Genomic DNA, 57087 nt, shown 5'->3' on the forward strand with positions numbered 1-57087 from the left:
CATGCTCGGCAACCCGTCCTACGCGGCGACTGTGAGCCGGCTGGGCTACGCGGCCGAGGCGGACGACCGGCTGGTGGACGCGCTCTTTGCCCACAGCGGGCCGGAGTCGGTGGTGGCGAAGGTGCGCGAGCATCTCGCCGCCGGAGCCGATCACGTCACGCTGCTGCTGTCGATCGGCACCGAATTCGCCGCAGGCATCGAACAGCTGGAGCGACTCGCGCCCGCGCTGGCCGAACTGGAGTAGTTCCGCGGATCCTGCCGACGCCATTCACGCGCCGGGTTTGTCGAGGAAAGCCTTTGATCCTGTCGCACCCGCCAGCGCGGTTCTGCTTGTCACTGGCCCATCTCCCGTGTCCGAGCAAGTGGGGTGCCGCCCTATTTGGATGGGCCACGCCGCACCGCCACTTCCCACGTTGGCGAGCGCCATCGGGCTGGCGAAAGAACGGGAACCGGACGCCGAGGCGCAGGCGGAGCGGCTGCTCGATCTTGCCCTCAATCGCGTGCGACCCGCGGGTCTGCCCAGGCACTGAACGTGATGTGGAGGCCGGCCGCCGGCCGGCCTCCACATCACGTCAAGCGAAACCGTCCGTCAGCTGCAGCCGGAGGTCGCGCCGCAGCCCTCGCAGGCGTAGCACGAACCGGCGGGACGCATCTTCGTGCCGCAGGTCATGCACAGCGGGGCGTCGTTCGCCTTGCCCAGGTGCAGCTCCATCAGCTCGGCGGTGCTGTGCGCCGGCGCCGACTCGATCTCGGCCTTCGCCGGGGTGGAGTCCACGGTGCTGCGCATGGTCTCGAGATCCATGCTCTCCGGTTCCGCCGCGGCGGAACCGCCGTACTCGGCCTCGACCTGCGCGGTGCGCTCCGCGGCCGTGAAAATGCCCAGCTGCGAACGCTTCTCGTACGGCAGGTAGTCCAGCGCCAGCCTGCGGAACAGGTAGTCCAGCACGCTGGTGGCGATCCGGATGTCGGGGTCATCGGTCATGCCCGCCGGCTCGAAGCGCAGGTTCGAGAACTTCGAGACGTAGAACTCCAGCGGGATCCCGTACTGCAGGCCCACCGAGATCGACATCGAGAACGCGTCCATCACACCGGCCAGGGTGGAGCCCTGCTTGCCCAGCTTCACGAAGATCTCGCCCAGCCCGTCGTCCGGGTAGGACCCGGCGTGCAGGTAACCCTCGGCGCCACCGACGGTGAACGACAGGGTCTGGCTCGGGCGCTTCTTCGGCAGCCGCTTGCGGACCGGCTTGTACTCGACGACCTTCTCGGGCTCGGCCTGCGCCTCCGGCTTCTTCGCGGTGGACAGCGGCTGGCCGACCTTGCAGTTGTCGCGGTAGATCGCGAGCGCCTTCAGGCCCAGCTTCCAGCCTTCGAAGTAGATCTCCTCGACCTCTTCGACGGTGGCCGACTCCGGCATGTTCACCGTCTTGGAGATCGCGCCCGAGATGAACGGCTGCACCGCGGCCATCATCCGGACGTGGCCCATCGGCTGGATGGAGCGCTCACCGACCGCGCAGTCGAACACTTCGTAGTGCTCCGGGCGCAGGCCCGGCGCGTCCACGACGTGCCCGTGCTGGGCGATGAACTCGACGATCGCCTCGATCTGCTCGTCCTGGTAGCCCAGCGACTTGAGCGCGCGCGGCACGGTCTGGTTCACGATCTGCATCGACCCGCCGCCGACCAGCTTCTTGAACTTGACCAGCGAGAAGTCCGGCTCGATACCGGTCGTGTCGCAGTCCATCATGAAGCCGATGGTGCCGGTGGGGGCGAGCACGCTGGCCTGCGCGTTGCGCCAGCCGTTCTTGCCACCGATCTCGATACCGCGCTGCCACTCCCTGGTGGCCACATTGCGGATCGCCACGTCGTTGGCGTGCATCGTGCGGATCGCGTCGTTGGCACTCGCGTGCTTGCGCATGACCCGCTGGTGCGCCTCGGCATTACGGGCGTAACCCTCGTACGCGCCGACGACACCGGCCAGCTCCGCCGAACGACGGTAGGAGACGCCGGTCATCAGCGAGGTGATCGCCGCGGCCAGCGCGCGGCCGCCGTCGGAGTCATACGCGTGACCGGTGGCCATCAGCAGCGCGCCCAGGTTCGCGTAGCCGATACCCAGCTGGCGGAACTTGCGGGTGGTGTCACCGATCGCCTCGGTGGGGAAGTCCGCGAAGCAGATCGAGATGTCCATCGCGGTGATGACGAACTCGACCGCCTTGACGAACAGCCCGGCGTCGAAGGTGCCGTCGTCCTTCAGGAACTTCAGCAGGTTCAGCGAGGCCAGGTTGCAGCTGGAGTTGTCCAGGTGCATGTATTCGCTGCACGGGTTCGACGCGGTGATCCGGCCCGACTCGGGGCAGGTGTGCCAGTCGTTGATCGTGCTGTCGTACTGGATGCCGGGGTCGGCGCACTCCCACGCCGCCTGCGCCATCGAGCGGAACAGCTTCTTCGCGTCGGTGGTGTCGATGACCTCGCCGGTGAGCCGGGCGCGCAAGCCGAACTCGGAGTTCGACTCGACGGCACGCATGAACTCGTCGTTGACGCGGACCGAGTTGTTCGCGTTCTGGTACTGCACCGAGTGGATGTCCGCGCCCGAGAGGTCCATGTCGAACCCGGCGTCGCGCAGGACCTTGATCTTCTCTTCCTCACGCGCCTTGGTGGAGATGAACTCCTCGATGTCCGGGTGGTCGACGTCGAGCACGACCATCTTCGCCGCGCGGCGGGTGGCGCCACCGGACTTGATGGTGCCCGCCGACGCGTCGGCGCCGCGCATGAACGAGACGGGCCCGGACGCGGTGCCACCGGAGGAGAGCAGCTCCTTGGAGGACCGGATGCGCGAGAGGTTCAGGCCCGCGCCGGAACCGCCCTTGAAGATCAGGCCCTCTTCCTTGTACCAGTTGAGGATCGAGTCCATGTTGTCGTCGACCGCGAGGATGAAGCAGGCGCTGACCTGCTGCTTCGAGGTGGTGCCGACGTTGAACCAGACTGGCGAGTTGAAGCTGAACACCTGGTGCAGCAGCATCCAGGTGAGCTCGTGCTCGAAGATCTCCGCGTCACCGGCGGTACCGAAGTAGCCGTTGTCGGTGCCCGCCTTGACGTAGGTCTTCACGACCCGGTCGATCAGCTGCTTGAGGCTGTTCTCGCGCTGCGGGCTGCCGACCGCGCCGCGGAAGTACTTGCTGGTGACGATGTTGGTGGCGTTCACCGACCAGAACCCGGGGAACTCGACCCCGCGCTGCTCGAAGTTGACCGAACCGTCACGCCAGTTGGTCATCACCACATCGCGCTGTTCCCAGTTCACCTCGTCATAGGGGTGCACGCCCTCGGTGGTGAACACGCGCTCGACGGTGAGCCCGCGCTTGCCCCTCTTAGCGCTCTTACTGCCTGTCGCCACGGTCTCCGTCATGGTCTCCCTCTCCCGCCGTGCGACGAGTTCACTCGTCTTCCGCTGCCGATTCCGCCACGGCCTGGCGTAGGTCCGCTATCTCCTTCTCGAAGTCCTCCACGGACGAGAAGGAGCGGTAGACGCTGGCGAACCGGAGGTACGCGACCTCGTCGAGTTCGCGGAGCGGCCCGAGGATGGCGAGACCGACCTCGTGACTCGGGATCTCCGCTACGCCAGCGGAGCGGATCGATTCCTCGACCCGCTGTGCGAGTTGTTGCAGGGCGTCGTCGTCGACCGGCCTGCCCTGGCAGGCCCGGCGCACGCCCCGGACCACCTTGTCCCTGCTGAACTGCTCGGTGACCCCGGAACGCTTGACGACGGCGAGCACCATCGTCTCCGAGGTGGTGAACCGGCGTCCGCACGCAGAACAAGACCTGCGCCGGCGGATCGCCTGGCCCTCGTCCACCTCTCGGGAGTCGACGACCCGGGAGTCGGCATGGCGGCAGAACGGGCACCGCATCGACCGAACACCTTCCCTTTCCCGTCGTTTCCCGCCGATACCCATCCCGCCACGCAACGGGGCCGATCTGGTGATCAACTTGTGGACATCCGGTGGGCAAGCACCGACCAACTGTGGATAACTCGCTCTAGTCTACCCCAACTTGTGGACCAACTACAGCCGTGTAACTACTAGATATAGCGGTTGACCTTAGATCGCACGCGGGCGGGGTGCAAGGAACCCAAGCGGGTGAAGTCCGTGTCGCGAAACACCCGGACAGTGCTTCACGGCGGTCCGGTGGCCGGGCGGGCACACGCGGCGACATGGGGATGTGGCCTCTCGGGTCACCACAGGCGGTGGGCGCACGCTCGCGAACGAGGGCGCGAAGCAGTCTCGGATTTCACCCGGCGGGGGCGAACCGGCGGGGGCGAACCGGCCGTGCCGGCACGCGGCAACGCCGGGCGGGTCGGAAGTCAGTCGAACTCGAACTCATGGCGCGCGGAACACGCGTCGGACCACGAACCGCGAACACCTTGTCCCGCAAAGGAAGGCGGCCTCAGGAACCGGCCGGAGCCGCCACCGGCACGGTCAGCGGCAGGCCGGGCACGACCACCGCGTCACTCAGGCTGTTCAGCTGTTCGATGCGGGCCACCACCGCGTCGGCGTCCGACCCCGGCGCGTACTGCCTGGCGACGTCCCACAGACTCTGCCCCTGGCCGACCGTGACGGTGGCCGTACGTTCCGGCACGGCGGCCGACATGCCCTGGGCGAAAACACCCAAACCGGTGATGACGAGCGCCGCGGCGATGGCGAGCGCGGCAAGCCACGGCCAGCGCGGCATGACCCTGCGCGGCGCGCAGGCCGGCACCTGCGGACGCCGCCGGCCCGCGACGACCCGCGCACGCGTGGGCGGACGGCGCGTCTCCCCCGGGCGCCGGACGCGGACGGGCCGGTGCACGTGCGGCCGTTCTTGCGTGACGTGCCCGGTGACCGGGTCTCCATCCAGCAGAACCGACATGGCGGAACCTCCTCACGGTCTCGCCGACCGGACCGGGCACCCTGCCCGTCAGGTCGAACATCCGTTCTATCGAACCTCTGCGCGAATGTGTACCACCAGGGTCCGACAAAATCGAGAGGCACCCGGCGTGTCGCTCGAACAGTTGTTTGATGTTCGGGCTCCGGTGGACTACCGTGGGTGACCGGAACAAGGCGATACGCGCCGGTGCGCAGGTCCACGGCCCGGCACCGGAACGCGAAGCCCGACGGCTGGGAGGCAGCACCATGACAGACACCGACGAGACGGTTCCGCGCAGGCCGGGCGGCCGGTTCGGCGACGTGCACCCGCTCCCCGCCCCCGAGGACGTCGAGGAGGGGCTCAGTCCCCGGCAGCAGCAGGTGCTGGAGGTCATCCGGGCCTGGGTCGACCGCTTCGGCTACCCGCCCAGCGTGCGCGAGATCGGCGAGGCGGTCGGGCTGACCTCCACGTCCTCGGTGTCCCACCAGCTGCGCTCCCTGCAGCGCAAGGGTTACCTGCGCCGGGACGCGAACCGGCCGCGTGCCGTGGGTGTACTCACTGCCGCCGCCGAGAACGCGGCGCGGATCGGGCGCACCGAGGGTGACATGCCCAAACCCGCGTATGTGCCGGTGGTCGGCCGGATCGCGGCCGGTGGCCCGGTGCTGGCGGAGCAGTCCATCGAGGACGTGTTCCCGCTGCCGAAGGACATCGTCGGCGAGGGCGAGGTGTTCCTGCTCAAGGTCACCGGTGACTCGATGATCGATGCGGCGATCACCGACGGCGACTGGGTCGCGGTCCGTCAGCAGCCCACCGCGAACAACGGGGAGATCGTCGCCGCGATGATCGAGGGCGAGGCCACGGTCAAGACGTTCAAGCGCCGTGGCGGGCACGTCTGGCTGCTGCCGCACAACGAGGCGTACGAGCCCATCCCCGGTGACGACGCCAGCATCCTGGGCAAGGTCGTGGCGGTTCTGCGGCGCCTTTGACAGACTGCGCCGCCGCGCCGGAAACGATCTTTGGCACAGGAGTGCGAATCATTTTCCGAAACGGTGGCGCAGTTTCGTCCAGGCGAACACCGCCGCGCCGGCAATGCACACGGCGAGCACGAGCCCCGGCAATAGGCCCATACCACCCGACGAGCCCCCCGAGCCGCTGCTTGCCTCCCCACCCGCGGCCGGGGCGGCCGTCGTGGCGGGTGTGACCAGGGCCGTGGCTCCGTGCACGGCGCGAATCGGCTGGCCGATCCCTTCGCTCCCGGAAAGCAGCGTGCCGTCCGGTTCGAACGCGATCGCCTCGCCCTGCTGTTCGTTCGGCAACGGGATCCGCACCGGAGTCCGGCCCAGCGCCGCGAGCGCATCCCCGTCCGGCGCCGGGTACAGGTAGGCGTCGGTGTAGGTCCGCAGCGCCACCACGGTGCCGTCCGCGCTGATCGCGCCCCCGGTGACGAGCACGGTGCCGAAGCCGGCGACCGGCCCGCCCGGGGTGTCGGTGGCCCGGAAATTCAAGGAACCCACCTTCTCCAGCGCAGTGGGGCCGGGGCTGGCCAGCGCCGCCTTCGGCCGGTACACGCCGGAATCGCCGAACGGGGATTTCGTGACCAGGTACGGGGTGCCGGTGCGGTCCAGCAGCAGCGCCTCGGTGTCATGCTGCCCGTCGGGATAGGTCAGCCGGTACACGGTGGTCTTGCCCTGCGGAGTGACAGCGAGCAGCGCCACGGTCTCGCGCTTCTTGTCGTTGTCCCCGGTGTCGGAAAGCCACAAGGTGCCGTCGGACGAGCGTGCGAGATCCTCGACGTCGTACGGGTCGGTGGCGTTGGTGATCACCTTCTGCACCGAGCAGTCCCGGCCCAGCACGAACACCTGCACCTTGGTGCCGCCGTCGTTGATCGCATACCACCGCTGCCCGTCGCTGACCAGACCCGACAGCTCGTTGAGCCGCTTGTCGGTCACCTTGCAGACATCGGTGGCCCCCTCCGCCGCCGAAGCCGGCGCCGCCAGCGCCAGAATCCCGCACAGGACAAGGAACAGGGGCGCGCAGCGGCGGAGGATCACCAGGCCGACATTACCGAGCCCTAAGCCGGTGAGCCGTTCACGACATACGACCCCAGAGCGGACGCGAGATCCGGGCGGACGCGCGCGGTGAGCCTCGTGCCCTCGGGCAGATGTTCCTCGGCGAGCACCTCACCGTCCGCGTGCATCCGGGCCACCAGCTCGCCGCGGGTGTACGGCACCAGGGCTTCGACCGTGACCTCCGGCCGCGGCAGGCGCTCCGAAAGCACCTCGACCAGCTCGGTCACGCCCTTGCCGGTGCGCGCGGAAACCACCACCGCGTCGGGCAGCAGATGCCGCAGCCGGACCAGCGACAGCTCGTCGGCCGTGTCCGCCTTGTTGATCACGATCAGCTCGGGTGGCAGTGCCCCGGCCCGGTTCCGGCCGATGTCGGCCAGCACCTCGCGCACCGCGTTGACCTGTTCCTCCGGCGCCGGATCGGAACCGTCCACCACGTGCAGCAGCAGATCCGCGTCGGCCGCTTCGTCCAAAGTGGACCGGAACGCGTCGACCAGCTGGTGCGGCAGGTGCCGCACGAAACCGACCGTGTCGGTCAGCGTGTACGTGCGCCCGTCCGGCGCGGTGGCGCGCCTCGTCGTCGGGTCCAGGGTGGCGAACAGCGCGTTCTCCACCAGCACGCCCGCGCCGGTGATGGCGTTGAGCAGACTGGACTTGCCGGCGTTGGTGTAGCCGACGATCGCCACGCTCGGCACCTCGTTGGCGACGCGGCGGCCGCGCTTGGTGCCCCGGATCGTGTCCATCGCCGCGATCTCGCGGCGCAGCTTGGCGACCCGCTTGTTGATCCGCCTGCGGTCGGTCTCCAGCTTGGTCTCACCGGGACCACGCAGGCCGACACCGCCGTTGGCGCCACCGGCACGGCCACCCGCCTGCCGGGACAGCGATTCACCCCAGCCGCGCAGCCGCGGGATGAGGTACTGGAGCTGGGCCAGCTCGACCTGCGCCTTGCCCTCCTTGGAGCGCGCGTGCTGGGCGAAGATGTCCAGGATCAGCGCCGTCCGGTCGATCACCTTGACCTTGAGCCGCGCTTCCAGCTGACGCAGCTGGCCAGGCGAGAGCTCGCCGTCGCAGATCACCGTGTCGGCACCGGTGGCCACCACGATGTCGAACAGCTCGCGCACCTTGCCCGAACCGATGTACGTGGCCGGATCCGGCTTGTCGCGCCGCTGCACGATGCCTTCGAGCACCTCGGACCCGGCCGTCTCGGCCAGCCGGGCGAGCTCCGCCAGCGAGGCCTGGGACTGGGTCGCGGTGCCCGCGGTCCACACGCCGACGAGGACCACGCGTTCGAGGCGCAGTTGCCGGTATTCGACCTCGGTGATGTCCGCCAGTTCGGTGGACAGTCCGGCCACGCGCCTGAGCGAGGCGCGGTCCTCCAGCTCCAGCTCGCCGATCGACGGGTCTTCGCGAAAGTCTGTGTGTGTCAGTTCTGTCATCGTCCCTTCAGTGTTGATGCGGGGTCCCGCTCCCACCGGTCCTCCGGCCCGAACGCTCCTGCGTCGCGCACGCTCTGGTCCCCATGGTCCCACGATTCACAGGAGATTCCGAACCCATTACCGGCTCGGGTAGGTCGCGACGTAGATCGCGGTGCGGTCGCCGGACGTCGTGTCCGAGCGCCGGCGGAACTCTTCGAGCAGGTCTTGCAGGCGATCCTTGAACTCCCGCAGGTCCTCGTTCGGCACCTGCACGACGAGCCTGGTCTGGCTGACTTCGTCGATCGGCACTTCGGCGATCTCGGCGAGATAGGCCTCCAACATCGCCTCGGCGACGACCTTCTCGTGGCCCACCCCGGACAGGTGCCAGGACAGTCCGCTGGACAGGTACGGGATCTCCTTGGCGCCACGATTGCCCCGCCGGGCCGGCTGCGGCACCAGGAATCCGGTATCCACCAGCTTGCGCACGTGGTGCAACGTCGTGGCGGGATCCCGGCCCAGACGCTCCGCGAGTTCCTTGTTCGTCAGCGCCTCCGCATAGGTCAACCGGATGATCCGCAGCCGTATTCCGGAGGCCAGCGCGCTCGCCTCGGCCTCGGTCGCCTGCCTTCGCGTCTTCACGGGTCAAGCCTAGAGCGAAAAGTGATTGACGCTCTCCAATCACTCACGCGATGCTGAAACCCATGCGCCGCGACTCCCTGTGGTTCCACGCCGACTTCCGCCGACTCTGGGCGAGCAACACGGTCAGCCAGGCGGGCAACTTCGTGGGTCAGACGGTGATCCCGCTGCTCGCGGCCACCGTGCTGGCCGCAAGCCCGTTCCAGATGGGCCTGCTCACGGCGGCGGAGAACGCGGCGTTCCTGGTGATCGGCCTGCCCGCCGGGGTTTGGGTGGACCGGATGCGGCGCAGGCCGTTGATGCTGCGCGCGGATTTCGCCCGCGCGGGCCTGCTGCTGACCATCCCGATCGCCTGGTGGGCCGGGGTGCTCACGCTGGTGCAGCTGATCGTGGTGGCGCTGCTGGTCAGCGTCGGGACGGTGTTCTTCGACGTGTCCTACCAGTCGTACCTGCCGTCGTTGGTCGGGCGCGGGCAGTTACTGGAGGGCAACGCGAAACTCCAGGCGAGCCAGTCCACCGCGCAGGTCGTCGGTCCGGCCGCGGGCGGGGCGCTGACCCAGCTGGCCGGCGCGGCGAACGCGGTACTGGCGACCGGCCTCGGCTATCTGGTCTCAGGGCTGTTCCTGTTGCGCATCAAGGCGAACGAGCCCGAACCCGAACCACCCACCGGGGCGTCGCCGCGCGCGCAGATCGCCGAAGGGCTGCGTTTCGTTTTCGGCAACCGCACTTTGCGCGCGATCACCCTGTGCACCTCGACGGCGAACCTGGCCAACACGGTATTCATGTCGATGGAAATCCTTTACCTGAGCCGGAATCTCGGCTTCGGCTCGGCGACCGTCGGCGTGGTGCTCACCACGATGGGTCTCGGCGGCGTGGTCGGCGCGCTCACCGCGGGCTGGTGGACAAGGCATGTCGGGCAGGCGCGCTCGATCTGGCTGGTGCCACTGATCACCTGGCCCGCACAGGCGTTACTGCCGCTGACCCAGCCGGGCTGGGGGCCGTGGCTCGCCGGCGCGGGACTGGCGGTGATGTCCTACGGGGTCATCGTCTACAACGTGGCGCAGGTCAGCTACCGGCAGGCGATCTGCCCGGACCGGTTGCTGGGCCGGATGAACGCGACCGTGCGGTTCGTGGTGTGGGGCACGATGCCGCTGGGCGGGCTGCTCGGCGGCGCGCTCGGCGAATGGATCGGCGTGCGGAACACGCTCTGGGTGGCGTCCGCCGCGATCATCGTGCCGATGACGCCACTGCTGCTGTCACCGTTGCGGCGGCTGCGTGACATCCCGGCCGAGAACGTCTACGCCTGAGCGGCCCACCAGTTCTCGTCCAGCTCGCCGCGGGCCACGAACTCCGCGGGCCCGGTCAGCGTTGACTCGCCGCGCTCCATCGAAACCACGACCCTGCCGCCCGGGATGTCCACTGTGGACTCTCCGGTGTCGGTGCCTGCCAGGTGCAGCGCGGCGGCGACCGCGGCCACCGTGCCGGTGCCGCAAGAGCGCGTCTCGCCGACGCCACGCTCGTACACACGCATCCGCAACGCGCCTTCGCCGAGCAGGTTCACGAACTCCAGGTTCACGCCCTCGGGGAAGAAATCACTGTCGTAGCGCGGCTGTTCACGCAGATCGAGCCCGGCGACATCGTCGTCCACAATGGACACCAGATGCGGGTTGCCGACGTCGACCGCGACCCCGGAGAAGTTCCGGTCCCCCACCAGCGCGACGGAAGCGCCGTTGACGGTGGCCGGGCCCATCCGCACCGTGACCGAACCGTCCGGGTGCACGAGCACCGGCTTGTCCCCCGCCCGGCTGCCGACCACGAACTCGCGCCCGCGCACCAGCCCGGCGTCCACCAGGTAGCGCGCGAACACACGCATCCCGTTGCCGCACATCTCCGCCGGCGACCCGTCGGCGTTGCGGTAGTCCATGAACCACTCGCCTTCGGACGGCAGTCCGAGCGCCTCGCTCCGGATCACCCGGAGCACGCCGTCGGCCCCCAGCCCGCGCTGCCTGTCGCACAGCGCTGCGATGCGGCCCGCCGTCAGGTCGAGACCGCCGGCCGGATCGGGCAGCAGCACGAAGTCGTTCTGGGTGCCATGCCCTTTGAGGAACTCGATTGCCACCCGATCAGCCTACTGGGCGACCACGGACAGCACCTGTCCGGCCACATCCTGATCGCCACCGGGGAACCAGCGGATCCGGGCGTCGCGACGGAACCAGGATCGTTGCCTGCGAACGAATCGGCGCGTCGCCTGTTTCGTCGCGGCGGCCGCGGCGGCGAAATCGCCCGAACCGTCCAGCTCGGCAAGGACCTGTTGGTAGCCAAGCGCTCGCGACGCCGTTTTGCCCTCGCGCAGCCCACGGGCGGCGAGCGCCCGCACCTCGTCCACAAGCCCCGCCTCGAACATCCGGTCCACCCTCTGCTCGACGCGTTCGTCGAGTTCGGCGACTTCACGATCGATTCCGATCAGCACCGTGCCGTACCGCGGCGGGCCGGGTTGGGGCATGGTGGCGGAGAACGGCTGCCCGGTGATCTCGATGACCTCCAGCGCCCGCACCACACGCCGCGCGTTCGAGGGCAGGATCGCCGTTGCCGCGACGGGATCCAGCCGCGCGAGACGTTCGTGCAAGGCGACCGAGCCGACCTCGGCCGCCTCCGCGGCGAGGCGTGCGCGCACCGCCGGATCGGTGCCAGGGAAGCGCAGATCGTCGAGCACCGCCTGCACGTACAACCCGGAACCTCCGGTCAGCACGGGCACTTTGCCGTCGGCGAGCAGCCGTTCGACGATCGCGCGGGCGTCGCGCTGGTATGCGGCGACGGAGGCTGTTTCTGTCACATCGAGGATGTCGAGGAGATGGTGCGGAACGCCGCGCCGCTCTTCCACGGTCACCTTGGCCGTGCCGATGTCCATCCCGCGGTAGAGCTGCATGGCGTCGGCGTTGACCACCTCACCGCCGAGCTCCTTGGCGAGCGTAACGGCCAGCTCCGACTTACCGGTAGCGGTGGGGCCGACGACCGCTATCGCTTTCACCGTTCCCAAACCGCCACGTGGTAGCCGACGCCGAAGGGTGCGTCCGAATAGAGCAGCTCCGACCGCCAGCGGCCGCCGGTACCGGCGAGCACCTGCCACGGCACCAGGCCGCCCACGCCGAGTTCACCGGCCAGCACGGGGTCGATTTTCAGCAGGGTTTCCGCGTCCGCGGTCTCCAGCGCCTTCGCCACCTCGTCGTCGAACGCGGGCGCGCGCTCGTCCTCGCTGCCCGGGCTGCGGGGGCCGTGCCGGTTCGAACCATCGCCGAGCACCAGCAGACCGGTCGCCTCGGACTCACCGAGCAGCTTGCCGATCCGGGCGCAGTCGGCGGGCCCGGTGTCCCGCGCGACGAGATGCATTTCCACGGACCGCGCGCCGGCCTGTTCCCGCAACCAGCCCGCGACGAGCGCCGGCAACGGTAACGTGCTTTCCGTGGCCTCTTCGGCAAGCCGGACCCGCAGGTCGGCGCCGTACCCGCGGAAGCTCCCGACGGCGCCGGTGAGCACCAGGTCCTCGCTGTGCGCGGCGACCGCGATCCACCTGTCGCCGAGGCGCCGTACCGCGGCGAGGCAAGCCTCGCGCAACCCGGTCAATCGGGAATCGGGCCCAGGGGACAGCTCGGGCACCACCAGGGGAGGATGTGGCACCACGACGGCATGCGTGATCACACTGTTCGAGGTTACCGGGTGCGATCACGCCGCTCCCGCAGCAGGCGGGCACGTCGACGCAGCACCCGCAACAACCCAGCCACGACCACACCACACCCACAGCAGGCGCGCAGTAGAATCACCCGCTCCGACCACCTCACCGAGTACCACAAGCCGCGCTGAACTGCTTGAATGCTCCAGAGGTCGACACCCGCACCACCCGGCCCCACCCACCGGTGGGGCGCCCGCTCCTCCGGCGGGCCGACAGGCATAAGGAGCCTGCGATGGCCGACGAGACAGAGACCGGCACCCCGGCACCGCACAAGATGCCCCACGCGCACGCGCCGTCCGGCCACGACGCCCGGCCGGTGCCCCCGGCCGAACCCAACCCGGCTCGCTGGGGCCGGATCGACGACGAGGGCACCGTCTACGTGCGGACGGCGGACGGCGAACGCGCCGTGGGGGTCTGGCAGGCCGGCACTCCCGACGAGGGCTTGCTGCACTACGCGCGGCGGTTCGACGACATGCGTACCGAGGTCGAGCTGCTGGAGACGCGGCTGAACTCGGGCGCGGGCGACCCGAAGCACGCGCTGTCCACGGCCACCCAGCTGCGGGACGGGCTGGCCGACGCGGCTGTCGTCGGGGATCTCGCGGCTCTCGCGGCCCGGCTCGAACAGATCGTCGCGCACGCCGAGCGCGCGCTGGCGAACGCGAAGCACGAGCGTGAAGAGGCGCGGTCGGCCGCGATCGGCCGCAAGCAGGCCCTGGCCGAGGAAGCGGAGCAGATCGCCGCCGACTCCACCCAGTGGAAGGTGGCGGGCGACAGGCTGCGCGCGATCCTCGACGAGTGGAAGACCGTCAAGGGTGTCGACCGCAAGACCGACGACGAGCTGTGGAAGCGGTTCTCCAAGGCCCGCGAGTCGTTCAACCGGCGCCGCGGTTCGCATTTCGCGGAGCTGGACAAGCAGCGCGCGGCGGCGAAGGTGCGCAAGGAAGAGCTGATCGCCGAGGCCGAGTCACTGGTCGACTCCGAGGAGTGGGGCGCGACGGCCGGGCGCTACAAGGACCTGATGGCCGAGTGGAAGGCCGCGGGCCGAGCTCCGAAGGAAACGGACGACGCGCTGTGGCAGCGGTTCCGGGCCGCGCAGGACAAGTTCTTCGCACGCCGGTCGGCCGTGTTCTCCGAGCGGGATGCGGAGTTCGCGGAGAACGCCACGCAGAAGGAAGAGCTGCTCGCCGAGGCCGAGAAGATCGACCCGGCGGCGAACCTGGACTCGGCGAAGGCACACCTGCGGCGGTTGCAGGAGCAGTGGGACGAGATCGGCAAGGTGCCGCGGGAGCGGATCCGGGAGCTGGACGGCAGGCTCAAGGCGGTGCAGGACCGCATCCGCGAGGTGGAGGACAGCCGCTGGCGGCGCACCGACCCCGAGGCGCAGGCGCGCGTCGACCAGTTCCGGGAGCGGGTGCAGCAGTTCGAGTCGCAGGCCGCGAAGGCCCGTGCGGCGGGTGATGAGCGCCGTGCGAAGAAGGCCGACGAGCAGGCCGCGCAGTGGCGGGAGTGGATGGCAGCCGCGGAGCGCGCGGTCGCTGATCGCTGAGTAGTACTGATCGGGGCGGTACCTCTTGGGAGGTACCGCCCCGATTGCTGTTCGGAGCGCTGTCCGGCGAGGACTTGTTTTCTTCGCGCCGCAACGGGTGAAGGCGCTGGGGATCGGTTCGGTGGCGTCGTGTGGGCGTGTAGTGGCGCGGTTTTGGTTTCGGCCACTACCGACCGAGTACTCGGTCGGTAAGCTGTGCCCGGTGGCGATTCGAGAGGAGGCGGAGTCCATGACGGGCCTGGAAGCCAGAATCGACAAGGCGATCGAGGCGCTCGACCTGCCTGCCAAGGTGCGGCTGCTCACCGGCTCTGCCCTGTTCGCCCTGCATCCCGAGCCCCGGATCGGGCTCGCCGGGCTCGCGCTTTCCGACGGGCCGACCGGGGTCCGCGGCGCCGAGTTCGTCGACGGGACGATCACCTGCCTGCTGCCGAACGCGACCCTGCTCGCCCAGCATTGGGATCCGGAGGTCACCCGGGAGGCCGCTTCGCTGCTCGCCGACGAAGCCGCCGCGCAGCAGGTCCACGTCGTGCTGGGGCCCACGATCAACCTGCATCGCACACCGCTGGGCGGACGGCTGTTCGAGGCGTACAGCGAGGATCCGCTGCTCACCGGCAAACTGGCCGTCGCGTACATACAGGGCTTGCAGGACAAGGGTATTTCCGCCACGCCGAAGCACTACCTCGCGAACGAGTCGGAGACCGACCGGTTCACGGCCGACTCGGTGGTCGACGAGCGCACGCTGCGCGAGCTGTACCTCCTCCCGTTCGAGATGACGGTGGCCGAGGCGAATCCCTGGTCGTTGATGACCTCCTACAACCGCGTCAACGGCACCACCGCGACCGAGCACGGGCCACTGGTCCTGGACCTGCTCAAGGGCGAATGGGGCTACGACGGGCTGGTCATGTCCGACTGGTTCGCCACCAGGTCGGCGGTGGCGAGCGCGAACGGCGGGCTGGATCTGGTGATGCCGGGGCCGCAGGGGCCGTGGGGCGAGCAACTGGTCGCCGCCGTGCGCGCCGGTGACGTCGAAGAGTCCACTGTGGACGAACACCTGCGACGGCTGCTCCGGCTGGCCGACCGGGTCGGCGCGTTCGGCGCGGAACGCGAGTGGCCACGGAACCTGCCCGCTCCCGACTCCCCGCAGCGGCGGGAGCAGCTGACGCGGCTGGCCGCGGGCGGAATGACCGTTCTGGTGAACAAGAACGCGGCGCTTCCGTTGCGGCAGAACGAAGATGTCGTCGTCATCGGCAGGCACGCGCTGGAGACGGTCGCCCAGGGCGGCGGTTCGGCACGCGTCCGGCCGCCGCACGTGGTCGGCATCGCGGAGGCGCTCACGGAGCGGCTCGGTTCGTCTATTGTGGACGGTGTCGAAGTGCGGCGCAACGAGACCTTGCCCATGCCGGGAATGCTGCGTGATCCGGAGACCGGCGAGCCGGGCATCCGGGTGATCACCAGGGACCGGGACGGGGTGGTCACCGACTCCCGGCATCGCGAATCGCCGGAGATCTTCGCCGGGGCCATGGGCAGGTTCGACAACTTCGCGAGCCTCGAACTGATCGCCGAGGTCACCCGGTCGACCCGGCTGCGGGTCGGCCTGCGCGGGTCTGGGAGCTGGCAGTTCACCGCGCCCGGGGTGCACAAGGAGGTCACCTTGGCCGCGGCCGCAGGGCCGGGCGGTGGAGTGCTGAACCCGCCCGCCTGGGCCGTCGATGTTGACCTCGAAGCGGGCGCGCGGATCAGCGCGACCACCGCAGGCGAGCCCGGGGTGCGCGTGCTCGGGCTGGTCGCGCGCCCCGCGCCCCGGCCGCCGGCGGAGGTGATCAGCGACGCGGTCCGGGCGGCCAGGGAGGCGGACACCGCCGTGGTCGTGGTCGGGCTGACGACCGAGCAGGAAACCGAAGGCGTCGACAAAACCACCTTGAGGCTCCCGGGTGAGCAGGACGCGCTCGTCTCCGCAGTGGCGGCCGTGGCGAAGCGGACCGTGGTCGTGGTGAATGCGGCCACGCCGGTGCTGATGCCGTGGCTGTCCGGCGTGGACGCCGTACTGTGGGTGGGCTTGCCGGGGCAGGAAGCGGGCTCCGCCGTCGCCGCCGCGCTGACCGGTGAAATCGAGCCGGCGGGGCGGCTCGTCACCACTTTCCCCGCGCGCGACGGCGATGGCCCGGCCTGGTCCACAACTCCGGTCGAGGGCGAACTTCCTTATACAGAAGGGGTTGGGGTCGGTTACCGCGGCTGGACCGACGAACCGCTGTTCTGGTTCGGGCACGGCCTCGGCTACACGGATTGGCGATACGGCGAAGCCACGCTGGCTCTGGGCGAGCGGGTGGAGGCGGCTCGCGTGGAGGTGACGAACGCCGGCGAACAGGCGGGTCGCGAAGTCGTCCAGGTCTACCTGCGCCCAGAAGGCGAGCCGGTGCGGTTGATCGGCTGGGCGGGCATCGAGCTGGCGCCCGGGGAAAGCGCTTTCGTCGACGTGCCGTGCGACGAGCGGGTGCAACGCTTGTGGGACAACGGTTCCTGGCGACCACTCGCCCTCGGCGGCGAAGTGCTGATCGCGCGCGGCCTCGGTGACATCCGGGTGCGGATACCGGTGAAGCCCTGATGTCCTTCCCTCCTCGTTACCGCTCGCGTGCCGACGTCTCCGGAGCGGAATCCCGGGCGAAGGCGGTACAAGCCGCGATCGAGCTGTTCGCCGCTTCCGGGTACAAAGGCACGTCGATCGCCAGGGTCGCGGAGCGGACCGGGCTCTCCCAATCCGGTCTGCTGCACCATTTCCCGAGCAAGGCCGCGCTGCTTTCAGCAGTGCTGGAGGCGCGCGACGCCGAGGACGGCGAGTTCCTCAGCGCAGGTGGTGACGCGCCCATGGGCTGGGCCGCGTTCGACTCACTCGCGGCGCTCGTCGCGCGCAACTCGACACGGCCACAGTTGGTCGGGCTATACGTGCGGGTGTCCGCGGAAGCGGTCGAGCCCGGGCATCCGGCGCACGAGTGGTTGCGAAGTCACTACGCGAACGTCGAAGCGTGGCTGACCGACGCGGTGCGCGTCGGCCAGGAGCAGGGCGAGATCCGGAGCGACGCACCGGTGGATGCCTTGGTGCGCACCACGATCGCGGTGCTCGACGGACTGCAGCAGCAATGGCTGCTGAACCCCGGCGGCGTGTCGATGCCCAAGCTGTTCAACGCCCACGTGCAGGGGCTGCGCGCACAGTGGAGTTCAGCAGCGGAACCGCCACCGCGGTGAGCACCGTCAGTACCGCCGCCCCGGTCAGGATCACCGGAGCGGTGGTCAGCGCCGTGAGCAGCGTGAACACGTAGGGCGCGCAGAACCCGACATAGGTCAGCGCCCAGAAGATCGCGCTCAGCCGGGCGAGCCCGGACGGTGGCGCGATCTTGCCGATCTCGGTCAGCCCGTACGTAACGCAGAGCCCATAACCCGTGCCCAGCAACACATCCGCGACCAACGCCACCACCGGCTGCGTGGTCACCGCGGCCAGCACGCCGACGAGCAGACCGGCGGCGACGCCGGCGAGCCCGGTGACCGCCACGGTCAGCACACCCCGTCTGGCGATTCGGCGGCCGACAGGCTGGATCAGCACGCCTGCGCCGAGCACCATCACGATCGCCACCCCGGCGTATGCGGTTTCGAAGCCCGCCAAGCGTTTCTCGACCAACCCGGGCAGCACGGCGAACCCGATGCTCGGGGCGGCGAACACCCACGGCGCCACCGGCGCGACCAAACGCAGGAAGCGCGGGTCCCGGACGCCCGTCTGGCCCCCGGTCAGGCGTGGCGGCACCGTCTCCGGCAACCGGACGGCGAGCGCGATCGCCACCGCGGACAGCACCAGATGCGGCAGGTAGGCGGTCAGCAGCGAAACCCACTGCGCGAGCAGCGCCGCGACGAGACCACCGATACCGAATCCCGCCGACAGCAACAGACTCGCGCGCCTCGCCCCGGCACCGGGCGGCGCCTCCAGGTCGTGCGGCGGATTCGACAATTCCTTGACCCACGCGCTGCCCGCGGCGAGCACGGCCCCCATCGCCGCGCCCGAGAAGAACCGGCCGATGCCGAGCAGCAACGGCAGATCCGCCATCAACGCGAACGTCGCGAGCACCGAAAGCACGTTCGCACCGAGCACGATCGGCTTGCGCCCGTAACGGTCCGCACCCGGCCCGCCCAGCAGCAGGCCCGGGATCAGGCCCACGACGTACACCGCGAACAGTCCGGTCACCGTCGCCGGCGACAGGCCGAGCTGCTGCCGGTACGCGCCCAGCAGCGGCGAGAACTGGTTGGCGCCCCAGCCCGCGGCGGTGATCAGCAGTGCGGCCCGGAACCACGCCGGTTTCGCCCCCGTCACCGGGGAAACGCTCATGAGCACCAGTTTCGCCGGACGCACCGCGCAGTGCAGGCATGTTCACATTTTCCGAACGACCTTGACAGAGCTACCGTCGAAAGGTGGACCTCCGCCTGCTCTCGTCGTTCCTCGCGGTGGCCGAAGAGCAGCACTTCGGCCGCGCCGCGGCAAGGCTGTTCGTGTCCCCCTCCGCGCTGACCGGGCACATCCAGCAGCTGGAACGGGAGCTGGGCGCGCCGCTCTTCCATCGGAGCCCGGTGTCGCTGACCCCGGCCGGGGAAAGGTTCGCCCGGCACGCACGGTCACTGCTCGATGCGGTGCACGCGGCGATGGACGACGTCGCCGACGCGGACCCACAGGCCGAGGAGACGCTGCGCATCGGCGTGATGGGCCACGGCTCGGCGGAACTGACGCCCGCGGTGATCGACGCGTTCCGCCGGGCCCGGCCGAAGGTCAGGCTGGTGCTCGAACCCCTGACCTTCACCGAGCACACCAGCGCGCTGCTTTCGCGGCGGGTCGATGTCGCGTTCGTCCGGCCCGCGGTCTCCGACGAGCGGGTCACCGTGGACGTGCTGACCAGGGAGCAGCGGATCATCGTCGCCCCGGCGCACTGGGAGCTGGCCGACGCGCGCGCCGTGCGCCTGGCCGACGTGCTGGATCTGCCGTTCGTGACCGTGCCGCCGCATACGCCACGGCCGTTCCGGGACTATCTGTACTTCACCGAAGCCCGTGGCGGCGAGGCTCCGCGACGCTCGCCCGACTACGCCGTCACGCCGCACGAAGTGCTGACGAGCGTCTCGGCCAGGCGGGGCGTGGGTTCGGCACTGAGCTCCTTCGCGCGCTACTACCGATGGCCGGGCACAGTGTGTGTGCCCGTGGTGGATGCTCCGTGGGAGGAGAGCGTGCTGGCCACCCGGGTCAGCGACCCGAACCCCGCGGTGCGGCTGTTCCGTTCGCTGGCCACCACGCTGGCGCGGCAGTTCCCGGACCGGCCGTGAGCCTCAGGTGCGGGAAAAGGCCGTGCGCATCCAGTTCCCGGCCAGCAGGATCATCGCCACCAGCGCGATGATCATGCCGATACCGGGGCCACCACCGACCGCGTTGTTCGCGTGCGAGGACTGCTGCGACCAGATCGCCAGCAGCCCGTCAACCGAGGAGAACCAGCCACCGATCGCGCACACCCACGTAAGCCACCAGCGCCGGGTGCCCAGCGCGAGCGCCGAGCACAGGATGCCGATCACCGTCGAGGTGGCGGCGAACAACTGCGGGATCGCGCCACCCTGGCCGAAGAGCACCTGCCAGCCGACCTTGTCGCCGACCCACGGCAGGATCTGCCCGACCAGCAGCACGAACACGAGGATCGAGATGACGAACCCGCGCCGGCCGAGCTCCACCGTGCGAGAGGCCTTGCTGACCACCTGGTTGACATCGTCGGCCAGCGCCTGGTCGACCTCGTTGCCGTTCGGCACTTTGCTCACGCTCCACACCCGCCAGTCGTCGCTTGCACCATCGGGGCGCCGAAGGAGGGCAGCCCGAGGCTGACCCCGTCGGTCTTGGGGCGCCGCCCCGCTTCGACGTTGTCGCCCGCACGGGTGCGGCGGTGCGACAACACTTCCCCATCGGCCACCAGGTGGTGCGGCGCGCCGTAGGTGATCACGGTCTCCACGATGTCGCCGGGCCGGATCTCCTTGTCCACCGCGGCTCCGGCAGGGGCGAAGTGCACCAGCCTGCCGTCGCGCGCGCGACCGCTCATCCGATGGGTTTCCGCGTCCTTGCGGCCCTCGCCGGTGGCCACCAGGAGCTCCACCTTCCGCCCGACGAGCTTCTTGTTCTCCTGCCACGCGATCTCGTTCTGCAGCTCGACCAGCCGGTCGTAGCGTTCCTGCACGACCTGCTTCGGCAGCTGACCGGGCATGTCCGCGGCCGGGGTGCCGGGGCGCTTGGAGTACTGGAAGGTGAAGGCGCTGGAGAACCGGGCCTGCCGCACCACGTCCAGGGTGGCCTGGAAGTCCTCCTCGGTCTCGCCGGGGAACCCGACGATGATGTCGGTGGTGATCGCCGCGTCCGGCATCGCCGCCCGCACCTTGTCCAAAATGGACAGATACCGGCCCGCCCGGTAGGAGCGCCGCATCTGCTTGAGCACCCTGTCGGAGCCGGACTGCAGCGGCATGTGCAGCTGGTGGCAGACGTTGGGCGTCTCGGCCATCGCGTCGATCACGTCGTCGGTGAAGGCCGCCGGATGGGGCGAGGTGAACCGGACCCGCTCCAGCCCGTCGACCGAACCGCAGGCGCGCAGCAGCTTGGAGAACGCCTGCCGGTCACCGAACTCGACGCCGTAGGAGTTGACGTTCTGCCCGAGCAGGGTCACCTCCAGCACGCCCTCGGCGACCAGCGCCTCGACCTCGGCGAGGATCTCGCCCGGCCGCCTGTCACGCTCCTTGCCGCGTAGCGACGGGACGATGCAGAAGGTGCAGGTGTTGTTGCAGCCGACGGAGATCGACACCCAGCCCGAGTAGGCGGAGTCGCGGCGCGCGGGCAGCGTGGAGGGGAAGGTCTCCAGCGATTCGAGGATCTCCACCTCGGCCTCGGCGTTGTGCCGGGCGCGTTCGAGCAGCACCGGCAGCGCGCCCAGGTTGTGCGTGCCGAACACGACGTCGACCCACGGGGCGCGCTTGACGATCTCGCCACGGTCCTTCTGCGCGAGGCAGCCGCCGACCGCGATCTGCATGCCCGGGTTGGCGTCCTTCGCCGGGCGCAGGTGGCCGAGGGTGCCGTACAGCTTGTTGTCGGCGTTCTCGCGGACCGCACAGGTGTTGAACACGACGAGGTCGGGTGCGGCAGCACCGTCCGCCGGCCGGTAGCCGGCTTCCTCCAGCTGCCCGGCCAGGCGCTCGGAGTCGTGTACGTTCATCTGACAGCCGAACGTACGAATTGAGTAGGTCTTTCCAACCTCTGGCGCGCTCATCGTCTACCAGGGTAAACCTGGGCTGTTTCACTTCTTCCGTGGCTGCCGGACCACGCTTTCGAGTGCACTCGGCCCGCCCTTCCACAGTGGGGCCTCACAGCCCCAGATGCACCCGCAGCGCGTGCTCGATCTTGACCATGATCACCGGCGGCACGTGCCCCACCTTCCGGCCGATGCGCTGGACCGACACCGAGCGCACCTGCTCGGCCTGCGCCTTCGAATCCATCCGGAGCCCGCAGTCCCCCGCGCGCAGCAGCACCTGGAACGGGTACACCCTGGCCACGTTCGACGTGATCGGCACGATGGTGATCACGCCCCGCGCCAGCCGGGTGGCCACGGAGTTCGCCCCGTCGTTGCTGACGATGACCGCGGGACGGGTCTTGTCCGACTCGGAACCGCGCACCGGGTCGAGAGCGACCAGGCGGATCTCGGCGCGCCGCATCAGCCGGCAGCCACCCCGTCACCCACGACCGGCTCCCAGACCGCGGCCTCTTCCTCTTCCCATTCGGCCCACGCGGCCTGATACGCGTCCTCCAGCTGGGACGCGCGCAGCAGCTCGATCGCCTGGTGGAGCACGGCAGACCGGGACCCGGCCTTGGTCTCCGCCGCGAATTCGTCGAGAAAGGCCACGTCCTCCTCACCCAGACTCACACTAAGCTTCATACCCTTGATGCTACCTCGACTACCACCGGGATGCCACCCATTCGGACCCCCGCCGAACTGGGCACATTGCGTGACTATGGTGAGCCGTGCCTGGTGTCGCAGATGACGCCTAGGTTGCGTTTGATCCGATTTGCGGGCGTCTGTTGCCGCTTCGGTGTTAGATCGCCGGGGTGAGCCAGGGTATGGAGGGTTCGATGACCACTGCGACGTCAGCGCCGCCGATGATCAGGGCGACGGGCGTGAACAAGTTCTTCGGCGACCTGCACGTGCTGAAGGACATCAACCTGGAGGTGCCGCGGGGTCAGGTCGTCGTGGTGCTCGGGCCGTCGGGCTCGGGCAAGTCCACACTCTGCCGGGCGATCAACCGGCTCGAGCCGATCAACTCCGGCGATATCGCGGTGGACGGCAAGCCACTGCCTGCCGAAGGCAAGGCGCTCGCCGCGCTGCGTGCCGACGTCGGCATGGTGTTCCAGTCCTTCAACCTGTTCGCACACAAGAGCATCGTCGACAACGTGATGCTCGCGCCGGTCAAGGTCCGCAAGGTGGGCTCCAGCGAGGCGCGCAGGACGGCGATGGAACTGCTCGACCGGGTCGGCATCGCCAACCAGGCCGAGAAGTACCCGGCCCAGCTCTCCGGCGGGCAGCAGCAGCGGGCCGCCATCGCCAGGGCGCTGGCGATGAAGCCGAAGGTGATGCTGTTCGACGAGCCCACTTCGGCGCTGGACCCCGAGATGGTCCAGGAGGTACTGGACACCATGACCGGCCTCGCCAAGGACGGCATGACCATGCTGGTCGTCACCCATGAGATGGGTTTCGCCCGCCGCGCCGCGCACCGCGTGGTGTTCATGTCCGACGGTGAGATCGTGGAGGACTCGACCCCGGACGACTTCTTCACGAAGCCGAAGTCCGATCGTGCCAAGGACTTCCTGGGCAAGATCCTTACCCATTAGAGAAACCCGAAGGGACCTGACGAAATCATGCAGTGGAGTCGAATTCTGCGTGCCTGCGCGGTGGCTGCGGCGGCGAGTCTCGCCCTGACCGCGTGTGGTGGCGGTGGGGGCAGCAGCTCCGCGAACCTGGTCGACAAGGCGAAAAACGACAAGAAGCTGACCATCGGCATCAAGTTCGACCAGCCGGGCCTCGGCCTGAAGAAGCCGGACGGCACCTACGCCGGGTTCGACGTCGACGTGGCGAAGTACATCGCCAAGCAGCTCGGCGTCGACGAGAACAACATCACCTGGAAGGAAGCGCAGTCCGCGCAGCGCGAGGACCTGATCAAGAAGGGTGAGGTCGACTTCATCGTCGCCACCTACTCGATCACCGACAAGCGCAAGGCCGAGGTCTCCTTCGCTGGGCCGTACTTCGTCGCGCACCAGGACCTGCTGGTCCGTGCGGCCGACAACGACCTCACCGGCCCGGAGTCGCTCAACGGCAACAAGAAGCTCTGCTCGGTGAAGGGCTCCACGCCCGCGCAGAACGTGAAGGACAAGTACGCCAAGGACGTGCAGCTGCTCGAGCGCGCGACCTACAGCCAGTGCGTCACGTCGCTGCTCAACGGTGAGGTGGACGCGGTCACCACCGACGACATCATCCTCGCCGGTTACGCGTTGCAGCAGCCCGACAAGCTGAAAGTCGTCGGGAAGGGCTTCACCGACGAGAACTACGGCGTCGGCCTGAAGAAGGACGACACGCAGGGCCGCACGGCCATCAACGACGCCATCACCAAGATGGAGCAGGACGGCAGCTGGGCCGCGTCACTCAAGGCCAACGTGGGGCAGGCCAAGTACGCGCTGCCGACCACGCCGCCGGCGATCGCCCCCTGACGAAAGCCGGACTGAACACGAGACGGTGCGCCGCCCGACCGGCGGCGCACCGTTCCCGTTGTCCGGGTGTACACCAACGCCAGGTAAACCACTTCCCCGACAACCTCCAGGGCAGGATTGGATACGGTGTTCGATTTCCTCGACAATCCCGACTATGACCTGGTCGGCGCCTTCTGGACCACCATCCAGCTCACGTTCTGGTCCGCGATCGGCTCACTGGTCTGGGGCACGTTGCTCGCCGCCATGCGGGTGAGCCCCGTGCCGCTCATGCGGGCTTTCGGCACCGTGTACGTGAACACGTTCCGGAACACCCCGCTGACCGTGATCATCCTGTTCGCGTCGCTGGGGCTTTCCTCGACCCTCGGACTGCAGCTCGCGTCCGCGGACTCGGCCACCTCGCTGACCGACAACGCTTTCCGGCTCGCGATCCTCGGCTTCATCGCCTACACGTCCACGTTCGTGTGCGAATCCCTGCGGTCGGGAATCAACACCGTGCCGGTCGGCCAGGCCGAGGCGGCGCGGGCGCTGGGCATGTCCTTCACCCAGGTGATGCGCCTGATCGTGCTGCCGCAGGCATTCCGTTCGGTGGTCAACCCGCTGGCGAACGTACTCATCGCGCTACTGAAGAACACGACGGTGGCCGCGGTCATCGGTGTCGCCGAAGCCGCGCTGCTGATGTCCACCATGATCGAAAACGAGTCGGACCAGCTGTTCCTCGTCTTCGCCATCTTCGCCGTCATCTTCGCCGCACTGGTGCTCCCGCTGGGGCTGCTCCTGGGCTGGCTCGCCAGGAAGGCCGAGGTCAAACGATGAGCGCTCCTTCCGTTCTCTACGACGCACCCGGCCCGAAGGCACGGACGCGCAACATCATCTACAGCGTGCTGTTCGTGATCGCCCTCCTCGCTGTCGCGTACTTCATCTACTCGGGCTTCGACAAGAAGGGCCAGTGGGCCGGGGCACTGTGGAAGCCCTTCGTCCAGGGCTCCACGTGGACCCAGTTCCTGTTGCCCGGCCTGCTCAGCACCATCAAGGCGGCCGCGCTGTCGATCGTGATCGCCCTGCCCGTCGGCGCGCTGCTGGGGATCGGCAGGTTGTCCGACCACAAGTGGATCAGGATCCCGGCCGGGATCATCGTCGAGTTCTTCCGCGCGATCCCGGTCCTGATGCTGATGGTGTTCGCGGCGGAGCTGTACGCCTACTACACCGACATCAGCTCCGACACCCGGCCGCTGTTCGCCGCCGTGACGGGCCTCGTGCTCTACAACGGTTCGGTGCTGGCCGAGGTGTTCCGCTCCGGCATCAGGGCGCTGCCGAAAGGCCAGACCGAGGCCGGTTTCACGCTGGGCATGCGCAAGACCCAGGTGATGACCAACATCCTGCTGCCGCAGGCCGTCACCCTGATGCTGCCCGCGATCGTCAGCCAGCTCGTGGTCGTCCTGAAGGACACCGCACTCGCCGGCCAGCTCACCATCGGGTACACCGAGCTGATCCGGACCTCCGGCACGATCACGGCGAACTTCAGCAACACGATCCCGACGCTGATCGTGGTCGCGATTCTCTACATCGTGCTCAACCTGATCCTCACGTCGTTCGCCTCCTGGCTCGAACGCCGGCTTTCCCGTCGGCGCAAGGCGCCACGAGGGACCGGCGCCCAGGCGCAGCCGGTGCACATCAAGACCGACCTGGACACGGGCGCGGCTGTCTGAGTGTCCGGTGTGGGGATTCCTTGGCGTCCAAGGGATCCCCACACCGTGGCTCACTCCGGCGGGTCGTAGTACACGTCCTGCTCCGTCGACATGATGCCCGGGTCCACACTCGCGTTGAAGACCACCTTGACCTTCACATGCTTGGCCGCGTGCGGCACCGGGTTGGGCAGGTTCACGTACTTCACCGGGAACGCCGTCTGGCTCTGACTCCCGATCACCGGCTGGAACTTGCCGGAAGCGATCACCGCCCCGTCGGGCGAGACGCTCCAATCGGCGTCATAGGGCCCGTTGGCCACCGGATCACACGTGTAGAGCCCACCCCATTCGATCGCGGTCCCGAAGTCGCGGCCGGCGATGTTCAACTGTCCATAGCAGACACCTTCCCGTAGCTGCACCGCTTGTGCCGGCACGGCGACCGCGATCGCGGCGAGCCCGGTCAGAATTCCGGCGAGTACGCGGGTTTTCCTGTTCATGACGAGCCTCCCCTAGCTCCAGCAGACGACGCCGGAATACTGGGTCAGCACTCCACCGCCGCTCGGATCGCCGGACAGGCCCGAGTAGTACACCTTCCCCGAAGCGCAGTACTGCGCGAATCCGGTGGCCGGCGCACCGGCCTGCGCCACCATCGAATGCGCGCCCGGCGCTCCCTTGACCAGATAGTTGCCCGTGGTCGGGCCGACGAACTCGACCCTGCTGTTGTCACTGCGGATTCCGTAGTACTGCAACTCGGTCTGGATCTGCCGCAGCCCGTTTTCGTTGGCATTGCAGCCGGACGAGACCGTCAGCTGCATCCACGCCCCCGACTGGTCGGACTCCGGATAGCCGTGCAGCCGCCCGGAACAGTTGCCCTTGCCGAACGGCGTGTCCGTACTCGCGGACGCGGGCGCGGCCGAGAGCAGCGCCATGACCAGCGCGACCACCAGCCCCAGCCCGGACGCGAGCATCCGGCGACGAATTTTGGCGTGTTTCATCGAACCCCCCTGCACTCCGGCCGAAAATCGACAGACTTCGGCCAGTTTCAGGAAATATCGCGGAATATTGTCAATAGTCGAATACGACGGCGCGACAAAGGCGCCTCATCCCCAGAATCCCGCCGGCGACCGAATCGAAGATCGCCGACCACCGAAAACGCTAGCAGCGCCCTCAACAGCGCACAAGTCGACCTGTCGGGTGGTTCACTCCGAGCAGAGCCAGTCCAGCACGACAGCCGCCGTCCAGGACTGGTCGGCGCTGCCCAGTGGCTCGCCGGTGAAAGGCTCGTAGTACTCGCCGAACGCACCGTCGTCGGTCAGCCGGATCCCGCCGTCGCGCAGCTTGCGCGCCCGGTCGTGCCAGCCGCGGCGTTCGAACGCCCAGGAAAAAACCCACACGACGACCGGCCATTGTGGACCCCGCCAGTACTGGCGCGGGTTGAAACCGGGCCGCATCGGCGAAACCGACGGCGGTACGGGCGCGAGCAGGTCCGGATGCCCACACCACCGATCACTGTCCAAAAGGGACAGCAAACGCAGCTGCACGTCGTCCGGCGCGCCACCGCACAGCAGCGGGGAAAAGCCCGCGATGGTCTGGGTGTCCAGCCAGCGGCTCGTCCGCAGATCGCGGTCACGCGCCATGCCGGACACCGAGTGGCAACTCCCCGCCACGGCCGCGCGTGCTTTCGCCGCCCAGTCCACCAGATCCGCCACCTGTTCGGCGGGCTGCCCGAACTCCGTGCCCAGTTCGATGAGCACGTCACAGGAGATCGCGAACAGCGCCGTGATGAACACGTCACCGACCAGGAAACTGGAGTTCTCGACCACCTTGCGCTGGTCGTAGCCCGCGCGGCGCATCTCCTCGATCAGCCACAGGTACCGGTCGTACTCACGGTCGGTCGGGCGCTCGCTGGCATCGCCGACGACGCGGACGTCCTTGCGCACGTACGGCGGCAGCGCGGCACCGGGATGCACTGCGTCGTAAGGAACATCCCAGCGCGGGGAGTTGTCCATCCCGGACTCCCAGCCGTGCACGATGGCGACGAGCCCGCTCGACCCCGGGGTGCGGTACTCGACCAGCCAGCGATGCCAGGCGTAGAGCGCCGGCCAGATCCGCCGGGCGAACCGCTCGGCGTCGATCCGGTCGTTCGGCGACGAGCGGCGGGCGATCTCCAGCACCCGCTGGACCGCGATGGCGTGCACCGGCGGCTGGCAGATCCCGGACGTGCGCACGTTCCGCGGGCCGTCCGGCGCCGCGTCGGTCCCCCAGCGATCGGGGCCGGGGAAATACGCGTCGTTCTCGGTGAACACGATGTGCGGCACCATGCCGTTGCGCCACTGCGCGGCGAACAACGTGTCCAGCTCGGCGATGGCGCGCTGCACGTCGAGCCGGGCCAGTCCGATCGAGATGAACGCGGCGTCCCAGCTCCACATGTGCGGGTACAGCCTGGGCGCGGCGGTGATGACCGCTCCCGTGTCGTTGTCGCGCAGCACCCGCGCGGCCCGCGCCGCCAGGGTGGCGTCGGTGTAGCGCACCGGTCTGCCCCCTGCCGCGTTCGTGACGTCCACGGTCATCAGTTCGCCTCCAACAGCAGCCGCGTTTCGGGGTCGTACCAACGGCACCGCTCGGGCGGCAGCCGCAGCCACAACCGCTCACCCGGCTCGGCACGGAACCCGGCGGCGGCGGACACCTTGAGCGCCTGCCCCGCCAGCTCCGTGGTCAGCAGTGTCGAAGATCCCAGCGGTTCGAACACCTCGACCGCACAGCGCAACCCCGTCTCCCCAGCGTCGACGGCGATGGCCTCGGGCCTGATCCCGAGGAGAAGTTCCTTGCCCTGGAACGAGTTCAGCGCGGGTGGCAGCGGCAGGGACGCCCCGCCGAAGTCGATCCTGTCCCCGCCAGCGGTGACCATCCCGCGCAGGAAGTTCATCGGCGGACTGCCGAGGAACCCGCCCACGAAGGTGTCCGCGGGCTCCGCGTAGACGTCCACCGGCGCGCCGCACTGGACGATCCGGCCTTCCCGCATGACCGCCACCCGGTCGCCGAGGGAAAGCGCTTCCACCTGATCGTGCGTCACGTAGACCGTGGTGATGCCCAGCTCGGACACCAGCTTCTTCAACTCCGCGCGGAAGGACAGCCGCAGCAGAGCGTCCAGATTAGACAGTGGCTCGTCCATCAGCAGCACGCCGGAATCGACCACGATCGCCCGCGCGACCGCCACCCGCTGCCGCTGCCCGCCCGACAGCTTCGCCGGATACCGGTCCAGATAGGGCCGCAGCTGCAACAGGTCGGCGGCCCACTCGACCTTCCGGCGGATCTCCTCCGCCGGCACCCCGCGCACCTTCAGCCCGAAGCCGATGTTGTCGAACACCTTCTTGTTCGGGAACACCGCGTAGGACTGGAACACCATGGACAGGTTGCGGCGCCGGGGCTCCAGGTACGTGACGTCCCTGCCGTCGATCACCACCTGACCCGAATCCGGGGTCTCCAGGCCGGCGAGCATGCGCAGCAACGTGGTCTTGCCGCAACCGGACGGGCCGAGCAGCACCATGAACTCACCGTCGGCGATGTGCAGCGACACCGCGTCGGTGGCCCTCGCCGTCCCGCCGGGGTACGTCTTGACCAGTTCGTGCAAGATGACTTCGCTCATCGCAGCGTCGTTCCCCACATGTTCACCAGATACCGGCGCATCACGAAGATGAACACCAGCGCGGGCAGGATCAGCGCGAAACCGCCGGCGAACCGGTAGGCCTGCGGCGCCTCGCCGAGCGAGGCGAGTACCTGCGCCGGCAGCGTGCGGTGGCCGAGCGTGATCACGGCGGCACCGAGGATCTCGTTCCAGGACAAAACGAAGGTGAAGATCGAGGCGGCGGCGAGCCCGGGCGCGGCCAGCGGGAACACCACCCGGCGGGCGGCCTCGAACCGTCCGCAGCCGAACACCTGGGCCGCCTCCTCCACGTCCGTCGGCACCGACACGAACACGCTCGCGCTGATCAGCACTGTCGTCGGCATGGCCAGGGTCGTGTGCAGCAGCGTCACCGCGAACACCGTGTCGTAGACGCCGGCGCGCAGGAACATCGTGGCCAGCGGCACCGACAGCACCACGATCGGCAACGCGCGGGCCAGCAGCATGAAGACCTGGTAAGGCTCCTTGCCGCGGAAGGCGTGCCGCGCCAGCGCATACCCCGCCGGAGCGCCGATCAGCAGTGACAGCAGCACCGTGTACACCCCGGCGAGCAGCGAGTTGCCCAGCGCCGGGATGGTGCCGGTGGCCTGTACGAAGCTGAGCAGCGTTTCGCCGGAGAACCCGCTCGGGATCAGCGGCCGCGGGAACTCCAGCAGCGCCTTGGACGAGGACACCGCCGTCAGCCCGATCAGCACCATCGGCACGGCCATGAACAGGGTGATCACGATGCACGCGGCCTGCACCCCGATCGCCCGCCACCGCCTGCGGCGCAACGGGGCGCGGTCGATCGCCGGCAGCGTCGTGGTCATTTCGCCACCGCCTGACTACGCATCGTCCGCAGGTACAGCACCGCTGTCGCCAGCGACAGCACGAGCACGACGAGCGCCGCGGCGCTGGCGACCGACGGGTTCTGCAGGTTCACGTACCACTGGTAGGTCTCACCGACGAGCAGCGGGAAATCCCGCCCCGTCAGCGCTTGCGCGACGGCGAACGCCTGCAGCGCCAGTATCGTGCGCAGGATGAGCGCGACCTGCAGACTCGGCTTGAGCTGCGGGATCGTGACGTGCCAGAGCCGTTGCCAGAACGACGCGCCGAAGACCTGCGCCGCCTCGTCGAAGTCCTTCGGGATCATCTGGATCCCGGCCACCACGATGACGAACACCAGCGACGTCGCCCGCCACACCTCGGCGAGCACCACCGCGAGCAGCATGGTGCCGGTGTTGTTGTAGTTGAGCCACTGCACGCCGGTGTCGGACAGGCCGAGCGACACCAGCAGCGAGTTCAGATAGCCGCGACTGTCGAAAATGGACAGCCAGACCAGCCCGGCGGCCAACTCGGAGACCGCGAGCGGGATCGTCCACAGGTAGAAGTGCCCGGCCAGGAACCGCGGCCGCGCCTGCACCAGCATGGCCATCGCGACGGCCAGCACCAGCTGCACCGGCACCACGATCACGATCAGCAGCACCGTGTTCCGCAGCGCGCGCAGGAAATACGCGTCGGTGAACAGCCGCTTCCACGGTTCGACGGTGAACCCGCCGTTGTCGGTGAACGCGGCGAGCAGGCCCTGCACCAGCGGCCAGCCGAACAGGGCCAGCATGAACACGATCGACGGAACCAGCAGCAGCCACGGGGAGCCGCGGAGCCGTTTGCCCTCGACCACCGCCATGTCAGCCCACCTCACAGAGCGCGGCCGCGGGGTCGGGCGCCCAGCACGGCACCTTGAGCTCGTCGAACACCTTCTGCAGCACCTTCGCCTGACTGTCCAGAGTGGACTGGATGTCCGCGCCGCCGAGCACGATGGACTGGAAGCTGTCCTTGAACGCCTTGGTCACCTCGCCCTCCCTGGTGCCGAGGCCGACCGGCAGCAACGACAGGATGCTGCCCGGCGCGGAACGCTGCCTGGCCACCGCATCCGCCTCCAGTTGCAACGCCGGCGGCAGGTCGTCCGGGACCGTCGCGGCCACGACGGGGAAGAAACCGTTGGAGCGCAACAGTTTCACTTGCGTCTCCGGGACCGACAACGAGCGGATCACCTGCTCGGCCGTCCGGCGGTCGGTGCTGCCCTTCGGAATCGCGAGGCCGAGCACCACCGCCATGTAACCCAGCCCGTGCGGCCCTCGCGGCGCCGGCAGCATCCGCCACCGGGACGGATCCTCCTTCGGGGCGTCGACGAGCCTGGCCACGTGGTCCCAGCCGATCCCGACCTCCCCCGAGGCCAGCGGCTCCTGCATGAAGTCGAAGTTCGTGCTGGCCTGGCTGGTGTTGGCCCACAGTTCCTTCAGGTACTGCCAGGCGGTGACCGCTTCCCTGGAACGGAAAGTGGTCATCTGCCCGCCGGTGAACGAGGGCAGCAGGTACCCCTGCAGGAAACGGTGCAGCAGACCCTTCGGCCCGCAGGGCAGGCCGAGCCTCGCGCGGCCACCGGCCTGGCGCGCGGCGATCGCCCAGTCCAGCAACTGGTCGTAGGTCAGGTTCTCCGCGTCCGCGCCCGGCGGGAGATGTTCCAGCGCGTCCTCGTGCGCGGCGAAGACGAAACTGGCCTGCGCCCACGGGACGTACCAGGTCTGCGGCGTGCCCGCCTTCGCCAGCGTCAGGTATTCCGCGGGCCAGCCGAGGTCGCCGAGCCCGGCCAGCACCCCGGAAACGTCCTCGAGGTACTTGCCCGCCAACGGCGCGAGGTCGCTGTGCGAACCGCCGAGCAGCCCTACCTGAGTGCGCCCGGCGCCGACCTGACTCGTGACCTGGCTGGCGAACGGGCCTTCCTCGATGGTGACGTAGCTCACCGAGCCGGCGTCCGTGCCACGGAGGAACTTCCGGAAGTTCTCCGCCTCCGCGACCGGCCGGAACTGGGTGGACAGGAACACCATGCCGCCCGCGCCCGTGGTCGCGAAACCGACACAACCGGAGGCCAGGGACGCGGCTCCGGCGAGGAAGAGCCCTTGCAGAACGGTACGACGGGCCGGGCCGCTGCCTGGCAGGCGGGCCGAGCGCATCCGAGTTCTCTCCTGTTCGGGGCAGGTTAGACTTCTGTCAGGTCATTGAACATAAGTCCGGACGGGAGATCCTGTCAACATGCGCCCGCCACGTACCGCTCCGCCGACCTCGCCCGGCCACGTGCTCGCCGTACTGCGCAACGAAGGTCCGCTGACCCGCCAGGAGCTGCAGGACCGCATCGGGTTGTCGCGGGTCACCATGGTCGAGCGGCTCGACCTCCTGCACCGGCTCGGGTTGCTGCGCCAGACCGGCCATCGCGCGTCCAGCGGCGGACGTCCGGCGGAGATCCTCGAAGCCAACGAGGCCGGCCGCACCGCGCTGGTCGCCGATGTCGGGCAGCGGCACGCGACCGTCGCTGTGGTGGATCTACGGGGCGACGTTTTCGCGCAGGTCCACCGGCCGCTGCCGGTCGGGCATACGCCGCGGGAAACGCTTTCCGGCCTGCTGGCGACGGGGCGTGAACTGCTCGCCGAGACCGGCCGGGCGGACACGTTGTGCGCGATGGGGCTGAGCGTGCCGGGTCAGATCGACCACGAACTGGGCGTCACGGTGGCCCCGCCGACGATGGCTGCCTGGCAAGGGGTGCGGCTGCGTGAGCCGTTCAGCGACGCGCTGTCGGTGCCCGTGCTGCTGGAGAACGACGCGAACGCGCTGGCCTTCGGCGCCTACTGCGATCTCGCCAGGCCGCACGCCGCGCTCGTCGGGGTCAAGGTCGGCACCGGTATCGGCGCGGGACTGGTGATTTCCGGACACACGCATCGTGGCGAGACGTCTTCGGCGGGCGAGATCGGGCATATCCGCATCGAGGGCAACGAACAGCGCTGCGACTGCGGTCGCCGCGGCTGCGTCTCCGCCATCGCCAGCGGCCAGGCCGTCATCAGACAGCTGCGGCCGACCGGCGTACGCACCGCCGAGGATGTGGTGCGGCGGGTGCGCGCGGGCAACCTGGAGGCGATCCGCGTGACAGCGGCCGCGGGCAGGCTGGTCGGCACCGTGCTGGCCACCGTCGTCACCATCGTCAACCCGCGATACCTGCGCGTCGGCGGGGCGATCGGGGTGCTGCCGCCCTTCCTCGGCGCGCTGCGCGAGGCCGTGCTGGCCAACGCGCACACGAGCGCACGGGACGGCGTGGACGTGGACGCGTGCGTCCTGGGCTCGAACACCACCCTGGCCGGTGTCGCGGGCCTGGTGGCGGACGAGATGCTCTCCCCCGACGCCGTGGACGCTCTCGTGTCCGCCGAGGCGAGTGCGGTGTCCTGAGCTATTTCTTGTTGCGCCGGAACAGGTTCGTGCCCAGCCACACCAGCGGGTCGTACTTGCGGTCGGCGACCCGCTCCTTCATCGGGATCAGCGCGTTGTCGGTGATGTGGATGCCCTCCGGGCAGACCTCGGTACAGCATTTGGTGATGTTGCAGTAGCCGAGGCCGTGCTCGTCCTGCGCGGCGTCACGCCTGTCCGCCACGTCCAGCGGATGCATCTCCAGCTCCGCGATCCGCATCAGGTACCGTGGCCCCGCGAAGTTCTGCTTGTTCTCCTCGTGGTCGCGCACCACGTGACAGGTGTTCTGGCACAGGAAGCATTCGATGCACTTGCGGAACTCCTGCGAGCGTTCGACGTCGACCTGCTTCATCCGGTAGTCGCCGGGCGCGAGGTCCGCGGGCGGGGTGAACGACGGGATCTCCCGCGCCTTCGTGTAGTTGAAGGACACGTCGGTCACCAGATCGCGGATCACCGGGAACGTGCGCATCGGCGTGACTGTGATGACCTCGTCCTCGTCGAAGATCGACATCCGGGTCATGCATAGCAGCCGCGGCCTGCCGTTCACCTCCGCCGAGCACGAGCCGCACTTGCCGGCCTTGCAGTTCCAGCGCACCGCGAGATCCGAAGCCTGGGTGGCCTGCAGCCGGTGGATGATGTCGAGCACCACCTCACCGTCGTTCACCTCCACGGCGAAGTCCTGCAGCGCACCGCCCGTGTCGTCGCCACGCCAAACCCGGAAGTTCGCCTTGTAACTCATGAATCCCTCCGGGAGTGGCCGGCCAGTTCGCCGTCCGTGTAGTACTTCTCCAGCTCACTGAGCTCGAAAAGGTCCAGCAGATCGCCGCGCATCGGCTCCTGGTCCTTGATCGTGACCGTCACGTCCGGAGCCAGCTTGTCGTCGGTGGATGTCGCGCACACCAGGAGTTTGTTGCGCCACTGGGCATCCATCCCCGGGTGATCGTCGCGGGTGTGCCCGCCGCGGCTCTCCGTGCGCAGCAACGCGGCCCGCGCCACGCATTCGCTGACCACGAGCATGTTCCGCAGATCCAGCGCCAGATGCCAGCCGGGGTTGAACTGCCGGTGCCCCTCCACGGTGACGTTGCCGATGCGCTGCTTGATCTCGTCGAGCTTGGCCAGCGCCCGCTCGATCTCCTCCGCCTTGCGGATGATGCCGACCAGATCGTTCATCGACTGCTGCAGCTCGCCGTGCAGGGTGTACGGGTTCTCCTCCACGCCCTGGGCCGGCGGGTCGAACGGCAGCAGCGCGATCTTGGCCGCCTCGTCCACATCGGACTGGGCAACCTTCGGCCTGTCCGCCAGACCCTCCACATAGGACGCAGCGCCGAGACCGGCCCGCCTGCCGAACACCAGCAGGTCCGACAGCGAGTTGCCGCCGAGCCGGTTCGACCCGTGCATCCCGCCGGAACACTCCCCGGCCGCGAACAGCCCGGGCACCGTCGAGGACGCCGTGTCCGGGTCCACCTCGATTCCGCCCATCACGTAGTGACAGGTAGGGCCCACCTCCATCGGTTCGGAAGTGATGTCGACGTCGGCCAGCTCCTTGAACTGGTGGTACATCGAAGGCAGCCGCCGCTTGATCTCCTCGGCGGTGAGCCTGCTGGCGATGTCCAGGAACACGCCCCCGTGCGGGGAGCCGCGGCCTTCCTTGACCTCGGAGTTGATCGCGCGCGCCACCTCGTCGCGGGGCAGCAGATCCGGGGTGCGCCGGTTGCTCTCCTGGTCGGTGTACCAGCGGTCGGCCTCTTCCTCGCTGTCCGCGTACTGGCCCTTGAACACGTCGGGCACGTATTCGAACATGAAGCGTTTGTCCTCGGAGTTCTTCAGCACTCCGCCGTCCCCGCGCACGCCCTCGGTGACGAGGATGCCCTTCACGCTGGGCGGCCAGACCATCCCGGTCGGGTGGAACTGGACGAACTCCATGTTGATCAGCGTCGCCCCGGCGCGCAGCGCGAGCGCGTGCCCGTCCCCGGTGTACTCCCAGGAGTTCGAGGTGACCTTGAACGACTTCCCGATCCCGCCGGTGGCCAGCACCACGGCCGGTGCCTCGAACAGGATGAACCGGCCGCTTTCGCGCCAGTACCCGAAGGCGCCCGCGATCCGGCCGTTGTCCTTGATCAGCTCGGTGACCGTGCACTCGGCGAAGACCTTGACCCGCGCCTCGTAGTCGCCGTACTCGCGGAAATCCTCCTGCTGCAAGGAAACGATCTTCTGCTGCATCGTGCGGATCAGCTCGAGCCCGGTGCGGTCCCCGACGTGCGCGAGCCGCGGATAGGTGTGCCCGCCGAAGTTCCGCTGGCTGATCCGCCCGTCGGCCGTGCGGTCGAACAGCGCGCCGTAGGTCTCCAGCTCCCAGACCCGGTCCGGGGCCTCCTTGGCGTGCAGCTCGGCCATCCGCCAGTTGTTGAGGAACTTGCCGCCGCGCATCGTGTCGCGGAAGTGCACCTGCCAGTTGTCGTTGGAGTTCGCGTTGCCCATCGACGCCGCGCAGCCACCCTCGGCCATCACGGTGTGCGCCTTGCCGAACAGGGATTTGCAGACCACCGCGACGGACAGCCCGCGTTGTCTGGCTTCGATGACGGCCCGCAAACCGGCGCCACCGGCGCCGATCACCACCACGTCGTAGCTGAGCCGTTCGACCTCTGTCATAAACGATGCACCTTTGACTTCGTTGTCAGTTCACGAACCGGGGATCGGCGAACACGCCGCTGGACACGAGCATCACGTACAGGTCGGTGAGGACCAGTGTGCCCAGCGTCGTCCAGGCCAGCGTCATGTGCCGGTTGTTGAGCTTGCTGATCTGTGTCCACATCCAGTACCGCGCCGGATGTTTCGAGAAATGCTTGAGCCTGCCGCCGGTGATGTGCCGGCACGAGTGGCAGGAAAGCGTGTAGGCCCAGAGCAGTACGACGTTGGCCACGATGATGATGTTGCCGAGCCCGAACCCGAACCCGCCGGTCCTGCCGTGGAAGGCCACGACCGCGTCATAGGTGTTGAGCACCGAGACGATCATCGCCACGTAGAAGAAATAGCGGTGCACGTTCTGCACGATCAGTGGCAACCGGGTCTCGCCGGTGTACTTCGCGTGCGGCTCGGCGACGGCGCAGGCCGGCGGGGAGAACCAGACCGAGCGGTAGTACGCCTTCCGGTAGTAGTAGCAGGTCAGCCGGAAGCCGAGCAGGAACGGCAACACGACCACGCCGAGCGGAAGCCACGACGGGAAAGCGCCGAACCAGTGGCCGAGGTGGCTGGCCCCCGGCGCGCACGACGTGGAGACGCACGGCGAATAGAACGGCGTCAGATAGTGGTACTCGGGCACCCAGTACGCGGTGCGCACGAAAGCCCGGATGGTCGCGTAGATGACGAAGGTGGCCAGACCCAGCGTCGTGAGCAGTGGCGACAACCACCACCGGTCGGTGCGCAGGGTGCGTTCGGCGATCCGGGCCCGGCCACCACGTTCGGCGCTCTCGGCGCTACGCGTCGGCGCGCTCAACGCTGCTCGCGGTGGTAGCCGCCGACACCCTCGTCATCGGCCCCGCGCCAGAGCGCGGGGTCGTACGGGTCGTCGGGGATCTTCACGACCTGCGAGCGGTCGACCGGCTTGGGCTGGGCCGGGATCGGGCTTTCCAGATCCGCGACGTCGATGTCGAGCCGCTCCACGTCGTTGACGAGCCGGCGCACGGCCGAGGCGTCGTCGCCGTAGCGAGATCGCACCGCGCCTACGCACTGTCGCAGCTGCCCGATCGTCCGGCGAAGTTCCGCGAGCTCTGTGGTGGACATACATCCTCCCGATCAGTTCGGCGGCAAAGCCGTCAGCTAGCGACTCTGCCGTTCTGCTTTCAATGTGACAAGTAGCACACCGCAGGTAGTTTGCGTGATCGGCGTCACCTTAAACGATCTTCTTAATCGATTTTGTTCCGGCGACGATACGAACTACTGTGGGCACAGTCACGACCTCCCGACGCCAGTGCCGCCGTCGAAGACCACCACACTCTCCGTGATCCGAGGCGGTAGCCGTGCAGGAAGTCCCCATCCACCCGATCGTCGAAGAAGTCACCCGGCGCATTGCCGAGCGCAGCGCCCTCACCCGCGCGGGGTATCTGGAGCGCATGGCTGCCGCGCGCTCCGAGGGGCCGGTACGCGCCGGGCTCGCGTGCAGCAACCTCGCGCACGGCTTCGCCGCCTGCGGCGGCAGCGACCGGCTCGCCATCCGCGGGCTGCGCAAACCGGGAGTCGCGATCATCTCGGCCTACAACGACCTGCTCTCGGCGCACCAGCCGCTGCAGGAGTACCCGGAGTGGATCAAGGCGGCGACTCGCGACGCGGGCGGGGTGGCGCAGTTCGCCGGCGGGGTGCCCGCGATGTGCGACGGGATCACCCAGGGCCGGGCCGGTATGGAGCTTTCCCTGTTCAGCCGCGAGGTCATCGCGATGGCCACGGGAATAGCGCTTTCCCACGAGATGTTCGACGGCGCGCTGCTGCTCGGCGTGTGCGACAAGATCGTGCCCGGGCTGCTGATCGGCGCGCTCTCGTTCGGGCACCTCCCGGCGATCCTGGTGCCTGCCGGGCCGATGGCCTCGGGCCTGCCGAACAAGGAGAAGGCCCGCGTGCGGCAGCTGTTCGCCGAGGGCAGGGCCAGCAGGGAGGACCTGCTGGAAGCCGAGTCCGCGTCGTACCACTCGGCGGGCACCTGCACGTTCTACGGCACGGCGAACTCCAACCAGCTCGTCGTCGAGGTGATGGGCCTGCATCTGCCGGGGGCAAGTTTCGTCCCGCCGGGCACCCCGCTGCGCCGCGCGCTCACCGAGGAGGCCGGACGGCGGATCGTGGCGCTGTCCCGGGATGACGAGTACACCCCGCTGGCGGAGGTCATCAGCGAGCGGTCGGTGGTGAACGGGGTTGTGTCGCTGCTGGCCACCGGCGGTTCGACGAACCACACCATGCACCTGGTCGCCATCGCCGCGGCCACGGGAATCCAGCTCACCTGGGACGATTTCGCGGATCTGTCGTCGGTGGTGCCGTTGCTGGCGAACGTGTACCCCAACGGCAGCGCGGACATCAATCACTTCCACGCGGCCGGGGGCGTGCAGTTCCTGATCGGCACGCTGCTCGACGCCGGTCTGCTGCACGAGGACGTGCGCACTGTGGCCGGTGACGGGCTGTCGCGTTACCGCAGTGAGCCGGTGCTGGACGGGGATCGCTTGGTGTGGCGAGAAGTTCCCACCCGCAGTCTCGACGAGGCGGTGCTGCGCCCGGTTTCGGAGCCGTTCGCGCCGGATGGCGGTTTGCGGATGCTGAGCGGGAACCTCGGGCGTGCGGTGACGAAGGTTTCGGCCGTGGCGGCGAAGGATCGCGTCGTGCACGCTCCGGCGCGGGTTTTCACCACACAGCAAGGGTTCGAGGAGGCATTCAGGGCCGGGGAGCTGGATCGTGATGTGGTCGTGGTGATCCGTGGCCAGGGCCCGAGCGCCAACGGGATGCCGGAGTTGCACGGGCTCACCCCGGCGCTGGGCGCGCTGATGGACCGCGGGCACCGGGTCGCGCTGGTCACCGACGGGCGGATGTCGGGGGCCTCGGGCAAGATCCCGTCCGCCATTCAGGTCACCCCGGAGGCCGCGGCGGGCGGCGCCCTCGCGCGGATCGAGGACGGGGACGGGATCGTCCTCGACGCGAACGTCGGCACCCTGGACGTGCTGGTCAGCGAAGCCGAGCTGGCAGCACGGCCCGCGCAGGACGCGACGCCGGACGAGGCATCCTGGGTTGGCACCGGCCGCGAACTGTTCACCGCGCTGCGGCGCGCGATCGGCCCGGCCGACCAGGGCGCGAGCGTCTTCGGTTCGGTCACCCCCGGGCATTTCGGTGCCCCGGCACGAGTTTGAGGAGGATCCTGGTGAGTAACGAGTTGCTGGACCTTTCGCCGGTGATGCCGGTTGTGGTGGTGGACGAGGTGGCCGACGCCGTGCCGGTGGCGAAGGCGCTGGTGGCCGGCGGGATCCGCGTGATCGAACTGACCCTGCGGACCCCGGTCGCGCTGGCCGCGATCGAGGCCGTGGCCGGCGAGGTGCCCGAGATCGTGATCGGGGCGGGCACCGTGACCACCCCGGACGAGGCGAAGCAGGCAGCGGACGCGGGCGCGAAGTTCCTGGTGACTCCGGGATGCACGGAAAGGTTGCTGGAAGCGCTGTCCGGCACCGGGTTGCCGTTCCTGCCCGGCGCGGCTTCGGTCTCGGAAGCGATGCGCCTCGCCGAGCACGGGGTCACGGCGATGAAGTTCTTCCCCGCCGAGGCCAGCGGCGGAATCGCTTACCTGAAGGCGATCGCGGGTCCCCTGCCCGGCCTGCGCTTCTGCCCGACGGGCGGCGTCACGATCCGGAACGCACCGGAGTACCTGGCACTGTCCACAGTGGGCTGTGTCGGCGGCACCTGGCTGACCCCGAAGGATGCCGTGGCAGCAAAGGACTTCGACCGGATCACCGCCTTGGCGGCGGAGGCCGCCGCGTTACGCTGAGCTCACGGCCACGCTGCGTTTGCGCACGGGCCGACCGCGTTGCGTCGAGCGCGCGGCCACCCGGCGACGCGACAGCGAGCCCCACGGCCAGCCCCACCCCCGCACCGTGACCCGGCGACGCGACAGCGAGCCTCCCCACGCCCAGCCCCACCTCCGCACCGATCCCAAGCCGCCCTTGCGGTTCCACGCTCGGGTCAAGGCATCTTTCCCGCCTTGACCCGAGTGCGGAACCGCGAACGATCAAAGATCGGGGCGGGGGTGGGGCACACAGCGCGCTCTGCGCGCGTCCGTTGCTTCCTCACGCAACCACCGCAACAGGCGACGCGACAGCGAGCCCCACTGCCAGCCCCACCCCCGCACCGATCCCAAGCCGAACCAGCGGTCGCGGGGCTGGGTCAAGGTACTCTTTCCCGCCTTGACGCAGGCCCGCGACCGCGAACGATCAAAGATCGGGGCCGGGGTGGGGCACACAGCGCGGCCACGCGCGTCCGTTGCTGCCTGAACAGGCTCCGCCACACCAAACGCCGCCACACCAAACGCCACCACGGCAGGACCGCGACCAGCGCCACCGCACCAAGCGCCACCCTCGCGATGACTACTCTTGGTCGGCCCGCACCTGCGCAGTAACCTGTCCGCCGTGAGCTGGAGCTGGTTCACCGATCCGGACTACTGGGCGTCACGGCTGGCGTTCCAGCGGATGCTGGCGGCGACCTACCTCCTCGCGTTTCTCGTGGCCGCCAACCAGTTTCGGGCGCTGATCGGCGCGAAAGGGCTCCTTCCTGTCTCTCGGTTCGTCGAGCGCGTGCCGTTTCGGCGGGCACCGAGTCTGTTCCAGTTCCACTACTCGGACCGGCTCTTCGCCGTGGTCGCGTGGAGCGGTGCGGTGATCTCGGCGCTGTTGGTGCTCGGGCTGTTCGACGCGGTGCCGGTGTGGGCCTCCTTGCTCGTGTGGGCTGTGCCGTGGGTGCTGTACGAGTCGATCGTCAACGTCGGGCAGCTGTGGTACTCGTTCGGCTGGGAATCCTTGTTGCTGGAGACCGGTTTTCTCGCGATCTTCCTCGGCCCGGCCGACCTCGCGCCGCCGGCACCGGTGCTCTGGCTGCTGCTGTGGGTGCTGTTCCGGGTGGAGTTCGGCGCAGGCATGATCAAGATGCGCGGCGACCCGTGCTGGCGCGATCTGACCTGCCTGTACTACCACCACGAGACCCAGCCCATGCCCGGCCCGCTGAGCTGGTACTTCCACCACCTCCCCAAATCGGTGCACCGGTTGGAGGCGCTGGCCAGTCACGTGACCCAGCTCGTGGCACCCTTCGCGCTGTTCGCGCCACAGCCCACCGCCACGGCCGCGGCGGTGCTCGTGATCGTCACCCAGATCTGGCTCGTGGCCAGCGGTAATTTCTCCTGGCTCAACCTCCTCACCATCACTCTTGCACTGTCCGCTTTGGACAGTCGCCTGTTACCGTTTCACGCTCCGGCCCTGGCGGAGCCACCGTTGTGGGATCGCGTGCTGGTCCTCGCGGTGACCGCGCTGCTACTCGTACTGAGCTACCGTCCGGCACGGAACCTGTTCTCGCGCAAGCAGATCATGAACTACAGCTTCGACCGGCTGCACCTCGTGAACACCTACGGCGCTTTCGGCATGGTCACCAAGATCCGGCACGAAGTGGTCATCGAGGCCACCGACGAGCCCGTACTCGGGCCGGACACGGTGTGGCAGGAATACGAGTTCAAAGGCAAACCAGGCGACCCACAGCGGCGGCCACGGCAGATCGCGCCGTACCACCTCAGGCTGGACTGGATGATGTGGTTCGCCTCGTTGTCCTCGAACTACGCCGACGAATGGCTCCAACCGCTGGCGGAGAAACTACTCGCCGCCGACCGGGAAACCCTCAAACTTCTGCGGCACGACCCTTTTCAGGGCGAACGGCCGACTTTCGTGCGTGCCCGGCTGTTCCGCTACCGGTTCACCACTCCCGCCGAACACCGGGCAACCGGCGAGTGGTGGGTTCGCAAACCTCGCGGCTCGGCCTTGCGGGCCGGGCGGCTCGGACCGGACGGCACCGCCGTCGCCGCCGAGTAGCACGATCCTTTCCGCCCGCGACCCCCACGGACGGAAAGCCCCAGTGCTCAGTCACTCACCGCGTCGTCGAGGAGCGTCGACTCGGCACCCGCGTTCCTGAGCTCATCCCGGACCACGGCGTACGCGAGCCCCTGCGGATATCCCTTGCGTGCCAACGTGCCCAGCAACCGGCGGGTGGCCGTCTGCTCGTCCACGGTGGTCATCGACCGGAGCCGCTTGCGGACCAGTTCCCTGGCCTTGTGCTCCTCGGACTCGCGATCGATCTCTCCTGCCGCCTTGGCGGCGACCTCATTGTCGACGCCCTTGCGCTTCAACTCGGCGACCAGCGCGGTGCGCGCCAAGCCCTGGTACGCATGCCGGGAGCGCACCCACTGCTCGGCGAAAGCCGCGTCGTCCACCAGACCGGAGCTGTCCAGCTTGCCGACCATGCGCTCGGCGAGCTCGTCATCGAAGCCCTTGCGCCGCAAGGCTTTCCGTAACTCATCCTTGGTGCGCGCACGGACGGCGAGGAGGTCGAAGCAGACCTCCTTGGCCTTCTTCCACGCCTCCTCCGGCGGCAGCTCCGCCGGATCGACCTTTGCCATGCTTCTCCGCTGTCACGCCGCTGCCACGGCACCCTGCCGGAAACCCACCGCGGCCCGGACCCCCCGGGCCGCGGGCGAACTACTAGAACTCCACCGGAGCCGGGGCGGCGTCGTCGGCGTCGAGCTGGGCGCCGATCCCCAGCTTCTCCTTGATCCGCTTCTCGATCTCGTTGGCGATGTCCGGGTTGTCACGCAGGAACTTCCGCGCGTTCTCCTTGCCCTGGCCGAGCTGGTCGCCCTCGTAGGTGTACCAGGCACCGGACTTGCGCAGGATGCCCTGGTCGACGCCCATGTCGATGAGCGAGCCCTCACGGGAGATGCCGTGGCCGTAGAGGATGTCGAACTCGGCCTGCTTGAACGGCGGGGCGACCTTGTTCTTCACGATCTTGACCCGGGTACGGTTGCCGACCGCGTCCCCGCTGTCCTTCAGCGTCTCGATGCGGCGCACGTCGAGCCGGACCGAGGCGTAGAACTTCAGCGCCTTACCACCGGTGGTGGTCTCCGGGGAGCCGAACATGACGCCGACCTTCTCCCGCAGCTGGTTGATGAAGACCGCGGTGGTGCCGGAGTTGGACAGCGCACCGGTGATCTTCCGCAGCGCCTGGCTCATCAGGCGGGCCTGCAGACCCACGTGCGAATCGCCCATCTCGCCCTCGATCTCGGCGCGGGGCACGAGTGCGGCAACCGAGTCGATCACCAGGATGTCCAGCGCACCGGAGCGGATCAGCATGTCCGCGATCTCCAGCGCCTGCTCACCGGTGTCCGGCTGGGAGACAAGCAGCGCGTCGGTGTCCACGCCGAGCGCCTTGGCGTACTCCGGGTCGAGCGCGTGCTCGGCGTCGATGAAGGCCGCGATACCGCCGGCCCGCTGCGCGTTCGCCACCGCGTGCAGTGCGACGGTGGTCTTACCGGAGGACTCCGGGCCGTAGATCTCGACGACGCGGCCACGGGGCAGGCCCCCGATGCCGAGCGCGACGTCCAGTGCGATGGCGCCGGTGGGGATCACCTCGATCGGCACGTGTCCCTTGTCGCCGAGGCGCATCAGGGAGCCCTTGCCGTACTGCTTGTCGATCTGCGCCAGTGCGAGCTCGAGCGCCTTGTCCTTGTCGGGTGCTGCTGCGGGCATGAATTCCACCTCGCTGGTCGGAGCCTGTGGGGGCTTGTTTTCGTGGTTTTGAGCTGTTGGGCCCGACACTACGGGCGGGGGCCGACAGTTTCGGACCGCGACGGCAAATCTGTGGACAGCCGACCCCGATGTGGACAACAGAATAGCCGAACACGTGTTCGAGGCAAGGACTGACACACCTTCGGGGAAGGTTTTTCCGCGCGCCCGTTCAGCGGCGTTCGGCGGGCACGTCGAACGCCGCGCAGACCTCGCGCCAGATCTCCTTCGCGGACATCCCGGCGGCCAGCGCCTCGTCCACGGTCCGCCCGCCCAGCGAGCTGAGCACGTGGTCCTTGGCCAGGGTCTCGGCGCGAACCGGGCCGAACTCGTCGGCCATCAACCTTCGGAAAACAGTGATACGCATCGAGAGACAGGGTAGCTACCCTGACCCGATGGACGGCTTCCAGAGCGGCTCTGGCTGGCTGCTGACGCTCGTCTCGGCGCTGACCCTGGTCGCGGCGATCATCGTGGCCCTGCGCGCACTGTGGACCATGCGCAAGCGAAAGTGATCCCGACGAGGACGCACTCGCTAGGAGCCCGGCTGGACGGTCTGCTCGAAGTAGTCGGCGAGCTTCGAGGCGGTCAGCGGAGCCTGGTCGCTGCCCGTCTTCTGGTAGATCACCCCGGCCAGCGGCCGGTCCGTCACCGTGAAGACCAGCACCGCCGAAGAGCGCCCGGAAGCCGCGGAATAGCTGCCGGACAACCCATTGCCCTTCCATGGCGCCTGGATCTGGTCCCCGCCGACGGAGCTGAGCAGCCGCTCGGTGTACTCCTTCACCGTGGCCGAAGCGGTGCCGTGCACGTAGGTCACCTGCGCCCCGGCCAGCGCGGGCGCGGAACACGTGGTCAGCACGCCGATGTTCTGCCCGGCAGGCGGCGCGATGTCGCCGCTGCCCGCACCCGAAGCACACTGCCCGGTGTCGGCGATCTTCCCCGCCAGCTGCCGCATGCAGCTGGTGAAGCCCTTCACGTCGGCCTGACCCGGCTGTTTGCATTCCTCGGCGCTGAGCGTGGTGGCCGCCGAACTCGACGGCCAGAACAGGTACGTCATCCCCGCCGCGAGTAGCACCACGACGGCCGCGGCGATCCCGATGAGCAGTTTTTTGTTGCCACGCTTGGGTTTCGGCGGCGTGCTCACCGGCAGGCTCGGGAAGTTCGACGGGTACTGCCGATAGTTCGGGTAACCGCCGGGCGGGGTGCCCGGCACGTTCGCGACCTGCGGCGGGGCGAACGACTGCGGCGGGACTGGCGGCACCCCGGTGGAGGCGACCTGCCCCTCCACGTTCTGGGTGCGCATGCTGATCCCGTCGCCGGTCACGTGGTGCGCGCCCAGCGCGACCGCGGTCTCCGGCTGGTCGAGGCTCGCCGGGACGACACCGAGCTTCTCCGCGATCATCGTGCCCACCAGCGGCAGCCTGCTCGAACCACCGACCAGGTAGATGCCGGCCAGCCGGTCCGGGGTCAGCCCGGCCGCCTGCACGGTGCGGGACAACAACTCCACGCTGCGCAGCATCGCCGGGCGCACGAGCGCCTCCAGCTCGCCGCGGGTGACCAGCACGTCGGTGAACGGCTCGGGCATCGGCACCTCGGTCTGCGGATGCCGCGACAGCGCCTCCTTGGCCGCCTTCACATCCTCCTGCAGGGCGCGGCGGGTGCGCCGGTCCGCGGTGGACTCCGGGCGCAGCAACCGCTGCCAGCGCTGCGGGTCGCGGTGCGAGACCTCACGGCCGACGTGCACCATCAGCGCCTGGTCCACGTCGAGGCCGCCGAGGTCGGGCAGCCCGTCCTCGGCGAGCACGGTGAACCCGTTCTGGGTCGCGCCGACCACCGCGACGTCGAAGGTGCCGGCGCCGAGGTCGTACACCGCCAGCGCCTGGCCCGGCGCGAGCGTCCGGCCGGGGAAGGACGCGAAATGCGCGGCCGCGGCCACCGGCTCGGGGACCAGGTGGATCGGCCCGCGGATGCCCGCCAGCCGGGCCGCCGACAGCAGTACGTTGCGGCGCACCGGACCCCACTGCGCGGGGTGGGTCAGCCGGATTTCGTCGGGCTGTTCCCCGCCGAGCTGGCGCGTCGTCTCGTCCAGCACCCGGCGCAGCACCGCGGCCAGCGTCTCGTTCACCGGCACGATGTCCTGGCCCAGCAACAACGTCTGCTCGTCGACACGGCGCTTGGGGTTGGGCTCGAACCGGGTCGGGTCCAGCCGCGCCCGCCGTTCGGCGTCGCGGCCGACCATGAGGGTGCCGTCCTCCCCCGCGAACACCGCGGTGGGCATGGTGGCGGAGCCGTCCACCTCGACGACCCGCGGCGGCATACCGTGCGCGGACAGCACGGCGACGGTGTTGGACGTGCCGAGGTCCACGGACAGGATCCGCACGGTTCTCCCCTCAAGACTTCCCTGGTCGGAACGTGATGCTGCCATGCGCGCGGCCCGCCCGAGTGCGGACCCGCCAGAAATTGTCGGTGGGTCGCGCAATGATGGAACACGTGCCTGATGTGCTCGACCTGTTCTCCCCCGCGACCCGGGACTGGTTCGCGGGGGCCTTCGCCGCCCCCACACAGGCCCAGTCCGGGGCCTGGCGTGCGGCGCAGGCAGGCGAGCACGCGCTGGTCGTGGCCCCGACCGGGTCCGGCAAGACGCTCGCGGCGTTCCTCTGGGCGCTGGACAGGCTGGCCACCGGGCCGCCGCCCGAGTCCGCGGGCAAGCGCTGCCGCGTGCTGTATGTCTCACCGCTGAAGGCGCTGGCGGTGGACGTGCAGCGCAACCTCCGGGCGCCGCTGGCCGGCATGTCGCAGGCTGCCCGCCGCCTCGGCGCCACCCCGCCGGAGATCGCGGTCGGGATGAGAACCGGGGACACCCCGGCGTCGGAGCGGCGCTCGTTCAACCGCACCCCGCCGGACATCCTGGTCACCACGCCGGAGTCGCTGTTTCTGATCCTCACCTCCTCGGCGCGCGAATCGCTGCGGGGTGTGGAGACGGTGATCGTCGACGAGGTGCACGCGGTGGCGGGTACCAAACGCGGCGCGCATCTGGCCTTGTCGCTGGAAAGGCTCGACGGGTTGCTGCCGAGGCCCGCCCAGCGGATAGGGCTGTCCGCCACGGTCCGCCCGGTCGACGAGGTGAGCGCGTTCCTCGGCGGCGGGCGCCCGGTGCGGGTGGTGCAGCCGAAGTCGGCGAAGACGATCGAGGTCCGGGTCGAGGTGCCGGTGGAGGACATGGCCAACCTCGACGCGCCGGCATCGTCGCCGTTGGAGTCGCTGGATTCGCCGCCGATGCCCGCCGAAGGCGGGATCGGCACGCAGGAGGAAATAGCCGGTGCGACGGTGCGGCGGCCGTCGATCTGGCCCGCCGTGGAAGAGCGGGTGCTGGAGCTGATCAAGCAGCACCGGTCCACCATCGTCTTCGCGAACTCCCGGCGCCTGACCGAAAGGCTCACCGCGCGGCTCAACGAGCTGGCGGCCGAGCAGACGGAACTCGAGCCGGAGCAACAGTTCCCGGCCGAGGCGATCGGCCAGTCCGGGCTCACCACGGGTGCGGCGCCCACCGTCGCCAGGGCCCACCACGGCTCGATGTCCCGCGAACAGCGCACCCAGGTCGAAGAGGAGCTCAAGACGGGACGGCTGCCGTGCGTGGTCGCCACGTCCTCGCTCGAACTCGGCATCGACATGGGCGCGGTGGATCTCGTGGTGCAGATCGAGGCCCCGCCCACGGTCGCGTCCGGGCTGCAGCGGGTCGGCCGCGCCGGGCACCACGTCGGCGCGGTGTCCACGGGGGTGATGTTCCCGAAGTTCCGGGGCGACCTGGTGTCCTGCGCGGTGGTGTCCGAGCGGATGACCCAGGGCGCGATCGAGGCGGTGCGCTACCCGCGCAACCCGCTGGATGTGCTTGCACAGCACGTGGTTTCGATGGTGGCGCTGGAACCGTGGACGGTGGCGGAACTGGGCGCGACGGTCCGCCGGTCCGCGCCGTTCGCGGCCCTGCCGGACGACGCGTTGCTGGCGGTGCTGGACATGCTGGCCGGCCGCTATCCGAGCGAGGAGTTCGGTGAGCTGCGCCCGCGGATCACCTGGGACAGGGTCAGCGGGGAGCTGCGAGGCAGGCCCGGGTCGCAGCGGCTGGCGGTCACGTCGGGCGGCACGATCCCGGATCGCGGACTGTTCACGGTGATGACCCCGGGCAGCGAGGGTCGGTCCGGGTCCCGGGTCGGCGAGCTCGACGAGGAAATGGTGTACGAGTCCAGGGTCGGGGACACGATCCTGCTCGGCACCTCGTCGTGGCGGGTCACCGACATCACGCACGACCGGGTCATCGTGGTGCCCGCGCCCGGTGAGCCGGCGCGGATGCCGTTCTGGAAGGGCGACGCCCCGGGCCGCCCGCTCGAGCTGGGCCGGGCGCTCGGCGCCTTCGTCCGCGAACTGTCCACTTCGGACGCCGAAGGCGCACGGGCACGCGCGGACGCGGCCGGGCTCGACGAATGGGCCAGGGAAAACCTGCTGGCGTACCTGGAGGAGCAACGCTCGGCCACCCGGCACATCCCGAACGACCGGACGATCCTGCTGGAAAGGTTCCGGGACGAGCTGGGCGACTGGCGGATAGTGCTGCATTCGCAGTTCGGCGCGCAGGTGAACGCGCCGTGGGCGCTGGCGATCGCGGCGCGGCTGCGCGAAAACCGCGGGGTGGACGCGCAGATCATGCACTCCGACGACGGGATCGTGCTGCGCCTGCCCGACGCATTGGACGAAAACGGCGCGGACGTCACGGTCGGGCCCGAGGACGTGCTGATCGATCCGGAGGAGGTCGAGCAGCTCATCGTCGGCGAGGTCAGCGGATCGGCCTTGTTCGCCGCGCGGTTCCGCGAGTGCGCGGCGCGTTCGCTGCTGCTGCCCCGGCGTGACCCGCGCCGGCGCACTCCCCTTTGGCAGCAACGGCAACGGGCCTCGCAACTGCTGGCGGTGGCGGCGAAGTACGAGCGGTTCCCCGTCGTACTGGAGGCGATGCGCGAATGCCTGCAGGACGTATACGACGTGGGCGGTCTGCGTGAGCTGATGACGGACGTGCGGGCGCGCCGGGTGCGGCTGGTGGATGTGGAAACGCCGTCGGCCTCGCCGTTCGCGCGCAGCCTGATGTTCGGCTACGTCGGCATGTTCCTGTACGAGACGGACGCCCCGCTGGCCGAACGCCGGGCGGCGGCGCTGTCGCTGGATTCCGCGTTGCTGGCCGAACTCCTTGGCACCGAAGCGATCCGCGAGCTGCTCGATCCGGACGCGGTGGCCGAGGTCGAGCGTTCGCTGCAACGTCTCGATCCGGAAAGGCACGCCCGCAACGCCGAGGACGCGGCGGATCTGTTGCGTTTCCTCGGTGACCTGACCGAGGAGGAGGCGGCCGCCCGCGGCATCGAATCCGGGTGGCTGGCGGATCTGGTCGGACAGCGCCGCGTGATCCGGGTGCGGATCGCCGGTGAAGAACGCGCGCTCGCGATCGAGGACGCCGGCCGGGTACGCGACGCGCTCGGTGTGGCGCTGCCGATCGGGGTGCCCGAGGCGTTCACCGAGCCGGTCGCCGACCCGCTCGGTGATCTGCTGTCCCGCTATGCCCGCACGCGGGGACCGTTCCCGGCGCGGCAGGCCGCGGAGCGGTTCGGCCTCGGCACGGCCGTGGTGGCCGGGGTACTGGACAGGCTCACGGCCGAGGGCCGGGTGGTGCGTGGGGAGCTGAGCCCGGTCGGGCATCCGGATTCGCACGGCGTCGGGGTCGAGTACTGCGACGCGGCCGTGCTGCGGCGGTTACGGCGTGCGTCGCTGGCGAAGCTGCGCGCCGAGGTCGAGCCGGTCGAACCGGCCGCGCTCGGGCGGTTCCTGCCGTCCTGGCATGGCATCGGGGCGCGGATGCGCGCGGCGCCGACGGCGGATGACGTGCTGTCGGTGGTCGAGCAGCTGGCCGGCGCGCCGCTGCCGGCCAGCGCGGTGGAGTCGCTGATCCTGCCGAGCCGGCTGCCCGGCTATTACCCGGCGCTGCTGGACGAGCTGACCACCGCGGGCGAGGTGACCTGGGCGGGCTGTGGCGCGCTGGCGGGCGGGGACGGCTGGCTGGCGCTGGCGCCGGCGGACGTGGCCGATCTGCTGCTGCCCGAGATCGAGGAGGACGCGCCCACCGGCCCGCTGCACGAGGCGATCGTGTCTACTTTGGAGGGTGGGGCGCTGTTCTTCCGGCAGCTGGTGGACCGGGTTTCGGTACTGGTCGACAAACCGCCCGACGACGGGGACGTCGTGGCCGCGCTGTGGGACCTGGTCTGGGCCGGGCAGGTCACCGGGGACACGCTGGGCCCGCTGCGGGCGCTCGTGGCCGGCCGCGGTGCCGCGCACAAACCTCGGCAGGCGGCGCCGCGCGGCCGGTACGCGCGCATGCGGTCGGGGCGGCCGAGAATGCCATCGCGCACCGGGCCGCCGACCGTCGCGGGCCGCTGGGGGCTGACGCCACTACGGGAGACGGACCCGACGCGACGCACCCACGCCCGCACTGAGGCATTCCTGGAACGCCACGGCGTGCTGACTCGCGGAGCACTGGAGACCGAACGGGTCGTCGGCGGATTTTCCGGGATATACAAGGTACTTCGCGGGATGGAGGATTCCGGCCAGGTCATCCGCGGGTACGTGATCGAAGGGCTCGGGGCGGCGCAGTTCGCCGCGCGCGGGGCCGTGGACCGGTTGCGGGCGTTGTCGGACACCGCGGGCGGGCGGCGCCCGACCGACGCGGTGGTGCTGGCGGCGACCGATCCCGCGCAGCCGTACGGGGCGGCCCTGGCGTGGCCGGCGGCGGTCGGTGAGACGAAGCACCGGCCGGCGCGGAAGGCCGGGGCGCTGGTCGTGCTGGTCGACGGGGTGCCGGCGTTGTACGTGGAGCGGGGCGGACGCTCGCTGCTTTCCTTCACCGACAACGATTCTGCGCTCCGTGCGGCGGCGAACGCGCTCTCGCGCGCGGTTCGGGAGGGCTGGCTGGGACAGCTGGCCGTCCAGCGCGCCGACGGGGAGCAGGCCCTCACCTCGGCTCTGGGCGAGGTCCTGCGCGACGCCGGCTTCCGTGCCACGCCCAAGGGGCTCCGCCTCCGCGCCTGACGCGGGAGCGGGCCGCCCGTAGAATCCGTCCGGCGGAAAGGACGTGCACGGATGGCGATGCGGGAGCTGCGGTACTTCGGGGACCCGGTGCTGAAGACGGTCTGCGATCCGGTCACCACCTTCGACAAGAAGCTCGAAGCCCTGGTGACGGATCTGCTCGACAGTGTCAAACCCGCGGGGCGGGCCGGGCTCGCGGCGCCGCAGATCGGGGTGAGCCTCCGGGTGTTCAGCTACGACGTCGAAGGGCTCACCGGCTACGTGATCAACCCGGAGATCGTCGAACTCTCCGAGGCGACACACGAGATCGGCGAGGGATGCCTGTCGCTGCCGGAGCTGCATTTCGACACCACGCGGGCCAAGCGCGCGGTCGTGCGTGGGGTCGACGTGCGCAACGAACCGGTGCTCGTGGAAGGGAAGGATGTGCTGGCGCAATGCCTTCAGCACGAGACCGACCACCTTGACGGCGTCCTCTACATCGATCGGCTGCCCAAGCAGACCAAACGGGAAGCACTCAAGCAGGCGCGCGGCAAGGACTGGTTCTGGCGGCGTTGATCGCGCGCTGACCGGGGGTCAGCGCGCGCCGGGGACGCGGGGCGCGAGGCGCGACGGGATGGCTATCCGCACCAGCCCCTCCTCCTCCGGCTGCTCGGGTGCGAGCCCGGCGCGCACGGCGGTGCGGAAGATCGCGTCGCGGCCCGGCAGCGAGACGGCCATCAGTTTCCGGTGCCCGCGGGCGGCGGCGAGGACGGCGAGCCGTGCCAGCAGTGCGGTGCCGACGCCCTTGCGCTGCCAGGAATCCTCCACCAGCAGCGAGATTTCGGCGATCTCACCGGTGGCGCCCGGGATCAGCTGCCCGAGCCCGACGACCTCGCGCCCGCACACGGCGAGCAGGCTGGAGCCGCGCGGCGGCATCAGCAGCCGGTGCAGCCAGCGGCGCGGCATCGTGCGCATTCCGGTGTGGTAGCGCTGAAAGAGCGTCTCCATCGAGCACCGGTCGTGCAGCGCGAACACGGCATCCGCGTCACCGGGCTTACCGAGGCGGAGCACGAGGGAAGAACCGTCCGTGCAGGTGGCGATCGAGGGGCTGGAGACATTCGCCCGGACGCTGCTCAGCAAACCGAGTAACGCCTCCGCGCGGGCGAGTTCCTGCTGGACGAACGGTGCCCAGCGGCGACGGACGACGAGTGCGGTGTGCCCGTCGACGGCGAACACGGCGCGGTGGCCGCCTTCGGTGCGGCCGGGATTCGCTTCCGCGAGCGGCACGACCGTGACCAGATCGGCGGAGAGCACCTCACGGAGCACGTCGGCGTAGCGCGAGGGATCGTCCACGGCGCGGCTGGCCGCGGCCAGGGTTGCCGCGGACGCGTCGACCAGTTCACGCACGTCGGCGTCGGCGATCGACGAGCATTCGCAGCCTTCGCCCTGGATCGCGTGGATCAGTTGTTCCTTCGTCAGCCCGGTGGCCGGCCGGATGATCATCTCGTCGAGCACGCCGCCCGGGATCGGAAGGACGTGCAGGCCGAGGATGTTGCATTCGAGATCCGCCATCCGGATGGTGATCCGCGCCAGCATGCCCGGCCGGTCGTCCATCCTGATGCGCAACCGCCAGACGGCCGACGTCACCTCCGCACCGGGCACCGATGCCGAAGGCCAGGGGGCCGGCGTGTCCACGGCCTGCATCCGTCTAGCGCTGCGAATCTCCATTCGGTAACGATCCCGCGCCGTTGTTGCGGACCGAGGACGCCGGTGTTTCGCGCTTGTCAGCGTTCGGCGCGGCTCCGCAACGCCACCGAAACAGCTGGCGCCACCTTCCCTTATGTAGCTATAGTGCTAGTTACATAGATAAATGGAGGTGCTCGTGATCGAGTTCCACCTGGACGGCAGGTCCGGTCTCTCGCCGTACCAGCAACTGGTCCAGCAGGTGCGGCACGCGCTGCGCCTCGGGGTGCTTCGGGAAGGCGACCAGCTGCCGAAGGTCAAGGACGTGGTCGCGAGCCTTGCGATCAACCCGAACACGGTGCTCAAGGCCTACCGCGAGCTGGAGCACGACGGGCTCGTCTCGGCGCGGCCCGGAGTCGGGACGTTCGTGACGGCGACGCTGGGCGGCGGCTCATTCGCGGTGCTCGGACCGTTGCGCCACGAGCTGCGCCGCTGGTTGTCCAAGGCACGCAAGGCCGGCCTCGACGAGGAGAGCATCGAGGCCCTGTTGATGTCCACGTTTCGCGACTCCGCAAGAGAGGACATAGCGTGACCGTGCTGCGTGCCCAGGGATTGGGCAAGAAGTACAAGCGCAAGTGGGCGTTGAGTGGCTGCACCCTCGAGATCGAGCCCGGCCATGTGACCGGGCTCGTCGGGCCGAACGGTGCGGGCAAGTCGACGCTGCTGAACATCGCGTCCGGCATGCTCGAACCGACCACCGGGACGATCGAGGTGTGCGGCGGGGCGCCGGGCAGCGGTACGGCGCAGCTGGCCAAGGTGGGTTACGTCGCGCAGAACACGCCGGTCTACGGCGGCTTGTCCGTCGACGAGCACCTGCGCCTCGGCGCCCAGCTGAACCCGACCTGGGACGAGGACCTGGCGCGCAAACGCGTCGAGCGGCTCGGGCTGGATCCGAAGCAGCACGCCGGAAAGCTTTCCGGCGGCCAGCGCGCTCAGCTCGCGCTCACGATCGGCATCGCCAAGCGGCCGGAACTGCTGCTCCTGGACGAGCCGGTCGCCGCGCTCGACCCGCTCGCACGCCGCGAGTTCCTGCAGGACCTCATGGAGGCGGTCGCCGAGCACGGGCTTTCCGTCGTGATGTCGTCGCACCTCGTCAACGATCTGGAGCGGGTCTGCGACCAGCTGATCGTGCTGGTGGACTCGAAAGTGCGGATCGCGGGCGACGTCGAGGAACTGCTCGCCACGCACCACCGGCTGAGCGGGCCCCGCCGCGACGTGGACTCGCTGCCGTCCGAACAGCAGGTCATCTCCGTGCACCACACCGAGCGGCAGACCTCCGTGCTCATCCGCACGGAGGCTCCGATTCTCGACCCGTCGTGGACCGTCGCCCAGCTCACGCTGGAGGACCTGGTCCTGGAGTACATGAGCAACTCAGCCGCCATCCGCCCCACGCTGGAGGTTCTGCGATGACCTGGTTGACCTGGCGCCAGTTCCGCACATCCGCACTGTCGGTGTTCTCCGGCCTGGCCGTGATCGGCGTGGTCCTCGGGATCACCGGGCCGCAGCTGGCCGGCCGCACGGACTTCTCCGACCAGGATTTCCTTTACAACGGCACCATTCTGCTGGTGTACGTGTTGCCGGCGATCATCGGCGTGTTCTGGGGTGTCCCGCTGGTCACGCGTGAGCTGGAGAACGGCACGCACAGCCTGGTGTGGAACCAGACGATCACCCGCAAACGGTGGCTCGGGACGAAGCTCGGGGCGGGGGTACTGACCGCCATGATCGCCGCCGGGCTGCTGAGTCTCGCCGTCACCTGGTGGGCCGGCCCCATCGACGCACTGGCGGCCCAGAGCACGGACCGCAGCATGGTGAGCCGGATGTCGCCGGTGGTGTTCGCCGCCCGTGGCATCGTGCCGATCGGGTACGCGGCCTTCGCCTTCGTTCTCGGTGTCGCGGTCGGGATCGTGTTGCGCCGCACCGTGACGGCGATGGCAGTGACGCTGGTGCTGTTCGTCGGCGTGCAGCTGGCCGTCCCGCTTCTGGTTCGGCCTTACCTGCTGCCCGCGGTGAACGAAACGGTCGCGATCACCGCCTCGAACGTGCTGGGGATCAGCGGGGACAACCAGGGCGTGATCCAGAACATCGTCGTGCAGGAACCCGCCGGCGCGTGGATGCTGACCGACGAAACCGTGGACCCGTCCGGTAAAGCCGTCTCGCCACTGCCGGATGTCGTGCAGAACTGCGCGCCGAAACCCGGACAGGGCGGACTGCCGGAGCCCGGCTCGGCGGCGACCTGCATAGCGAAGCTGAACGACCTCGGCTACCACCAGCAGCTGGCCTATCAGCCGGCTTCCCGGTTCTGGGCACTGCAGTGGATCGAACTCGGGCTTTTCCTGGTGCTGTCGGCCTTCGTCGGCTGGTTCTCCTTCCGGCGCCTTCGTCATCTGGCCTGATTCCGGCCGTCGCCGTGGTATCCGGAGCTGGTTTTCAGCCGGTGAGCACGACGAACTCGTTGCCTTCCGGATCGGCGTCGGGGCGTGGAATGCCGCCGGAGGTAGCGGTGAGGAGGAGGCGGAGGCGGTTGGGGCCCGCCTTCGCCTCCTCCGTGCGCAGGAACTCCAACCAGGGACCACGGCCGGTGGGGGCGCGTAGGCCGACGATCACCGGCTCCCGGTTGGCGATGCGCCAGCCGGTGGCCTCCTCCCAGAAAGCGGCCTGCGCCAACGGGTCCAGCGAGTTCACCACGATCGCGGCCAGGGTTTCCGTCGTGGTGTAGCCGGCACGTGGCTCCAGCACGCAGAACTCGTTGCCCTCCGGATCGGCCAGCACCTCCCACGGCACTGCGCCCTGGCCGATGTCCTTCGGCACGGCGCCCAGTTCCACGGCACGCGAAACCTTGGCGCGCAGGCCATCGGCGGACGTGCTCGCCAGGTCCAGGTGCAACCGGTTCAACCCGTGCTTCGGCCCGGTCTCCGGGACGAACACAAGGTCGAGCCCACCGTCGGAAGCCGGGGCGCGGACGGTGTTCGCGCCCACGGGCTCCCAGCCGAGCAGCGCCGCCCAGAACCCGGCCAGCCCGGCCGGATCCCGGGCCTCGATGACCAGTCCCGTGAGCCTCGTCGACATGCCCGAAACGATATCCGGCAGCGCTTCCCCACGCGCGGAATTCATCTCGTGGCCAGCCGCATCAGCGCCCAGAACTGGGCGATCGCATTGTCGTCCCGCTCCCAGCTGACCCACGGGTGCGACCGCCGGCCCCACAACCACAGGTACACCAGCGCCGGTGATCCGGAGACCAGACCGTCCGCCCGAGCGGCTTCTTCGGCGGAACAGGGCCAGGCTTCGGTGTACCCGGGCCCGGCCCGCGCTATCCAGTGGTGCCCGCCGGTACGCACGGCCACCGACCAGTTCGCCGTGCCGGACACGCCGAGCAGCGCCAGCCGCTGGCCGAACCAGGCCGACAGCACCTCGTCGACGCCGTCGATCGCGAAATCCTCGGCTATTTCGCTGATCCGTGCGTCGACCGCTTCCTGGACATCGAACCGGTGCACCGTTGTCTCGTGTGCCGCCCGGCGGCACCAGAAACCGTAGCTGCGGTCGGCCGGCCACCAGCTCGCGGCGTACTCCCCGGCCTCGTGCGTGGTCAGCTCTGCGAGCAGATCCGCCAATCCCGTCCGTAGATAGTCCTCAGTGGACTGTCCGGGCACCGGATCCTGTTGCCAGGAGCGGGGTGCGCGTCCTTCGGTGATCCAGTGCCAGGCGACCCGGTACGAACCGCCGACGTGCCGGAGGACCTCGCCGACGGTGAACCCGGGGCAGGCGGGGACCGGGGTGCTCGCCGACGCGGCCCGCGACGCGTCGACGAGCAGTTCGACCTCGATGCCGAGCGTTTCCAGGTAGCGGCCCGGATCGATGAATACTTGCCTGGACATCAGGTGCGCTGGACCTTCCGCCGGACCGGTGGCGCCACACACTGGCGGACCGGCGCCGGGCCGTATACGACCCGGGCACAGAGTTCGAGGAACTGAGCCGCCTGACGGCACAGCTCCGCCGCCGACCTGTCGGTGATCCGCCGGACGGCACCAGCCTGCGCGGCCGAGTGCGCGGCGGAATTCGCCGCGAAATAACCGGCCCATTCGGTCAGCTCGGGCGCCGCCGATTCGAGCAGCACCCACACGCTGGCGGGCCGGGCGCGGCCGCGGTGCGGACGGCCACGTGCGGCGAGCACGGCGGCACCACCGCGCAGCGCCGCCAGGTAGGAGG

52 protein-coding genes and 1 pseudogene (1 of these 53 only partly in view) are annotated in these 57087 nt (G+C 69.1%); 20 read left to right on the plus strand and 33 right to left on the minus strand.

Annotated features, from left to right (window positions below):
- Positions 1–244: pseudogene (locus VHD82_RS05155) on the plus strand (LLM class flavin-dependent oxidoreductase); the annotation flags it as partial.
- A 345-nt stretch (positions 245–589) separates the two neighbouring features.
- Here VHD82_RS05155 and VHD82_RS05160 read toward each other — a convergent pair.
- The 3 genes from VHD82_RS05160 to VHD82_RS05170 all read right to left on the minus strand — a co-directional run bounded on the left by VHD82_RS05160 (position 590) and on the right by VHD82_RS05170 (position 4893).
- Complete coding sequence (locus VHD82_RS05160; RefSeq protein ID WP_325697529.1) at positions 590–3397, minus strand: vitamin B12-dependent ribonucleotide reductase; 2808 nt, start codon at positions 3395–3397, stop codon at positions 590–592.
- Between the two features lie 28 nt (positions 3398–3425).
- The gene (gene nrdR, locus VHD82_RS05165; RefSeq protein ID WP_325697531.1) at positions 3426–3896 is read right to left on the minus strand and encodes a transcriptional regulator NrdR; all 471 of its coding nucleotides are present in this window, start codon (positions 3894–3896) and stop codon (positions 3426–3428) included.
- Positions 3897–4431: 535 nt separating this feature from the next.
- The gene (locus VHD82_RS05170; RefSeq protein WP_325697533.1) at positions 4432–4893 is read right to left on the minus strand and encodes a LysM peptidoglycan-binding domain-containing protein; all 462 of its coding nucleotides are present in this window, start codon (positions 4891–4893) and stop codon (positions 4432–4434) included.
- A gap of 263 nt (positions 4894–5156) precedes the next feature.
- On the opposite strand from VHD82_RS05170, the gene lexA reads away from it, so the two are divergent.
- On the plus strand, positions 5157–5876 hold the full coding sequence (lexA, locus tag VHD82_RS05175; protein WP_325697535.1) for a transcriptional repressor LexA: 720 nt from the start codon (positions 5157–5159) through the stop codon (positions 5874–5876).
- A gap of 48 nt (positions 5877–5924) precedes the next feature.
- Here lexA and VHD82_RS05180 read toward each other — a convergent pair whose 3' ends face one another.
- The 3 genes from VHD82_RS05180 to VHD82_RS05190 all read right to left on the minus strand — a co-directional run bounded on the left by VHD82_RS05180 (position 5925) and on the right by VHD82_RS05190 (position 9010).
- Positions 5925–6941 carry a hypothetical protein gene (locus tag VHD82_RS05180; RefSeq protein ID WP_414637451.1) on the minus strand — a complete coding sequence of 339 codons (1017 nt, stop codon included), beginning with the start codon at positions 6939–6941 and terminating at the stop codon, positions 5925–5927.
- A 20-nt stretch (positions 6942–6961) separates the two neighbouring features.
- Entirely contained in the window at positions 6962–8392 is a 1431-nt protein-coding gene (hflX, locus tag VHD82_RS05185) for a GTPase HflX (RefSeq protein ID WP_325697537.1), read from the minus strand.
- A 117-nt stretch (positions 8393–8509) separates the two neighbouring features.
- Positions 8510–9010 (minus strand): winged helix-turn-helix domain-containing protein, encoded by a 501-nt coding sequence (locus VHD82_RS05190; protein ID WP_325697539.1) that lies wholly within the window; start codon positions 9008–9010, stop codon positions 8510–8512.
- A gap of 62 nt (positions 9011–9072) precedes the next feature.
- Between VHD82_RS05190 and VHD82_RS05195 the strand changes: the two genes are divergently transcribed.
- Positions 9073–10314, plus strand: coding sequence for an MFS transporter (locus tag VHD82_RS05195; RefSeq protein WP_325697541.1), 1242 nt, complete (start codon positions 9073–9075; stop codon positions 10312–10314).
- On the opposite strand, the gene dapF is transcribed toward VHD82_RS05195, so the two are convergent.
- From dapF to VHD82_RS05210, 3 genes are read right to left on the minus strand one after another with little or no spacing between them, the layout of a single operon-like run.
- On the minus strand, positions 10305–11126 hold the full coding sequence (gene dapF / locus VHD82_RS05200; RefSeq protein ID WP_325697543.1) for a diaminopimelate epimerase: 822 nt from the start codon (positions 11124–11126) through the stop codon (positions 10305–10307). The genes VHD82_RS05195 and dapF overlap by 10 nt on opposite strands.
- 9 nt (positions 11127–11135) lie before the next feature.
- Positions 11136–12035: a tRNA (adenosine(37)-N6)-dimethylallyltransferase MiaA gene (gene miaA, locus VHD82_RS05205; RefSeq protein ID WP_325697991.1), complete on the minus strand. Its 900-nt coding sequence runs from the start codon at positions 12033–12035 to the stop codon at positions 11136–11138.
- Positions 12032–12703, minus strand: a complete 672-nt coding sequence (locus VHD82_RS05210; RefSeq protein WP_325697545.1) for a hypothetical protein — start codon at positions 12701–12703, stop codon at positions 12032–12034. Before VHD82_RS05210 ends, miaA begins: the two co-directional genes overlap by 4 nt.
- A gap of 263 nt (positions 12704–12966) precedes the next feature.
- Between VHD82_RS05210 and VHD82_RS05215 the strand changes: the two genes are divergently transcribed.
- From VHD82_RS05215 to VHD82_RS05225, 3 genes are all read left to right on the plus strand, one after another.
- Complete coding sequence (locus tag VHD82_RS05215; protein ID WP_325697547.1) at positions 12967–14280, plus strand: DUF349 domain-containing protein; 1314 nt, start codon at positions 12967–12969, stop codon at positions 14278–14280.
- Between the two features lie 202 nt (positions 14281–14482).
- On the plus strand, positions 14483–16882 hold the full coding sequence (locus tag VHD82_RS05220; protein ID WP_325697549.1) for a beta-glucosidase: 2400 nt from the start codon (positions 14483–14485) through the stop codon (positions 16880–16882).
- Entirely contained in the window at positions 16882–17520 is a 639-nt protein-coding gene (locus tag VHD82_RS05225) for a TetR/AcrR family transcriptional regulator (RefSeq protein WP_325697551.1), read from the plus strand. The genes VHD82_RS05220 and VHD82_RS05225 overlap by 1 nt, the downstream gene beginning before the upstream one ends.
- Here the strand turns inward: VHD82_RS05225 and VHD82_RS05230 are convergent.
- The gene (locus VHD82_RS05230; RefSeq protein WP_325697553.1) at positions 17456–18649 is read right to left on the minus strand and encodes an MFS transporter; all 1194 of its coding nucleotides are present in this window, start codon (positions 18647–18649) and stop codon (positions 17456–17458) included. The two genes, VHD82_RS05225 and VHD82_RS05230, sit on opposite strands and share 65 nt — an antisense overlap.
- 83 nt (positions 18650–18732) lie before the next feature.
- On the opposite strand from VHD82_RS05230, the gene VHD82_RS05235 reads away from it, so the two are divergent.
- Entirely contained in the window at positions 18733–19629 is an 897-nt protein-coding gene (locus VHD82_RS05235; RefSeq protein WP_325697555.1) for a LysR family transcriptional regulator, read from the plus strand.
- Positions 19630–19632: 3 nt separating this feature from the next.
- Here VHD82_RS05235 and VHD82_RS05240 read toward each other — a convergent pair whose 3' ends face one another.
- The 4 genes from VHD82_RS05240 to VHD82_RS05255 form a co-directional block, all read right to left on the minus strand.
- Complete coding sequence (locus VHD82_RS05240; RefSeq protein WP_325697557.1) at positions 19633–20109, minus strand: hypothetical protein; 477 nt, start codon at positions 20107–20109, stop codon at positions 19633–19635.
- Entirely contained in the window at positions 20106–21596 is a 1491-nt protein-coding gene (gene miaB / locus VHD82_RS05245; protein WP_325697559.1) for a tRNA (N6-isopentenyl adenosine(37)-C2)-methylthiotransferase MiaB, read from the minus strand. Before miaB ends, VHD82_RS05240 begins: the two co-directional genes overlap by 4 nt.
- 94 nt (positions 21597–21690) lie before the next feature.
- Entirely contained in the window at positions 21691–22038 is a 348-nt protein-coding gene (locus VHD82_RS05250; protein WP_325697561.1) for a type II toxin-antitoxin system PemK/MazF family toxin, read from the minus strand.
- A complete protein-coding gene (locus VHD82_RS05255; RefSeq protein WP_325697563.1) occupies positions 22038–22259 on the minus strand; it encodes a ribbon-helix-helix domain-containing protein in 222 nt (73 codons plus the stop codon). The genes VHD82_RS05250 and VHD82_RS05255 overlap by 1 nt, the downstream gene beginning before the upstream one ends.
- Positions 22260–22480: 221 nt before the next feature.
- Here VHD82_RS05255 and VHD82_RS05260 point away from each other — a divergent pair, with 221 nt between their 5' ends.
- The 4 genes from VHD82_RS05260 to VHD82_RS05275 all read left to right on the plus strand — a co-directional run bounded on the left by VHD82_RS05260 (position 22481) and on the right by VHD82_RS05275 (position 25788).
- Positions 22481–23209: an amino acid ABC transporter ATP-binding protein gene (locus VHD82_RS05260; protein WP_325697993.1), complete on the plus strand. Its 729-nt coding sequence runs from the start codon at positions 22481–22483 to the stop codon at positions 23207–23209.
- 27 nt (positions 23210–23236) lie between these two features.
- Complete coding sequence (locus VHD82_RS05265) at positions 23237–24082, plus strand: glutamate ABC transporter substrate-binding protein (RefSeq protein ID WP_325697565.1); 846 nt, start codon at positions 23237–23239, stop codon at positions 24080–24082.
- 117 nt (positions 24083–24199) lie between these two features.
- The gene (locus tag VHD82_RS05270) at positions 24200–24895 is read left to right on the plus strand and encodes an amino acid ABC transporter permease (protein WP_414637452.1); all 696 of its coding nucleotides are present in this window, start codon (positions 24200–24202) and stop codon (positions 24893–24895) included.
- Positions 24892–25788: an amino acid ABC transporter permease gene (locus VHD82_RS05275; RefSeq protein ID WP_325697569.1), complete on the plus strand. Its 897-nt coding sequence runs from the start codon at positions 24892–24894 to the stop codon at positions 25786–25788. Before VHD82_RS05270 ends, VHD82_RS05275 begins: the two co-directional genes overlap by 4 nt.
- Before the next feature lie 50 nt (positions 25789–25838).
- On the opposite strand, the gene VHD82_RS05280 is transcribed toward VHD82_RS05275, so the two are convergent.
- The 7 genes from VHD82_RS05280 to VHD82_RS05310 all read right to left on the minus strand — a co-directional run bounded on the left by VHD82_RS05280 (position 25839) and on the right by VHD82_RS05310 (position 32439).
- Positions 25839–26261 (minus strand): hypothetical protein, encoded by a 423-nt coding sequence (locus VHD82_RS05280; RefSeq protein ID WP_325697571.1) that lies wholly within the window; start codon positions 26259–26261, stop codon positions 25839–25841.
- A 12-nt stretch (positions 26262–26273) separates the two neighbouring features.
- Positions 26274–26759, minus strand: a complete 486-nt coding sequence (locus tag VHD82_RS05285) for a hypothetical protein (RefSeq protein ID WP_325697573.1) — start codon at positions 26757–26759, stop codon at positions 26274–26276.
- A gap of 204 nt (positions 26760–26963) precedes the next feature.
- Entirely contained in the window at positions 26964–28334 is a 1371-nt protein-coding gene (gene ggh, locus VHD82_RS05290; protein ID WP_325697575.1) for a glucosylglycerate hydrolase, read from the minus strand.
- Positions 28334–29410, minus strand: a complete 1077-nt coding sequence (locus tag VHD82_RS05295; protein WP_325697577.1) for an ABC transporter ATP-binding protein — start codon at positions 29408–29410, stop codon at positions 28334–28336. Before VHD82_RS05295 ends, ggh begins: the two co-directional genes overlap by 1 nt.
- Positions 29407–30255, minus strand: a complete 849-nt coding sequence (locus tag VHD82_RS05300) for a carbohydrate ABC transporter permease (RefSeq protein ID WP_325697579.1) — start codon at positions 30253–30255, stop codon at positions 29407–29409. The genes VHD82_RS05295 and VHD82_RS05300 overlap by 4 nt, the downstream gene beginning before the upstream one ends.
- Positions 30252–31112, minus strand: coding sequence for a sugar ABC transporter permease (locus VHD82_RS05305; protein WP_325697581.1), 861 nt, complete (start codon positions 31110–31112; stop codon positions 30252–30254). The genes VHD82_RS05300 and VHD82_RS05305 overlap by 4 nt, the downstream gene beginning before the upstream one ends.
- Position 31113: 1 nt before the next feature.
- Positions 31114–32439: an ABC transporter substrate-binding protein gene (locus VHD82_RS05310; RefSeq protein WP_325697583.1), complete on the minus strand. Its 1326-nt coding sequence runs from the start codon at positions 32437–32439 to the stop codon at positions 31114–31116.
- A 79-nt stretch (positions 32440–32518) separates the two neighbouring features.
- Between VHD82_RS05310 and VHD82_RS05315 the strand changes: the two genes are divergently transcribed.
- Positions 32519–33700 (plus strand): ROK family protein, encoded by a 1182-nt coding sequence (locus VHD82_RS05315; protein ID WP_325697585.1) that lies wholly within the window; start codon positions 32519–32521, stop codon positions 33698–33700.
- Between the two features lies 1 nt (position 33701).
- On the opposite strand, the gene VHD82_RS05320 is transcribed toward VHD82_RS05315, so the two are convergent.
- From VHD82_RS05320 to VHD82_RS05335, 4 genes are read right to left on the minus strand one after another with little or no spacing between them, the layout of a single operon-like run.
- Entirely contained in the window at positions 33702–34457 is a 756-nt protein-coding gene (locus VHD82_RS05320) for a succinate dehydrogenase/fumarate reductase iron-sulfur subunit (protein ID WP_325697587.1), read from the minus strand.
- Entirely contained in the window at positions 34454–36367 is a 1914-nt protein-coding gene (locus VHD82_RS05325; RefSeq protein WP_325697589.1) for a fumarate reductase/succinate dehydrogenase flavoprotein subunit, read from the minus strand. Before VHD82_RS05325 ends, VHD82_RS05320 begins: the two co-directional genes overlap by 4 nt.
- A 25-nt stretch (positions 36368–36392) precedes the next feature.
- Complete coding sequence (locus VHD82_RS05330) at positions 36393–37211, minus strand: hypothetical protein (RefSeq protein WP_325697591.1); 819 nt, start codon at positions 37209–37211, stop codon at positions 36393–36395.
- On the minus strand, positions 37208–37498 hold the full coding sequence (locus VHD82_RS05335; protein ID WP_325697593.1) for a hypothetical protein: 291 nt from the start codon (positions 37496–37498) through the stop codon (positions 37208–37210). The genes VHD82_RS05330 and VHD82_RS05335 overlap by 4 nt, the downstream gene beginning before the upstream one ends.
- A 236-nt stretch (positions 37499–37734) precedes the next feature.
- Between VHD82_RS05335 and edd the strand changes: the two genes are divergently transcribed.
- The 3 genes from edd (at position 37735) to VHD82_RS05350 (ending at position 42306) form a co-directional block, all read left to right on the plus strand.
- On the plus strand, positions 37735–39597 hold the full coding sequence (gene edd, locus VHD82_RS05340) for a phosphogluconate dehydratase (protein ID WP_325697595.1): 1863 nt from the start codon (positions 37735–37737) through the stop codon (positions 39595–39597).
- Positions 39598–39608: 11 nt separating this feature from the next.
- Positions 39609–40226 (plus strand): bifunctional 4-hydroxy-2-oxoglutarate aldolase/2-dehydro-3-deoxy-phosphogluconate aldolase, encoded by a 618-nt coding sequence (gene eda / locus VHD82_RS05345; RefSeq protein WP_414637454.1) that lies wholly within the window; start codon positions 39609–39611, stop codon positions 40224–40226.
- Positions 40227–40863: 637 nt separating this feature from the next.
- Positions 40864–42306: a lipase maturation factor family protein gene (locus VHD82_RS05350; protein ID WP_325697597.1), complete on the plus strand. Its 1443-nt coding sequence runs from the start codon at positions 40864–40866 to the stop codon at positions 42304–42306.
- Positions 42307–42353: 47 nt separating this feature from the next.
- Here the strand turns inward: VHD82_RS05350 and VHD82_RS05355 are convergent, their stop codons facing one another.
- From VHD82_RS05355 to VHD82_RS05370, 4 genes are all read right to left on the minus strand, one after another.
- On the minus strand, positions 42354–42890 hold the full coding sequence (locus VHD82_RS05355) for a regulatory protein RecX (protein ID WP_325697599.1): 537 nt from the start codon (positions 42888–42890) through the stop codon (positions 42354–42356).
- An 82-nt stretch (positions 42891–42972) separates the two neighbouring features.
- Entirely contained in the window at positions 42973–44016 is a 1044-nt protein-coding gene (gene recA, locus VHD82_RS05360) for a recombinase RecA (protein WP_325697601.1), read from the minus strand.
- 208 nt (positions 44017–44224) lie between these two features.
- Positions 44225–44419, minus strand: coding sequence for a DUF3046 domain-containing protein (locus VHD82_RS05365; RefSeq protein ID WP_325697603.1), 195 nt, complete (start codon positions 44417–44419; stop codon positions 44225–44227).
- 165 nt (positions 44420–44584) lie between these two features.
- The gene (locus tag VHD82_RS05370) at positions 44585–46429 is read right to left on the minus strand and encodes an Hsp70 family protein (protein WP_325697605.1); all 1845 of its coding nucleotides are present in this window, start codon (positions 46427–46429) and stop codon (positions 44585–44587) included.
- 101 nt (positions 46430–46530) lie between these two features.
- Between VHD82_RS05370 and VHD82_RS05375 the strand changes: the two genes are divergently transcribed.
- Both VHD82_RS05375 and def read left to right on the plus strand, forming a co-directional pair.
- Positions 46531–51165 carry an ATP-dependent helicase gene (locus VHD82_RS05375; RefSeq protein WP_325697997.1) on the plus strand — a complete coding sequence of 1545 codons (4635 nt, stop codon included), beginning with the start codon at positions 46531–46533 and terminating at the stop codon, positions 51163–51165.
- A 51-nt stretch (positions 51166–51216) separates the two neighbouring features.
- Positions 51217–51717 carry a peptide deformylase gene (gene def, locus VHD82_RS05380; RefSeq protein ID WP_325697607.1) on the plus strand — a complete coding sequence of 167 codons (501 nt, stop codon included), beginning with the start codon at positions 51217–51219 and terminating at the stop codon, positions 51715–51717.
- A gap of 18 nt (positions 51718–51735) precedes the next feature.
- Here the strand turns inward: def and VHD82_RS05385 are convergent, their stop codons facing one another.
- On the minus strand, positions 51736–52845 hold the full coding sequence (locus VHD82_RS05385; protein ID WP_414637461.1) for a GNAT family N-acetyltransferase: 1110 nt from the start codon (positions 52843–52845) through the stop codon (positions 51736–51738).
- 166 nt (positions 52846–53011) lie between these two features.
- Here VHD82_RS05385 and VHD82_RS05390 point away from each other — a divergent pair, with 166 nt between their 5' ends.
- The 3 genes from VHD82_RS05390 to VHD82_RS05400 are packed head-to-tail and all read left to right on the plus strand — an operon-like array spanning position 53012 to position 55277.
- Complete coding sequence (locus tag VHD82_RS05390) at positions 53012–53416, plus strand: GntR family transcriptional regulator (protein WP_325697609.1); 405 nt, start codon at positions 53012–53014, stop codon at positions 53414–53416.
- Positions 53413–54294, plus strand: coding sequence for an ABC transporter ATP-binding protein (locus VHD82_RS05395; RefSeq protein ID WP_325697611.1), 882 nt, complete (start codon positions 53413–53415; stop codon positions 54292–54294). Before VHD82_RS05390 ends, VHD82_RS05395 begins: the two co-directional genes overlap by 4 nt.
- On the plus strand, positions 54291–55277 hold the full coding sequence (locus VHD82_RS05400; RefSeq protein ID WP_325697613.1) for an ABC transporter permease subunit: 987 nt from the start codon (positions 54291–54293) through the stop codon (positions 55275–55277). Before VHD82_RS05395 ends, VHD82_RS05400 begins: the two co-directional genes overlap by 4 nt.
- Before the next feature lie 34 nt (positions 55278–55311).
- Here the strand turns inward: VHD82_RS05400 and VHD82_RS05405 are convergent, their stop codons facing one another.
- The 3 genes in view from VHD82_RS05405 to VHD82_RS05415 are tightly spaced (at most 41 nt apart) and all read right to left on the minus strand, a layout consistent with a single transcriptional unit that may run on beyond the window.
- Positions 55312–55950, minus strand: a complete 639-nt coding sequence (locus tag VHD82_RS05405) for a VOC family protein (RefSeq protein ID WP_325697615.1) — start codon at positions 55948–55950, stop codon at positions 55312–55314.
- 41 nt (positions 55951–55991) lie between these two features.
- Positions 55992–56756 (minus strand): maleylpyruvate isomerase N-terminal domain-containing protein, encoded by a 765-nt coding sequence (locus VHD82_RS05410; protein WP_325697617.1) that lies wholly within the window; start codon positions 56754–56756, stop codon positions 55992–55994.
- Positions 56756–57087 carry the 3' portion of an SAV_6107 family HEPN domain-containing protein gene (locus tag VHD82_RS05415; RefSeq protein ID WP_325697619.1) on the minus strand. It continues 160 nt past the right edge of the window, so the window shows 332 of its 492 coding nt (coding positions 161–492); its start codon lies beyond the right edge, outside the window — the gene reads right to left on this strand; its stop codon occupies positions 56756–56758. The genes VHD82_RS05410 and VHD82_RS05415 overlap by 1 nt, the downstream gene beginning before the upstream one ends.

Source organism: Amycolatopsis sp., from assembly GCF_035546795.1.
Lineage (GTDB): Bacteria > Actinomycetota > Actinomycetes > Mycobacteriales > Pseudonocardiaceae > Amycolatopsis_E.

Coding starts and splice junctions, on each gene's coding strand:
- VHD82_RS05215 (WP_325697547.1), top strand. CDS start 12,967: ATGGCCGACGAGACAGAGACCGGCACCCCGGCACCGCACAAGATGCCC.
- VHD82_RS05225 (WP_325697551.1), top strand. CDS start 16,882: ATGTCCTTCCCTCCTCGTTACCGCTCGCGTGCCGACGTCTCCGGAGCG.
- VHD82_RS05275 (WP_325697569.1), top strand. CDS start 24,892: ATGAGCGCTCCTTCCGTTCTCTACGACGCACCCGGCCCGAAGGCACGG.
- VHD82_RS05355 (WP_325697599.1), bottom strand. CDS start 42,890: ATGGCAAAGGTCGATCCGGCGGAGCTGCCGCCGGAGGAGGCGTGGAAG.
- miaB (WP_325697559.1), bottom strand. CDS start 21,596: ATGAGCGCGCCAGAGGTTGGAAAGACCTACTCAATTCGTACGTTCGGC.
- ggh (WP_325697575.1), bottom strand. CDS start 28,334: ATGACCGTGGACGTCACGAACGCGGCAGGGGGCAGACCGGTGCGCTAC.
- lexA (WP_325697535.1), top strand. CDS start 5,157: ATGACAGACACCGACGAGACGGTTCCGCGCAGGCCGGGCGGCCGGTTC.
- VHD82_RS05300 (WP_325697579.1), bottom strand. CDS start 30,255: ATGACCACGACGCTGCCGGCGATCGACCGCGCCCCGTTGCGCCGCAGG.
- VHD82_RS05405 (WP_325697615.1), bottom strand. CDS start 55,950: ATGTCGACGAGGCTCACGGGACTGGTCATCGAGGCCCGGGATCCGGCC.
- VHD82_RS05160 (WP_325697529.1), bottom strand. CDS start 3,397: ATGACGGAGACCGTGGCGACAGGCAGTAAGAGCGCTAAGAGGGGCAAG.
- VHD82_RS05335 (WP_325697593.1), bottom strand. CDS start 37,498: ATGTCCACCACAGAGCTCGCGGAACTTCGCCGGACGATCGGGCAGCTG.
- VHD82_RS05250 (WP_325697561.1), bottom strand. CDS start 22,038: ATGCGGCGCGCCGAGATCCGCCTGGTCGCTCTCGACCCGGTGCGCGGT.
- VHD82_RS05295 (WP_325697577.1), bottom strand. CDS start 29,410: ATGAGCGAAGTCATCTTGCACGAACTGGTCAAGACGTACCCCGGCGGG.
- VHD82_RS05255 (WP_325697563.1), bottom strand. CDS start 22,259: ATGAAGCTTAGTGTGAGTCTGGGTGAGGAGGACGTGGCCTTTCTCGAC.
- VHD82_RS05310 (WP_325697583.1), bottom strand. CDS start 32,439: ATGCGCTCGGCCCGCCTGCCAGGCAGCGGCCCGGCCCGTCGTACCGTT.
- VHD82_RS05390 (WP_325697609.1), top strand. CDS start 53,012: ATGGAGGTGCTCGTGATCGAGTTCCACCTGGACGGCAGGTCCGGTCTC.
- VHD82_RS05375 (WP_325697997.1), top strand. CDS start 46,531: ATGGAACACGTGCCTGATGTGCTCGACCTGTTCTCCCCCGCGACCCGG.
- VHD82_RS05385 (WP_414637461.1), bottom strand. CDS start 52,845: ATGCAGGCCGTGGACACGCCGGCCCCCTGGCCTTCGGCATCGGTGCCC.
- VHD82_RS05315 (WP_325697585.1), top strand. CDS start 32,519: ATGCGCCCGCCACGTACCGCTCCGCCGACCTCGCCCGGCCACGTGCTC.
- VHD82_RS05325 (WP_325697589.1), bottom strand. CDS start 36,367: ATGACAGAGGTCGAACGGCTCAGCTACGACGTGGTGGTGATCGGCGCC.
- VHD82_RS05285 (WP_325697573.1), bottom strand. CDS start 26,759: ATGAAACACGCCAAAATTCGTCGCCGGATGCTCGCGTCCGGGCTGGGG.
- VHD82_RS05410 (WP_325697617.1), bottom strand. CDS start 56,756: ATGTCCAGGCAAGTATTCATCGATCCGGGCCGCTACCTGGAAACGCTC.
- hflX (WP_325697537.1), bottom strand. CDS start 8,392: ATGACAGAACTGACACACACAGACTTTCGCGAAGACCCGTCGATCGGC.
- VHD82_RS05320 (WP_325697587.1), bottom strand. CDS start 34,457: ATGAGTTACAAGGCGAACTTCCGGGTTTGGCGTGGCGACGACACGGGC.
- VHD82_RS05365 (WP_325697603.1), bottom strand. CDS start 44,419: ATGCGTATCACTGTTTTCCGAAGGTTGATGGCCGACGAGTTCGGCCCG.
- VHD82_RS05400 (WP_325697613.1), top strand. CDS start 54,291: ATGACCTGGTTGACCTGGCGCCAGTTCCGCACATCCGCACTGTCGGTG.
- nrdR (WP_325697531.1), bottom strand. CDS start 3,896: ATGCGGTGCCCGTTCTGCCGCCATGCCGACTCCCGGGTCGTCGACTCC.
- VHD82_RS05265 (WP_325697565.1), top strand. CDS start 23,237: ATGCAGTGGAGTCGAATTCTGCGTGCCTGCGCGGTGGCTGCGGCGGCG.
- def (WP_325697607.1), top strand. CDS start 51,217: ATGGCGATGCGGGAGCTGCGGTACTTCGGGGACCCGGTGCTGAAGACG.
- VHD82_RS05170 (WP_325697533.1), bottom strand. CDS start 4,893: ATGTCGGTTCTGCTGGATGGAGACCCGGTCACCGGGCACGTCACGCAA.
- VHD82_RS05195 (WP_325697541.1), top strand. CDS start 9,073: ATGCGCCGCGACTCCCTGTGGTTCCACGCCGACTTCCGCCGACTCTGG.
- recA (WP_325697601.1), bottom strand. CDS start 44,016: ATGCCCGCAGCAGCACCCGACAAGGACAAGGCGCTCGAGCTCGCACTG.
- VHD82_RS05280 (WP_325697571.1), bottom strand. CDS start 26,261: ATGAACAGGAAAACCCGCGTACTCGCCGGAATTCTGACCGGGCTCGCC.
- VHD82_RS05230 (WP_325697553.1), bottom strand. CDS start 18,649: ATGAGCGTTTCCCCGGTGACGGGGGCGAAACCGGCGTGGTTCCGGGCC.
- VHD82_RS05260 (WP_325697993.1), top strand. CDS start 22,481: ATGATCAGGGCGACGGGCGTGAACAAGTTCTTCGGCGACCTGCACGTG.
- VHD82_RS05305 (WP_325697581.1), bottom strand. CDS start 31,112: ATGGCGGTGGTCGAGGGCAAACGGCTCCGCGGCTCCCCGTGGCTGCTG.